Below are 56959 nucleotides of genomic sequence, written 5' to 3'. Positions count from 1 at the left end.
TCATTTTTTGTTTTTTGTTATAATACGGGTGTATATTTATTACCATAGCACAGAAAGTTGGAGGAAAAGTGAACCCTAGCCTGAGCATTTATGACAACCTTGGGGGTGCGGAAGGTGTTCGTGCTATTATTGAGGCCTTCTACCCGAGAGTTTATAAAGATCCGTTGTTAAGTCCCCTGTTTCCTAAAGACATGGAACCGGTTAAGGAAAAGCAGTATATGTTCCTGAGCCAGTTTTTTGGAGGACCGTCCCTTTTTTCTGATGCATATGGTCATCCGATGTTACGTGCCAGACATATGAAGTTTCCCGTAACGGAGGAGCGAGCAGAGGCATGGTTGTCTTGTATGGCAGGTGCGTTAACGGATACGGGCATTGAGGAGCCGCTTCGTTCAATCATACTTAACCGTTTGTCTGGTCCTGCGCATCATTTTGTAAATACCCCGTAAGCTTTCGGGGATTGCCGAATTTTGGAGAGGGTTGTAAAAACATTGGAACTTGAACCGTTATATCAGATCAAAATCATTTGCCCACATTGCGAAGAAGAATTTCAGACATCCCGTGTAAGACCAAGCCTAAAGAAGGCCATTCGTACGGATTCAGATTTTTGTGCTTATTATAAGAATGAAAATCCGGATTTTTATGTCGTAAGGGTCTGTCCTCATTGTGGATTTACCTCGACAGAGCACTCTACCGTTCAGTTAAGCGAACAGCAAACCAAGATATTCAAGGATAAAATCGGTAATCGCTGGCAGTCTCGCGAATATAGCGGGCATCGTAGCTGGGAAGAGGCATTAGAAACGTATAAACTGGGTTTACTATGTGCCCAGGTCATCGGAGAAAAGGAACGCGTAGTAGCTAGTCTATTACAGCATATCGCTTGGATGTACAGATACCAGGGAAATGAGGAGCAGGAACTTCGCTTTCTCAAATTTAGCCTGGATTCTTATGTTCGGGTCTATGAGCTGGAGGGTGTCGGGGCGAATAATGCCAAACTGCTTTATCTGATTGGTGAATTGCATCGACGTACAGGCAACTTTAACGAAGCGGTACGCTGGTTTTCGCGTGTCATTAATGACAAAAAGATTATGGATGCAGCCATGATCCGGGCTTCCCGTGAACAGTGGTCTGTACTGCGAGAACAAATGCTGGCTAAAAATTACCAACTGCCGGAGGAAATGCAAGACGCAAGCTCCTCCTGAAGAAATAAAGGTGTGCACTATGGCCGATTTAGGCTCATGGTTCACACCTTGTTTGTAAAACGGGTTATCTTATCTTACAACTGCCTCATGAATTAATGATGACGCAATGTGGTATCTGACAGCAAATAATCGTCATCACAATCCACTAAAGTAACCTTGTTATGGCAGCATGGAAACACAAGCAGCTTTTTCATACCTTCGTGTATGAGCTTAAGTTCTTTTGGCTTCAGGGGCAGCAAAACATTATCATGGTCGCAAAACGGACAAGACTGTACATAAACGTCTCCCATGACGATGTCATAAGGCCAGGTTTTATGAAAAGGGATCATGATTTGTCCGATTCTCCGCCGTTCGGGTCAGCGGTTTCTTCTTTAGCCAGTTCGGCTAGCTTTTGCATCAAAATGTGCTGGGGTGTATGCATAAGGTGTTCCAGCGGAATGCCGAGCTTTTCGGATAATTTCACAGCCGTTTCCGGCGAAATTTGTAAGGGTCTCATCCTGTTTTCCTCCCAATTGTAGTGATTTACTATCACGATGTAGCTTTATTGTATATGAAACCACAAGAATTCGCCAAAAAAGAAAGGTGGAACTATTATGAAAACACCGTTAAAGCAAACATGGGATCTGGAATCTATTTTTAGCGGAGGATCTTCCTCTGCCTCATTTCTTGCATTTTTGGAAGAAATGGAAAGCAAGGTCCAACAACTGCAAGCTCAGCTTAAAGCAGCCAAAGTACCACAAACGGTATTGGATACCGAGCGTCTGGATAGTGTACTGAATAGCATACAGGAGCTGTTTAATGGTGCGTCGCAGGCGGGTTCCTTTGTCTCTTGTCTAACTGCTCAAAACCAGCACGACAAGCTGGCTGTTCAACTGGGGGCGCGTGTCAATACGCTATATGCCCAAGGAAAAAGTGCTTTAGTATCTTTCCAGAACTTGCTGGCACAAACCAGTGAAGACATTTGGCAGAAATGGATGGAGCGCGAAGCTATCCAGCCGATTTCTTTTGTCCTGACCGAATATCGGAACGAAGCACGTGAAAAAATGGCTCCTGAGCTGGAAAGCCTTGCATTGGATCTGGCAGTGGATGGCTACCATGGCTGGGGCGACTTTTATGATACCATTGTCAAAAATATGACGATCCCTGTGCCAGAAAATGGCGAGATCGTAAACCTGTCTGTAGGTCAGGCAGCTAATAAGCTGGATGAAGCAGATCGCAGCGTACGTAAAGACGTGTTTGCACGTTGGGAAGAGGCATGGACTCAGGTAGAGGACTATTGCGCGGATACATTGAATCATTTGGCAGGCTTCCGTCTGAAGCTATATGAAAAACGAGGCTGGACAGATGTGCTTAAGGAACCGCTGGAAATCAGCCGTATGTCTGCACAAACGCTGGATACGATGTGGCAGGTTATTAATGAAACAAAGCCTATTGTAGTCAAATACTTGGAGCGGAAAGCAAAACTGCTGGGCTTAGAGAAGCTGTCCTGGCATGACGTTGAAGCTCCGCTGGGGACGTCAACCACTAAAATCCCTTACGACGATGCTGCTGTAACGATTGTTGAGCAATTTGGTAAATTTAGCTCGAGAATGGCTGACTTTGCCCAAATGGCTTTTGAGAAAAGCTGGATCGAAGCAGAAGATCGTCCAGGCAAACGTCCGGGTGGTTTCTGTACATCTCTGCGTCTGAGCAAAGAGACCCGTATTTTTATGACCTATGCCGGATCACCATCCAATGTTTCGACACTGGCCCATGAGCTCGGACACGGTTATCATCAGCATGTGATGAATGAATTGCACCCATTGAATCAAAATTATGCCATGAACGTAGCTGAGACGGCATCGACGCTGGCAGAACTAATTGTATCAGATGCGTTGCTGGAAGCTGCCGAGGGTCAGGAGAAGGTGGCTTTGCTGGAGGATAAAATTCAGCGTGGTGTAGCCTTCTTTATGAACATTCATGCCCGTTTCCTGTTTGAAACCCGTTTTTACGAGCTGCGGAAAAAAGGAGTCGTAGGAGCACAACAATTAAGCGAGTTGATGGAACAAGCGCAGCGTGAAGCGTTTAGTGGTGTCCTGGATGAGGCTCATCCTCATTTTTGGGCATCCAAGCTGCATTTCTATATTACGAATACTCCTTTCTACAACTTCCCGTACACATTCGGGTATATGTTCAGTGCAGGAATTTACGCTTTTGCGAAGGAAAATCCTGACGGCTTCGCCGACCAATATGATGCCTTGCTGCGTGATACAGGTCGCATGACAGTCGAAGAATTGGCTTCCAAGCACTTAGGTACCGATTTAACACAGGCTGACTTCTGGCGTAATGCTGCGCAAGTTACTGTTCAGGATATTGAGCAATTTTTACAAATGACAAAATAACGGATTTACACTTTAGAGGTCTCCCACGAGGGAGGCCTTTTTTGTAATTTTTGCAGAAGATGATGAATAAAGTCGCAAAATGTCGAAGTGTAATTAACATTACCTGTTGGCGAAATTTAAAATGATGGATATACTTAGAAAATAGTTATAAATACCCAATTATGTTGGTTTTGATTGTAAGGTTAAAAATCTTCGCATATAATTGAGCCGTAAGACCTATTAAATATTTTTGGATAAGGTATATAGGAGGGTTTTTGTAATGGATGAAGTAGGTCAATTGTCGTTGGCAAGGCAGATGGATATCGTTTTAAAAGAACTGGATAATGAACTGGCGGGTTTGTCGTCAGGTATCGTATTTGTACAAATACGTAACAATGTAGTTGGGAAATTTGGGATTCGTCATAATCCGCTTGCAGGTAAAGGTGGCACATTTGCAGCAGTAGAACCGGGGTTATCAGTAAAGCATCGGGAGGATTTTCGGCGTATGGCCCTAGAAACGCTAAATCATAAGCGTAGCTGGACTCATGGTGAGATTGCTTTCGATTTTGCCATCAGACAAGGAACGATTTTGGTAGATGCAACACTGGAGTCCAACTACAACATGGCGAATCTCATGATCCGCTACAACAAGCCTACATACCGAGCGGCTAATTCGGAATAAACATTTATATGAGAATTTTGCAAATATCCCATAAGCGACTTCCAATGAACAAGATATAGATCGAAATGGTTAGTTCGTCTATATCTTGCACTTCGGAGCGACTGGAATCGAATTTTGCAAAATCCTGATAAAAAAGAGTAAAGAAAAGGCGGCCTTCCTAGGGAAGACCGCCTTTGTTATATGCCCGTTATAACGCATTTTGGTAAATTACGATGAACGGAATGCTCACGCGGAATAATGACGCTTATTGACCTGAACGACCTGATAATTGCTGTTCGGCCAGCTGTACCAAGCGTTTAGTGATATAGCCTCCCAGAGAACCAGCTTCACGGGATGGCATGTCACCGTAGTAACCATCTGCCGGAATGGTGATGCCCAGCTCTTGTGCAGCTTCATATTTCAATTGTTGCAATGCGTTGTTGGCTTGAGGAACAACTAGGTTGTTACTGCGACGGCTTCTGCCTTGATTAGCTTCATTCATGTGTAGTCACCTCCTTCGGCTGTGATGAGGTTAGTATGCGACAGAGTTATGAAAATATGCGCCGAAGGAAGAAAAGTGACTAGAGGAAAATTACGGATATATGATATGAATCTGAGTTTTGAGGTCGATGGATTGCTGAGGCTCCAGACGGATCAACCCGGCTTCCCCGACAGGATCAGGTGAATTGGGTGCATCAGGCAGCCATGTATAAGGCTCAATGCAAAGATACTGGTCGCATTCACCTTTGGTATATAAAACCCAATACTTATAGTATTGCTCATCTGCTGTGTAGCGGATTTGATAACCGTCGTCACGGGTCAAAAGAGCTTCAGCAGGGCCTTCCGTTGCCCGCAGCAAAGTATCTAGATTTGTTCCTTTCAAAGAAAGACCCGAAGAGAGCTGCTCCAAGTCATCTAACGAAGTAATGATACCTGTAGGTAGCTGTTCAGCATCCTGCTCATATACGCCGTTCACAGGCAGCTTTAGGCGCCAGCGCTCAGGTTCTCCGTCCACCATAAACCAAGTGTGATATCCCAAGCCAAATGGGGCTGCTTTTTCACCTAAATTCGTTACGCGCAGCGTTTGACTTAATACAGCACCCTGCAAGCGATACGTCATCTCCAAACGTAAAGGAATGGGGAATTGTTCCATCCAGTGCGGATCACTTTCTGTCAAAAGCTCAGTAGTAACACTGCAACCTTCTTCATCCTCTTCAATATCACTGCAGCGCCAGGACTGATTACGATGCAGACCGTGTATATGATTGTCATTGGCTGTATTTCGGTCGAACTGATAAGGAACACCGTCAAACTCAAATTGTCCCTTGCGAATTCGGCCTGGAGGAATCAAAATGGGCAAGCCAAAATGATAAGGCTTTTGTAAATAGAAAGCCAATTCTTCCTCACCAGGCCGACGTACGATATCCCGGTCGAGCTTCAGATCACGCACTGAGATAATATTATTCCCGAGGCGAGGGATCATCGTAACTTCCAGTTCACCACTATGTAAAACATACGTGTCGTAACCGTTCCAGTGTTCTTTGGTCACTTGTTTCATATCCATGCTCCTTTGTCCACTATAATCGGTTGAAGCTTCGTGTCATTATGATAACAGATTTTTGATCGTAGGGCACAATCGTCATTTGACAATAACATTATGCGGAATTATCATTAATGTAGTTTAGAAAGTAATGACATGGATAACACGATGATGAGGACAAGTAAGCTTTCGCATAAGCTCTTCAGAAAGCCGGTGGTGGATGGGAACCGGTGAGCCTGCACTGCTGAATGGACCTTGGAGTGCCGCACAGAACAGGATTCTACTGTCCTCAGTATGGCGGCCGATTGCTCCCCGTTAACGGAGCTTTAAGATTGCAGGCAGCCACGGAGCATAGCTCCGACAAGTAATAGGCTGACGGCAATGAATAAGGGTGGTACCACGGTCTCGCGTCCCTTGAGGATGCGGGGCCTTTTTGCGTTCTAATTTTGAAATAAACTGAGGAGGAAGAATATGAAAACTGTACTTTCAGGTATTCAGCCTAGCGGACAACTTACTTTGGGCAATTACATTGGTGCAATGAAAAACTTTGTCAAATTGCAAGAGGATCATCAATGCTACTTTATGGTCGTAGACCTTCATGCAATTACCGTACCGCAGGAACCGGCCCAATTACGTGAGCAGTCGGAGGCGGTAGCGGCATTATTTATCGCAGCAGGTATTAACCCGGAGAAATCCAATGTCTTTTTACAATCCCATGTTCCTCAGCACGCTGAGCTGGGATGGTTGATGACAACACTGACGAATATGGGCGAGCTGGAACGTATGACTCAGTTTAAGGACAAAGCGGCAGGCAAGGACTCCGTAGGAGCAGGGCTGTTCGTATATCCATCGTTGATGGCAGCTGACATTTTGCTCTACAACGCGGATCTCGTTCCGGTAGGCGACGATCAGAAACAGCATCTGGAGCTGACACGCGATTTGGCGGGTCGCTTTAATCACCGTTACGGAGATTATTTTACTGTTCCCGAACCGTATATCCCTGAAGTAGGGGCGAGAATTATGTCCCTGGATGATGTATCTAAAAAAATGAGTAAGAGCAATCCGAATGCAGGCAGCTTTATTGCCCTGCTGGACGAACCGAAAGTCATACGCAAGAAAATTAGCCGCGCTACGACCGATTCTGGTAGTGAGGTTAGATATGATCCGGCCAATAAACCAGAAATTAGTAATCTGATGGGCATCTACAGCCAGTGTTCCGGTTTGTCGCTCCAAGAAGTGCAGGATCGCTATGAAGGTCAAATGTACGGAACATTTAAAAAAGAACTGGCAGAGACCGTTGTAGCTATGCTTGAACCGATTCAGCAGCGCTATCGCGACATCCGGGAATCCGGTGAGATTGGACGTATTTTGGCCCAATCCGCAGAGCGCGCACAAGAAGCGGCTGAAGTCACGTTGTCTGCGGTCAAAGAGCGCATGGGCTTTCTGCCACGTCTACGCTAAAGCATATTGCTGGCAAAATAGATTAGGCCCTATAGGATTGGCTTAGGAGCGGCGTTGTCGGGCTTTGACCACGAAACCCCAGCCGATATTGCCGACAGATAATAGCCCCAGTAGAATGGCAAGCCATGCGGAATAACTGATGGATATAGCGGCTGCGGTCAGCAGGACAATGGATGAAACGGCGAACCATAGGGATAAACCTTTGCTCATTGGTAAAAACCTCCAGTGTTCGAATGTTGAATTTCAGGAATAAGTAGTTGTAAGCGAGCCATAATAATCTTGCAAGCTTGCAATGAACCTCACTCACAAAGAACTGAAAGGAGATTCAAATATGAGCAGACGTCGTTCAAACAACCTGCAAGTACCGCAGGCCAACGCCGCTTTACAACAATTAAAATATGAGGCAGCTCAAGAACTTGGCATCACCATCCCTCAGGACGGTTACTTCGGTAATGTTGTTTCCCGCGAAACAGGTTCGCTTGGGGGATATATCACGAAAAAGCTGGTCCAACAAGCAGAACAATCCTTGTCGGGCAGCAGCCGTTTGCAGTAATACACATAAACACTCCATCTTGGAAGCTGTATTATGAGCAACTGTGATGAAGAAAATCCGGAGCGATCATGCTCCGGATTTTTTTACGCATGGCCTATGACCATTGTGAATCACGCAAGTCCGCTTCGTCAAGAGGGCGCTTTCATGAGATCTGATTTTTTGCGGGAGTGACCAAAAAAACAGCAAGCTCCCAGATTAAGGGTAGCTTGCTGTCTGTTGTTCATACGGCTTGTTGTTAGCTTGTAAGCAGGTTTTAATTCGTATGCAGGGAAAGGCGTTTTTGCATCTTTTCGTCACTGAGCCATCCAATATAGCTGTTGATCAGTCCGAACTGCTTATCCATCGCGACCACAGCCACGAATGGATATTGTCTCCGGTGTCGATACCTGACGTCTCCCCATCGCACAATATAGCCCCATTCCAGTTCCTCCACCTCGGCAACGGCAAAGGAGGAAAAATAGCGAAATGCCTGCACATCGCGATAGGATTTGGAGGCTTCTACGGCAGGATGTGTGGATGGAATTGCATGTTTCGTCCAAAATAAGTGTTTGCCATTTAATCCGCCAATGTCATAACTTCCATTCTGATGAGCTTTTACCACATGCCACCGGTTCCATGATACGGTGGGAATGATATAATAGATGTCGCCCTCCTGACGCTCATTGTCCATATTACGTACCGCTTTTCTGGTTATAAAATGACTCCAGGTTCGCCAAATGTAATATAGGCCAATAATAACGTACAGCGTAATAAATAAGGGAGCGGGTGGAGTCAATCCGGTGATCCACAGCATAATCGCAGCAACATGGGTGCCAAAAATAAAGGGATCGAAAATATGGATGATATTCCAAGATATCCACTTGTTTGTAAACGGCCGGAATGCCTGTGTTCCGTACGTATTAAATAAATCTGTGAATACATGCAGGCAGACGGCAATCGTTACCCATAATGCTACATGACCTGGGGGCACATCTCTGAAGATCAGGCAAATCAGTCCTGTTATGGACAAGATCCATATCAACCAGAAGGGAATTGAATGCGACAGTCCACGGTGATTGCGAATGTAGGCTGCATTGTTTTTCAACCGAAGCAAAGTGTCAAAATCCGGAGCTTGTGACCCTACGACTGTAGCGAGCAGTATGACTGCGGCCAACTTTGGATCTCCGGCGACGACAGGATCAGTGTAGGCCAGCCCGGCCAATCCGATTCCCATGACAAAGTGTGTGGCTGTATCCATATCTGTCGCTCCTTTTGTATTGTTTCCTGTACTTATTACTACCCAAATTTACTGTAAACGATCAGCAGGGGCGATTTGCCATCGGAATTGTGAACGTTTTGTGCGTTTTCTGTCAAACTTTTTGGGGTAGGTATATGATAAAATTTATATCGGAGTTCAACTTACTCCCGAATTCATACATCTCTAAGGGGGAGTTACTCACAATGGATAATATAAGTTATAAGACTTCTTCGGATGCGGCTACCTATTCTGTAAAATCTAAACCACCCGGTAAAGCGGGCACTTGGAAAGATTTTATTACAGTTACCAAGCCAGGCATCCTTCGTACCAATCTGGTTGCAGCCTTTGGTGGTTTTTGGTTAGCATCGCAATGGGATGTTGACTATATAAAGCTAATTCTTACACTTTTAGGTACAATGCTGGTTATGGCGTCTTCTTGTGTTTTTAACAACTATTTTGACCGTGAGCTGGATTTGAAAATGGAGCGTACACGTAATCGCTCACTGCCAACAGGGCGTCTGACCCCTACAACGGTGTTGTCATACGCTATTATTTTGGGCGTTGTTGGGTTAGCTGTTCTATTCTCCTTCTCTGGTGTAACGGCAGGATTACTGGGATTACTTGGTATGTTCGTCTACGTCGGTATTTATACACTTTGGTTAAAACGTTCGTCTACATGGAGCACATCCATCGGCGGTATTTCTGGTGCAATGCCTCCGGTGATTGGTTATGTGGCCGCTTCGGGTCGTATTGATATGGGCGCTTGGCTCTTATTCGCTCTCCTGTTCTTATGGCAGCCTCCTCACTTTTGGGCACTTGCTATTCGCAGAGTTGAGGAATATCGCGCAGCAGGATTTCCGTTGTTGCCAGTCGTAAAAGGTATCCATCGGACGAAGATTCAGATGATTCCTTATATTGTATTGCTGATTCCGGTACCCATCCTTATGTATGCTTATGGATATGCCGGTATGATTTTTATGATCGTGTCCGTGTTACTGTCCGTGCTGTGGGCATTCTATGCCTTTAAAGGTTTTACGATTAAGGAAGAAGAAACGGATTCCTGGGCGAAGAAAGTATTTTTCTTTTCCATTAACCATCTGACACTCAGTTTCTTGCTGATGATCGTCGATACGGTTCATAAGTTCTAATGTCATTTTAGAGGCATTTTATAGTGCACCATATAGCTGTCCAACAGGCATGAAAGCGGCCTGAGGACAGCTTTTTGTTATTTTAAAGACTAAAGAACAGGTGGCGGGTATATAATGTATTCTTCCAACCCTGCTTTTTCCAATTGAGCGATCACATATTCGTCTGGAGTGCCTTCTACGCCAGCGTATCCTTTGCGGGTATACATATGGTAGGCATCCGGAAAAGAGTCTGCAAGTACACCCCTTATTTTTTTCCCTGAGCTGTCATTGTCCATAAATAAATATATTTCGTCGTGCTTGGCCCGCTTGTGGAGGGATTCCAGTTTTATAGAGTTTAGTGTGCCGAAGGTGCATAAAATGTGGACCTCCGGGTCAAGTAATCGGCGAAGTTTGCTGCGGTCATTTTTCCCTTCGACGATCACGGTTATCGCCATGTAAGCTCACCCCTTGTCTGATACATATGCTCGAAATTCCCCGGGAAATGAAGAATATGTGTATAGTGTAGCTCCAAATAGGGTTCTCATGCAAAAAATAACAAAACAGCCTGCCAGAAGTGGCAGGCATGGGCACAAGGGGCAACATGTTAGGGCGATTCAGACATTAAATCCAGCAAGTACGGAGAATGATGACGAGCAGAATATAAAGAACAAGAATGGTGCCAGTTGAAGTTCCAATAGGGCAAGGATGACAGTGGCTCACAGGCTGCACCTCCCTTTGTTAGTGAATGTTCAGTCAAAATAGTCTATGTGGATAGGGGTATAGTGTACTGTGCATTTGCCCTCTGGAACGGTATTTTGGGCTTTATAGGTAGGACAATAGCAACCGCTGTCTCAGACTAGCTAGGAATGATAAGGTCCTGAGGCAGACAGTGGCGGCGTCGGAGATAAGCGCTTAACGGGAACGAATAGCAGGCCAGCCATCAGAATCAGAAATGCGATAAAAAAAGGAGAAATGTGATCGGGTAGCTGACCTGCCAGTACAGGTCCGGCAAAGGAGCCGATAGATGTTGCAATAGACTGTAGTGCAAAGGTTTTACCCAGTCGCGCACCTCCAATTCGTATGAAAAGAGAGGCCAGCGCTGGAAAAATGATACCTTTGGCTGTTCCCAAAATAAAAAGTATGATGCCAATCGCCGCTTCAGGCGTGGTGGCGAGTGCGTAGAAACTTAGAGACATCAAAATAATGCCACAAAGTAGCCGCGCCATGGGTGAATATTTGTTCAGAAACAGCAAGCTGAGCGTACAAAGTGCTCCCAAACTGATGATGGAAAAGAGCAATCCGGTGGACATCATGGACGCAGAACCGTTATTTCGTAATGGGATTTCGTAAAATAAAATGCCTTGTGCACACGCCAAAACAAAAGGCAGGAGCAGGTAGCGCCAATTGAATGGTAAACGCGTCTTCTGTACCCCGGATAGTGGAGCGGGTGTCGCATGACCATCTGATAATTGGGCCTGTGGAGCGGGAGCTCTTTTGGGCAAGGTGAAATAAGCCATAAGTCCCGTGACTACGAGAATGATGCCAAGGGAACTAAACGTCTCACTAAAGCCGAAACTGGCTACGATAAATGCGCCGGCGGCTGGAGACAGGACAGAGGCCAATGTGTGAACGACACCATGTCCCGACATATATTTGCCCTGCGTAACTGGATGATCGGATAGCTGTGCCAACAGGGCCAGACAGGCTGGAGATAAAAAGGCCAACACAAAACCGCTAATCGCCCGAAGAAAAAGTAATTCCCACGGTGTGTGGATGTACGATTGAATGATAAGAATGATGCCTGCGGCTGTTAGGCTGAACATAATATATCGGCGGCTGCCGTGTTTGTCGACCTTGGGGCCGGCCATCAAATTACCAGGCAGGTGAGTTAGAGAGTAAATCCCCATCATCCAGCCGATAAAAGTAGGTGCTGCACCGAGGGAGATAGCGAATGGTGTCAAAATAGGATATTGTGCATGCAGATCGAAAAAGGCAATGAATAAAAAAAGATACAGCCAGAGGGCTGTTTTCATGGGATGACCCCCCTTCCCTAATGTAAACTTTCATGTTGCACTACGTATCGGCCCTTCCTAAGTTGTACGCTGGAGTGGACGAACATAGACCACTTTGTATGGACAAGAATTGAATAACAAGGTGTGTAAAAGAGCTAAGCTGACAGGGCATCACGTAATCATGTATAATTACAGAGACAATTTTGTGATTTAAATGATGTAGTTGAAAACGGGAGTGTAGCGAAATGGATAAGGGCGTCTGGACAGAGTTTTTGGAACATAATTGGCAGATCGTTCAGGATAACTGGCTGTATATATTAATTGGGCTTGTCCTATTGTTAGTCATATTGAAGGTTGTAAGAACTCTCATAAAATGGCTGATTGTTATTGTCATAATTGCAGGCTTGCTTATCTACAGTGGCATTTCCTTTGAACAGGTCGGCAAGGTCGTTACTCAGGCAAAGGATGATGCGATTAACAAGGTTCAGAGCGAGGCTTTGAACATGATGATCAAAGAGGGACGGGATGCCCAATACACATCCAACGCGGATGGTACGTTTTCGGTAACCAGCTCCAACCTGGAAGTGAAAGGTCCATTTGATGGTGACAAGGTCAAGGTATGGTTTCAGGGGATGTCGCTGGGCGAGTGGAGTATGGGCGATACCGTCAAGAAATATATCGAAGGTGCGAAAGGCTCGGCTGTAACACAGTCGCCACAGTCGCCGTAGAGACAGGAGGAACACAATGAAACCATCCTGGCTGGAGCCTATTCTTCATTGGAATGGCGTGACGGTGTTTTTGATTGTCATTGTACTGCTGTCGTTGATTCAGGGCTGGAGACGAGGAGCTTCCAGATCTGTAGGGGCGCTGTTCAGTCTTATTGTGGATGGCATACTGACTGTGGCGGGTATTTTGTGCTCGCTCGGATTAGCCATGTGGCTTTCACCGAAGGTACAACAATGGCTGGCGGCTTACATGGAACATTTGCCTCAGCGAGAACTAAGCGGGATTGAGCAATTTTATTATACGTTGGTGGCGGGCTTAGAGGGGTTTCCGCTGCTGCGGTTCGCCGTATTGTTTATGCTCAGTTATGCGATCGCCCAATTTGTACTACGTGCAATTTATGTGTTGATGGTAGGTGGTAAGTCAGATTCTCATCTCCCTGAACATGAAAAAAAATCAGGCTTTTTCAGCAGGGTGGCAGGGGCTGGAATAGGTACTCTTATTGGTGGAGCACGCGCTATCATGGTTATAGCCCTGCTATTCATCGGCGTAAGTCTGTATCCAGACAGCGGGTTTAGCAGCTACGTCCAAGCTTCACCGATTTATAAGCAGGGAGCGCAATCGGTCATTGAGCCGTTATCCGGTACACTGATTAAGGATAAATTGCCCGTATTTACGCAGGCCGTTACCAAGGAATTAAATGGTATCCTGCAGCGGAAATACGAAATGATTGACCGGGAAATTCCGAACGATATCGGTCAGGCTGCGGCCAAGATTACACAGGGGATGAGCGGTGATGAGCAAAAGGCCAGAGCGTTGTATGAATGGGTAGGTACCCGTATTAGCTATGATTTCGGTAAGGTAGAAGCCTATGAGCAGCGTGGTGACTGGCATGAACAGACCCCCAGAGATACGTTTGATACACGTAAAGGAGTCTGCATTGATTATGCCCGCCTGTATGCGATGATGGCTCGGTCGCAGGGACTACAGGTCAAGGTGGTGACAGGGCTTGGATATAACGGACAGGGAGGATACGGTTCCCATGCATGGAATGAAGTGTATTTGAGCGCGCAGGATCAGTGGGTACCGTTAGACCCGACCTGGGCGCAAAGTGGGGACTGGTTTAATCCGCCTGGTTTTGCCCAAACACATATCAAGGATAAAGTGATTTAATAAGGAGTGGAAAAGGGCACATGAGAAAGATGGACAACGAGCAAGGAAAAGACAATGAGACATCCGACCGAAAAAGATTCAGCTTTCGGATCAATCTGTTCTTTTTCAGCTCGTTCATTATATTTACGGTCATTATTGTAAGACTGGCGATACTTCAATTTGTAGATGGACCTCAGCTTAAGCAGCAGGAGGCCAGTAATGTTACCAAAAATGTACCACTTACGCCGATTCGCGGAACGATTTACGATTCCACCGGGCAGAACAGACTGGCGTATTCGACACCTGTACAATCGCTGTATATCACGCTCTCCAAGAACTACAGCGACCTTTTGGAGAAATCGCGTAAGCCTGATAAAAAATTGTTGCCTGAGCTGGAAAAGATGACACAAAAGCTGGAAAATCGGTTTGCTCAATATGGTAGTAAAGATGAGCCGAAAATGACAGCAGAACAGATTATGGACGCTATGGACCGAAACTATCAAAGGCTTAGCGGCTTTACGCCCCGCCTGATTAAAACGAATCTCAGTAAAGAAGAAGTCGCCTATTTTATGCAGCATAAGAGCGAGTTTCCCGGAATAGATGTGGTCGAGGAAACCGTACGCCATTATGATCCTGATACAGTAGCTGTTCAAACGGTCGGTTATATTAAAAGCTACAAAAGTGCGCGTGAAACGTTGACTAAATATAAGGATATTCAAAAATCCATGTCAGCTGAAAATGATCCGGGCCTCATCTATATGGATAACGAATCAGTTGGCTTTGATGGACTGGAATTTCAATATCAGGAACAGTTGCGAGGGAAAAATGGTTATAAAACCGTTCCGATAGATCCGCGCAATATGCCGGAAGGTGTAGATTCCGTTACTCCTCCGCAAAAAGGAGATAATGTCTATTCCACGATTAACAAAGAAATTCAGGTTAAGACTGAAAATGCCATTATGGATCAATTGAGATGGCTCCATTCACACGCTGTATCTGGCAAGACCCATCCTTATGCTAAAACAGGCTTTGCTGTGGCTATGGAAGTGGATACAGGAAATGTGGTGGCGATGGCTAGTATGCCGGATTATGATGCTAATTACTGGCAGACCGGAAATATATCTAGCGATAATTATAAGAAAATACAAAATGTATACTTGAATGGTACTATTCGCTCCTTTGGATCGGGCCAATCAGGTCAACATCCAGAGTCGGTTGTCCTACTTGGCTCCACCATTAAGCCGCTTTCTGTGTTAATAGGACTGGAGGAAAATCTATTCAGTACCTCATCGTATTACCAGGATACAGGAGCGGCTTACTTTGGGCGTAATAATTCGTCACGAGTTCGGAATTCCTCGGGTCATGTGTACGGCGGGTTGGACCCAGCTTCTGCCATTCGGCATTCCTCCAATGCATTTATGGTCGATATGGTGGGCAAAAGATTGTACAACAAATACATTAATAATGCCAAGGAAGATCAAGGTGTGAATGTATGGGACCGCTACATGAAGGAATTTGGACTAGGTGTTTCTACGGGTGTAGATTTACCAAGTGAATGGTCTGGACGCAGAGAGTATGCTCATAATTCGAAAGAGTCCTCATTATCTAAACTTGCATATGCTTCTTTTGGTCAGCAGGGTAAATATACAACGCTTCAGCTTGCACAATATACAGCAGTATTGGCTAGCAAGGGGAAACGGATGGAGCCGCATTTGGTCAGTCAAATTAAAGACACTAACGGCAATATAGTACAAACGATCAAGCCGAAGGTGTTGAATGAAGTGAAATTCCCGGATGCTTACTGGAATGAAGTTATACGCGGGATGGCAACAGATGTTAGCGCATTTAAAGGTTTCCCTTACGACTTTGCTCGCAAAACGGGGACATCGCAGCAAAGTGTAGGCAGAGAATTGAAAGATAATGGAGTATTTATAGCCTTTGCACCACGTCAGAATCCCAAACTTGCAGTAGCGGTTGTTATTCCTGAAGGGGGCTTCGGGGCCTGGAGTGCCGGGCCTGTGGCGCGTAAAATCTTTGATGCCTACGACGAAGTGTATGGATTGGACGGGGTACCTAAGAAAAAGGTTGAAACAGCAACCGATTCTAACGCAATCAAACAGCCATAATCATTTTATACGATTTTATACGATGTCATTTCATGAAAGCTTTCCTTAGCCTTAGGGCTGAGGGAAGCTTTTTTATGTTTTTTCTACGTTTTCTTACAAAATTGTCATCTTAGAATTCATCGTTTATTGTTTTAGATATGGTAGGATCAGGAATATGAAACCCTAATCGGAAGGAGTAATGACCAGCTAATATGGACAGAGGAAGTTTGGATAAAAAGTTTTCATTTAAAAAGAAAAATGTTGAAGAGAATGAAGAGTTACGAAAAAAACGGACGGTTTTACGAACCAACCTACTGTTTTTTAGTGCTTTTGTGCTGTTTGCCCTGATCATTACCAGACTAGCTGTATTGCAGTTTGTACAATCGGAGGAGCTGAAGGGCCAGCAGCAATCCGTAAATACGAAAAATGTCCCGTTAGCCCCGAGTCGCGGCACGATTTATGATTCTACAGGTACGGTTAAGCTGGCATATTCGACTCCAGTACAGTCCCTGTATGTAACTTTATCTAAGGATTATAGCAAGCGTACGGAGAAAGATCGCAAGCCGGGGGAAAAGCTGCTCCCTGAGCTCAATGCTTTTGCTGCCAAGCTTGCTGCCAAATTAAACGAACTGGGTCGTAACGAAGGAGAGCAGCTTAATGCAGAGGAAATAAAAAAGCGACTGGACCCGGACTATAATCAATATAGGGGATTTACCCCACGTTTGGTCAAATCCGACCTGAGTCGGGAGGAAATCGCTTATTTTCTGGAACATCGGACAGAGTTCCCTGGTGTAGAGGTTGTAGAAGAAAGTATACGCCATTATGACCCGGATCGGGTGGCGGTACAAACGATTGGATATATGTACAAGTTCAAAGGAGCTCGAACGAACCGGCCCAAATATAAAGAGCTCTATGAAGCTAATTCGGAGGTTCTAAGACCGACACAGGTGTATTCGGAAAGTGAAACGGTCGGATATGATGGCTTGGAGCTTCAGTACCAGGATGAGCTGAGAGGAAAAAACGGATATAAAACGGTAGAAGTCAATCCGCGCAGCATGCCGGAGGGCATTGAATCCATTACTCCTCCTGAAAAAGGACATCATTTATATTCCACCATTAACAAGGAAATTCAGCAGAAAACCGAACAGGCCATTATGGATCAGCTTCGCTGGCTTCATACTCATGCCGTATCGGGGAAGCTTCATCAAGACGCTACCACTGGCTTCGCTGTAGCGATGGAGGTAGAGACCGGAAATATCGTGGCAATGGCCAGTATGCCGGATTATGACTCTAATGTATGGAAAAGTGGAAGTACCTCGCCTTCTGTATATGACGAAATTCAGCATAAAATGGGAAATGGAACCATTAAATCCGTGCCTAGCGGAAAAGCGGGTCCACATCCAGAATCCTCGGTGCTTCTGGGTTCAACCATTAAACCGCTATCCGTGCTGATCGGGTTGAAGGAAAACCTGTTTTCTCCCGGACAAACTTATCTGGATACGGGAAGTGCGTACTACGGCAAAAATCGCTCCAGCCGGGTTGGGAATTCTAGCGGACATGTGTATGGTTCTTTGACACCTAGCAGGGCAATTGAGGTCTCGTCGAATACGTTTATGGTGGATATGATCGGCAAGCCGCTGTATGGCAAATACGGAAGTAATGCAGGGGTACATCAGGGAATTGACGTATGGGACAAGTATATGAAGGAATTTGGATTAGGCGTTCCGACAGAAGTAGATCTGCCGGGCGAGTGGGCAGGTAGACTTGAGTATACGAGCAAGCATGAAAGTGCGCTGACACGATTGGTGCAGGCATCCTTTGGTCAGCAGGGAAAGTATACGGCGATGCAGCTGGCCCAGTATACGACTGTGTTGGCAACAAAGGGCAAGCGTATGCAACCTCATTTGGTCAGCAAAATTGTAGATGATCAGGGGAATCTTGTACGTGAATTTAAGCCGAAGGTGCTGAATGAGGTCGCTTTTTCAGATACGTACTGGAATACAGTGATTCGAGGTATGGCCACGGATGTTAAAGCCTTTAATGGATTTCCTTATGATTATGCCCGCAAAACGGGGACTTCCCAGCAGCTGGTGGGACGTACGGTTAAAGATAACGGGGTGTTCATCGCTTTTGCTCCGCGTCAAAATCCGAAGCTGGCAGTAGCGGTCATCATTCCTGAAGGGGGCTTTGGTGCGACGAGCGCAGGACCGGTTGCGCGTAAAATATTTGATGCGTATGACGAAGTATATGGGCTAGATGGTACTCCTAAAAAGCCTCTGGCAGCAAAGTGAGGACTTGAATACTTTTGTGGGCTTCTCTTTTTCATGGTAAAATGTCGTTGGACATAAGGGACATACAGGAGGAAGAGAGACTATGGGAGAAAACCAATATAAATACAAACTGCTTGCGCTCGACATGGATGGAACTTTACTGAATGATAATCATGAAATTTCCTTGGAAACGATTAACTGGATTAACAAGGCGATTCAGGAAGGGATTCATGTATGCTTGTCCACCGGACGTGCAGCGATGCATGCTCTGCCTTACGGTCAGCAACTCGGCCTGGAGACGCCAATGGTAACCGTAAACGGCAGTGAGGTGTGGAAATCACCCCACGAGTTGTGGCGCCGTTATTTACTTGATAAGGAGCTCGTTCGTAAGATGCACCAAATTGCTGTAGAAACAGGCTCTTGGTTCTGGGCTTACTCAACGGAGGAATTATATAATAGGGATCGTTGGCCGGATACATTGGACACACAGGAGTGGCTCAAATTCGGTTATAATACGGAAAATGACGAAATTCGCCACCAAATTTTACTTAAGCTTCAGGATATGGGTGGACTTGAAATTTCCAATTCTTCGATGACAAATCTGGAAATTAACCCAGCTGGTATATCCAAAGCCAGTGGAATCGCTGAAGTGTGCGATCTGCTTGGCATTACTCTGGAGCAGGTGGTTGCCGTTGGCGACAGTCTGAATGACCTGGCTGTGATTCAAGCGGTTGGACTGGGCGTAGCAATGGGGAATGCTCAGGATACGGTTAAAGAAGCCGCTGATTTGGTCGTGGCTTCGAATAATGACGACGGCATTGTAGAAGTGATCCGTGATTATGTGCTTGTGTAATAAAATGAATAATGCAGCAGGCCGGATGAATGGACGAGAAGGAGGAGGCCCATGGACGTTGTAGGCTGGATTGTTGTTATTGTGCTGTTCATTGTGGGCATGGCCGGGGCGGTATATCCCGTATTGCCGGGGGCGCTCGCCATCTATTTTGCATTTTTTGTATACGGCTGGTTTTTCTCGTTTGCTCCATACAATGCATTGTTTTGGATTATACAAACACTAATCGTCGTTGCCCTTTTTGTTGCGGATTATGCTGTGAATGCGTGGGGTGTCAAGCGATTTGGCGGCTCGCGTCTGTCGGCGATACTGAGTACCATCGGGATTATTATCGGCCCCTTCGTTATTCCGGCATTTGGCCTGATTTTGGGACCATTTATCGGCGCTGTGCTGGGTGAACTAATTGGCAAAGCCCCGCTGGACCGAGCTATTAAAGTGGGCTTTGGCTCTGTATTAGGCCTTTTTACCAGCACCGTGATGAAAGTGATTTTGCAGCTTGCCATGATTATTGTATTCTTGATTTGGGTGTTATGACCCGAGATTCGTTTTGGTTTATTATGATTTGCAGAGACAGAATCGACATGCGGCTCCGCACCGGTGATGGCTCAGGCCATGACTGTTTGTGCGGGGCTTTTGCATGCGTGTGAACAGCAAGAAAGAAGGGAACGCATTTTGTCCAATAAAGAAACATTCCTTAAAGGTACGCTTATTTTAGCCGCTGCCGCCTTGGTGGCCAGAGTACTTGGTCTGGTACAGCGTGTTCCATTGGAGCATCTGCTCGGTTCCGTCGGGAACGCCTCGTTTACTATTGCGAACAACGCTTATTTGATGCTGCTCACGGTCGCTACGGCCGGCATTCCAAGCACGTTGAGCAAAATGGTTTCAGAACGTTATGCACTGGATCGGCCTTCGGAAGCGCGACGTGTGTATCGTGCGGCTTTGATATTCGCGGCCGCGGCAGGCATTATCATTACAGCGCTGCTGTATTTTGGAGCGCCTTACTTTGCCGAGCATGTAGCAGGGGTTCCGCAATCCGCTTTGGCCATTCAGGCTTTGGCACCAGCATTACTGCTGTTCCCTGCCATTGCCATGATGCGTGGATACTTCCAAGGGCGCGGTAATATGACCGCAGGCGGTATTTCACAAATTGTGGAGCAGGTTGCACGGGTAGCGACCGCTATTGTACTCGCTTTTATTATTTTGAAGCTAGGTTATGGAGATCGCGAGGTTGCGGCTGGGGCTTCCTTTGGAGGTGTCATGGGAAGTCTTGGCGCTCTAGCGGTTATGTTGTACTACACGGTGAAATTGCGTCGCCAGGATCGACAGGATCGTCAAGATCAATTCCAAGAGGAAAGCTCCGCGCTACCGATGATGCGCATTTACAAAGATATTTTCAAGCTTTCCATTCCCATTGTATTGTCGTCTCTGACGGTTCCGGCGGTCAACTTTATTGATACGTCGATTGTGGTGAGACTATTGTCTGGTCAAGTGGGATTGGATCAGGCGACTACTCAGTTGGGTTATCTAGGCTCTCGGGCACAGAGTGTGGCGGGAATTCCGCCGATTTTGGCCATTGCGCTCAGCCAATCGCTCATTCCGATCATTTCAGCGGCATTTGCCCGTAAGGATGAGCAGCATTTACAAAATCAGATGACGTTGGCTTTGCGTATCTCTATTTTGACTGGAATGCCGATTGTGCTGGCTTTATGTGTAACCGCCTATTCTATTAATGGTTTACTGTTTAGCTCGCTTGGAGGCAGTGGTATCATTGCTGTTCTGACACTCGGAACGATATTCCAGATTACGATGATGACTTCTAATTCGATACTGATCGGTATGGGCAAGCCGCGTATTTCAATGGTTAATGTCATGGTCGGTATCGTCGTCAAGTTTGCAGCGAGCTGGCTGCTGGCTGGTTGGCTTGGAATTTATGGGATCATTGCTGCAACCGGATTATGTTTCCTCGTGATCACATTGCTAAATTTGCGTGTGCTTAAAGGGATTGTCTCCTTTTCCATCATGGGCCGTCGCTGGGCAGGGTTCTTAACCGCAGTCGTCGTCTCGGGAGCTATCGGATACGGTGTAAATGAAGCCTGTATTCTGCTGGTGCATCTGATGCCTGCGCGTGTGGCCTTCTTGATCGCGTGCTGCATTGCCGGGGCAGCTGTACTGGTATGCTACTTGTTGTTGCTGGTTGTACTGCGCGTATTGCGCAGGGACGAGCTGGGCAACTATCCGCGTATGTTGCAAAAGGTACTGCGTCCGTTAATGCGTCTACAGCGTGAGTCCACAGGACAACGAGGCTAAAAGAGCCCCCCAGTCTTTCAGTGGAAAGGTTGCAAGCTGTTATGGGCAACGTGGGCCATTGCTGTTTTTTGAATGCCATGACGATGCTCATGGCGCATGGCAAATAACAGCGGTCGCCTTGGTTCGCTGAGATGTCCAAGTGTGGAGCCGTCCTGAAACCAGTCATACCGGGGGATTGGATCATAAGCTGTATCGGACCAGACGGCGTTCAGCTCCGGACTGTACAGACGTTGTCCTGGCGGTAGCCATTCATGTGCTAAAAGCGTTGCACTTTCATCTGGAGAGTGCAGCGCTTTTTGTTCATTCGGTGTGAACAATCCGGGCCAATAGTCGCTGCGTGAACCTGTATGCGGCACACTGTTAGCGAATGCGGATACCTGGTCCAGCACCTGCTGATGGCCAAAGAGCATAGCATAGAGACTTTTGCCAAAGCCGATCCGCTCGTCCAAATGGCCGAAACGCTCCATTACTAGTCCAGCAAGTCCACCGTTCAGTCCAAGTGGAAATATAACCTGATTTAGCTGGAGCCAGTCATGCAAATAAAAGCCCGGCTTGTGTGTCACAAATTTTTGGAAATACGGATCTTTTACCACACGTCCTTCAATATAGTTTTGTTCATTAATGATGAGCGCCACAGTCAACAGAGAGCTATCCCGCCAAGCCCAGAAACGTTCCCAAAAGGGCTTCATGAATGGCGAAACGTGAAAATAAGGCAACAAGTGAAAGCAACTCCGACCCAAATGACGGCTGTGCATGTAAAGTTGCAACTGCGGATAAGCGTCTTGAAAAATAAGGGCGTTACAGCGCTCCAGTAGCCGATACAGCCATTCCTTTTCCTGTTCGCCGAACAGGTTGCCAATCAGTCCCCCTTTCAGATCGGTCATATTATAGCCGCCATTACGAGAAACCAGGTGGGCCAGTAATGCCCAGTGTAACTCCGGGTAGCCACGATAGCATTCAAGGTAAGCGGCAGTGCGGGTGACGTTGCTGCGATTCTCCTGTGCTGTATCGTTCTTGATCCTCTCCAGTAGCTCACAGTCTGTTTCGCATAAGGGCATATTCAGAGAAGAGGGACGCGTAGCGGGTCCGTTCACCAACATTATCGCTTCAGCTTCATTCATAGCGGCCTGTGCCGTATGATAATCCCACGCTAGTTCACGCAAGGGGGAGCGTAATTTGCGGGATTCGGTCCAAGCCGCCCGTTTGCCCTCCCAAGCTTCCTCTGCAACACGGGGAACGGAACCCAGTAACTTTAGCCCTCCTTGAAGCTGTCGAGATGCTGTATGGAGCCATTCGGTAAGAGACATGACTAAATTAACCTCCTTTCCAACTGCAAGCTTCCCCGTATCCTGCCAAGTATGTTGGGTATGCTGTTAGGATGTCGACGCTTATGTGGATTCTTAAGTATATCTTTAGTATGCCTCAATGAGAGGGCTTCCAATCGGCATGTGAGTAGAATGGGGTAGTGTGCAAAAGCTTCACTTGGCGTTACAATAGAAAGTGCAATCTTTTCAGCACAAAAAGAATTTAAGGAGGAATCATCCATGCAAAAAATCGTCTCTCATGAAGACTTTAATAAGGCAATATCCACTCCGGGCGTTACGGTGGCTGTGTTTAAGGCGGACTGGTGTAAGGATTGTCATTTCATCGATCCGTTCATGCCTGATGTGGAACAACAATATGCAGATAAGCTTACATTAATTGAGATTGATGTAGAACAGGCCGAAAGCGTCAGTCAAGAGCAAAATGTATTGGGGATTCCTAGCTTTATCGCTTACAGTGAAGGGCGAGAACTGGTACGTCTGGTGAACAGACTGCGCAAATCCCGCGAAGAGATTGAGCAATTTTTGGATCGGGCTGTTGAAGTCCACGCGAGCTTAGCAAAATAACATCAAGACATTCAGAAAGCCGCTTCCTTCTCAGGGGGCGGCTTTCTCACGGACACGTTCACATTTTGTCAACAAAGCTCGTATGTCAAGGAACGATATATCAGTTATAATTACATTAAGTGATCATTTCACAACATATAAAGTGAATAAATATTATATTTGGAAGGATACGGGTGAATTCTTTGAATAACAAAATCAGAATATTAAAATGGCTGGCACTCGTAACATGTATTGTCATGTTTTTGGCTACCTTCGGTGGAGGTGTCGTGACGCGAACGGATTCTGGTCTCGGCTGTGGCCGGGAATTCCCGCTGTGCAATGGTAAGCTGGTTCCGGCACATACGATCGCATCCCTTATTGAGTTCTCTCATCGCTCCGTCAGTGCCATGGCCGGGATTCTTTCTATCGCCTCATTTGTTGGCTTTTTGCTGTTTATGAAGCATCGGAAGGATTTGCAGCTATTCTCGCTGCTCACGCTCATGTTTGTCATCATACAAGGTGCAATGGGGGCGTTGGCTGTCGTCTTCTCCCAATCGGCTGCAGTCATGGGACTGCATTTTGGCTTTGCGCTTATCGCCTTTGCCAGTGCGACTATGATGACGTTGGGGGCCTGGCAGGAGCATGCAGATTCACGCCACACCCCGCGTCTGATTCCTGGGCCTGTCAGTCGGGGCTTTCGTAACTTTATATGGTTATCGACGATCTATACCTATATTGCTGTCTATTCAGGGGCGTTGCTTAGTCACTCGGTCATCCAGAAGGTTGTAAATATTGGGGGCTTCATATCTCCACTGCTGCTTCATCAGATTTCAGCTGGTCTGCTGTTCGTCATTATCTTGGCTGTGGGTCACTACTCATACCGTTATCACCCGAACCACCGGGATATCCGTATATTGGGTGTCGTATCGGTCTTGTTAATCTTGCTTCAAGTGGTGATTGGAATTATCTTGTTGTACGTCAACAAACCTGAAATCTACATGTTTATCGTGCTGGGACATATGCTGGTGATTGCATCGTTGTTCTCCATCTTGGCTTATCTGAGCTATCGTGTATGGCAATTGTCACCGGACCGCAAGCTTGTTCCGACCCAAGCACAACGTACCTAAGCGTTTCATAGATCATAGTCAAGCGGATTTTTGCCCAAGAGGCGTTTAAACACGTATAATAGTATATAAGAAACAAACCAGGCCCGCGAGTTTCTCGAGGGCTTGATTTGCTTAGGAGGAGTCGTCCAGTTGATCTACCAGAATTTGCGCCAATTTATTGAAGCGCTGCGTAAAGAAAATCATCTTAAAATTATAGAGGCACCTGTCGATCCTTACCTGGAGCTGGCTGAGATTCATCGAAGAGTCATTGAGGAAGAAGGGCCGGCACTTCTGTTCACGAATGTAAAAGGAACCCCGTTTCCTGTAGCCAGTAATCTGTTTGGCACAAATCGCCGTGTGGACATGGCTTTTGGTCCGCGCCCAGAGCAACTGATGGATGCGATTGTAGGAGCGACCAAAACATTGTTTCCACCTACACCCAAAGCATTGTGGAATGAACGTGGCCTGATTAAGGACATGCTAAAAGTAGGGCTAAAAACAGTATCTCATAGCGAGGCCCCTGTATTGGGAGTTCGCCGTACAGAGGCTCCGCTGGCACCACTGCCTAAAGTGACCAGTTGGCATGAGGATGGAGGGCCGTTTATTACGCTTCCACTCGTGTATACTGAGAAGCCAGGTCAGCCCAAGGATCATAATTTGGGGATGTACCGCATTCAGATTTATGATGATCAGACGACGGGCATTCACTGGCAAATTCATAAAGGCGGCGGTTTTCATTATCATGAAGCGGAACTGCGTAATGAGCCATTGCCTACGACGATTATCATCGGTGGCCCGCCTGCCCTGATTGCGTCTGCCATTGCGCCAGCACCGGAAAACTTGCCTGAGCTGTTGCTGGCTTCGCTTATTATGGGAGGCAAGCTGCCCATGACAGAAGACCCGCTCGGGGGTCACCGGATTCCAGCAGAAGCAGAATTTGCAATCAGCGGTTATGTACCGCCTCATGAACGCCGTCCGGAAGGCCCGTTTGGTGATCATTTTGGCTATTACTCATTACAGCATGATTTCCCTGTATTTCATGTCAAACATATGCATCACCGCAAGGATGCCATTTATCCGGCAACCATTGTAGGTAAGCCTCGGCAAGAAGACTACTATCTCGGTGAGTTTTTGCAACGTCTGCTGTCGCCTGCATATCCGCTTGTGATGCCTTCCGTCAAGTCCCTGTGGGCGTATGCGGAAACGGGTGTACATGCGCTAGCAGCGGCAGTCGTACGTGAAAGCTACTCCCGTGAAGCGCTTGTATCCGGTTTTACTATTTTGGGTCAAGGTCAATTGTCGTTGACCAAGTTCCTGATGCTGACGGATCGAGTAATTGATTTATCTGACTTTAACCTGCTGCTGGAAACCATTCTGGAGCGATTTAATCCAGCAAGGGATTTATTTATTTTCAATCACACGTCACACGATACACTCGATTACACAGGCCGCAAGCTGAATCATGGTAGTAAGGCGATTCTGATGGGGATAGGTGAGCCTGTACGTGAATTGCCTCGTGCTTATGAGGGAGGCGATCTGCCGGGAATTCGTGAAATTGAGCCCTATTGCGGAGGTTGCCTCGTCGTATCGGGTGCGTCCTTTGAGCAGGAGCCTGAGCTGGCGGCACGTGTTTTGGAGCGATTAGCAGCGGGTGAGCAAGAGTGGCCGCTCGTCTTCATTGTGGACGATGCCAAAGAAGTCGTTCGCTCTCAAGCCTCGTTCCTGTGGACGGTATTCACACGCTTTAACCCGGCTACGGATATGTACGCGGACAGCGAAGTGCGTTTGCATCATCTGAACTATAAGCTGCCGATTGTAGTGGATGCGCGTATGAAGCCAGGGTATCCGGATGAGGTGTTACCGCGTGAGGATATTGTGAAGCTTGTAGATCAACGATGGACGAGTTATTTCGCTTGACGCCCTAATTAAACCTACAGCCGGATTCTACATTTATAAGGAGGCGTAAGCATGATACGCAAGCTACTGGGTGAGCCACCACGTGTGAACAAAGGCATCCTGCTAGATGCCATGAATAGCATGTCAGATATGTTGAACCTGCTGGAGCGGCAAATTCAGGCTGGTGGAGATCCGACCCACGATTTTCGGAAGGCGGATATTTTGACACGCGGTCTAATGTCATCTCTGGATGAACTGGAGCAGAGCCATCATGCTGCCGCCTTTTTCCGTATGAAAGTGAAAGCTGGATATGCTGAAGATATGAGCGAGGATGAAAAATCCGACTATGCATTATATGTTTTCTTTTATAAAGATGGGTTTGTGAGGGTATTCTCCATTTTAGATAAGCTGGGCAACTGGCTAAATGATCTGTGTGATTTAAAAACAGGGCAGTATAAGGCTCACTATTCGTATTTTACCGTGTTGCGGCAGCTCAAGTATCTCAAAATGCATCCTGTATTGACCGATAATTTAATTGATATCAAGGACACATACAACGATGCCATCAATCGGCTGCGTAAGCGTCGGAATACGGAGATACACTATATGAATACGGAAATGCAGGATGATCTCTGGCAACGACACCGAGCTTTGTATGGAAAAATCCAACTGGAGGACCTCGATCACCATTTAGAAGATTTGCAGCAGGGCTTGGAAATGGTGTGTCGGTCGCTGTCAAACGCCTTTACTTATACTGCGAAACAATGGGAGAACCGGGCAGTACGCCCAAAAATATGATAGAAAATATCCTTTGACAAAGCAATGTAAACTATCTATACTGAAACCTAGTTTCAGAAAAATGCTTGAATTATGTTTTTTTATATAAACTTAACGGACAGCTAAAGCTGGAGTTTAACATATTTTTCTTATCCAGAGAGGTGGAGGGACTGGCCCGATGAAGCCCGGCAACCCGTTCTTTCCCGGTGTAATACACTGGGAGGGAACATGATGGTGCTAATTCCTACAAAACCGCTAGAGTTATAGCGATTTTGGCAGATGAGAAAAGGTTCGCAAGGTGGGGCCCTTTTCATTCTGTGAAAGGGGCTCTTTTTTGTATAAATAAATAGCGATTTTATACAATCCTGAGAGATGACAACTGGTTAAAAGGGTAAGGAAGAAGTGAAGGGGGTCGCAGCACGTTGATAGAGCTTAAGCAGTTAACCAAGCATTATGGCAAAGGCAACCGACGCGTTAATGCGCTATCTGGGTTGAATCTTTCTATAAAGCGTGGAGAAATATTCGGAGTGATTGGTCACTCCGGGGCGGGGAAAAGTACATTGATCCGCTGTATTAATTTATTGGAACGCCCTACTTCAGGCGAAGTATGGGTAGACGGGGTAAACCTCGCTACTGTGAGTCAATCCCAGTTACAGAAGCAACGTCGAAAAATCGGAATGATTTTTCAGCATTTTAATTTGTTATCTTCGGCAACGGTGTATGACAATATTGCATTTCCTTTGCGGTTGGTTAACACTCCCAGGGAAAAGCTGGACATGAAAGTTCGTGAGCTGCTGGAACTGGTGGGTCTGGAAGAACACAGTGGAAAGTATCCGTCACAGCTCTCAGGTGGACAGAAACAGCGGGTAGGAATTGCACGGGCGCTGGCTAGTGATCCTCATGTATTGCTGTGTGACGAAGCGACTTCAGCGCTTGATCCGCAGACGACGGGGTCTATCCTGAAATTGCTGTTGGATATTAATCAGCGCTTTAATTTAACCATCGTGCTGATTACACATGAAATGCATGTCATTCAAAGCATTTGTGATCGAGTTGGCGTCATTCATCAGGGCGACATCGTGGAGCAAGGCCCAGTGGCGGAAGTATTTTTGAAGCCACAGCACCAGGTAACCAAGGACTTTATCCAACGGGAGTCAGAACATCCCGAGGAGCTGCAAGCAGCGATTGCGGCAGCAGGTGGCGGTGAGTCGGCGCAGGTGGTACGTATCTCCTTCTTGGGCAGTAAAACATATGATGCGATTCTGTCGCGTACGGCTCGAAGCACTGGTGTTGATTTTGCGATCTTGCAGGGAACCATATCTACGATTAAAAATGTACCCTATGGACAGCTGATCGTTCGTTTTGAAGGAAATCATGAGGATATAGAGCAAACGCTGCGCGAAGTGTCTGGGCAAGGACTTGATGTGGAGGTGATCGGACAATGAGCGAACTTGATTTTTCACAAGTGAGTTGGGAAGAGCTAGGGAATTCTACTCTGGAAACCCTTCAGATGCTCGGGGCATCCGCTTTGTTCACCCTCATTATTGGTTTGCCGCTCGGTATATTATTGTTTCTGGCGAGTCGCTCCTCGTTAACTCTGATGAAGGTGATATACATTGTATTATCATTCATCGTTAACATTTTACGTTCCGTACCATTTATTATTTTGATCGTTGCACTTATTCCTTTTACACGATCGCTGGTAGGTACCTCGACCGGGGTGCTTGGAACCATTCCGCCGTTGGTTATCGGGGCTGCCCCATTCTTCGCACGTCTTGTCGAAACGTCTCTGCGTGAAGTGGACAAGGGTGTCATTGAAGCCGCACAAGCGATGGGTGCCTCGACAGGACAAATTATCCGGCGTGTGCTGTTACGTGAGGCACTTCCGGGTCTGCTCGCTGCATTAACCATTACCGTCGTTACACTCGTATCCTACACGGCAATGTCCGGGATGATCGGGGGCGGTGGACTGGGTACACTGGCTATCAACTACGGCTATTATCGTTATGAAACGGCTGTCATGATCGTTGCGGTCGTGCTGATGGTCGTATTGGTACAATTGCTGCAAATGGCGGGAGATCGTCTCGTGCGGCATTATACTCGAAAATAGGGAAAACATATAGATATCCTTATTGATCAGGACGTCTGATCCTGAATATTACAAATTATTGGAGGGGTAATAACATGAAGAAATGGGTATTGGCTGTACTAAGCTTGACATTAATTGCGGTGCTGGCGGCTTGCGGTACAAAGAGCACAACATCGGATACAAACAATGCGAACCAAAATACAGGCGGATCACCACGTGAAGTGGAGCTGAAAGTTGGAGCTTCTCCTGTGCCGCATGCGGAAATTTTGGAAGCGATCAAGCCTCAGTTGGAAAAAGAAGGGGTTCGTCTCCAAGTCGTTCAGTTTAACGACTATGTACAGCCGAACGTACAATTGTTTGACAAGCAACTGGATGCTAACTTCTTTCAACATGTACCTTACCTGGATGTGATGAACAAAGAGCGCAAAATGGATCTGGTTTCTGTGGGCGCAGTTCATTTGGAGCCATTCGGTATCTACTCCCAAAAATATAAAAAGCTTGATGAAATCCCAGATGGCGCAACTGTAGCCATTCCGAACGATGCGACAAACGGAGGCCGCGCATTGCTCTTGTTGGAGAAACAAGGTCTGATCAAGCTGAAAGACGCAAGCAACATTGAAGCTACGGTAAAAGATATTACTGAAAATAAGAAAAACCTGAAATTCAAGGAGCTTGAGGCGGCTATGCTGCCACGTCAGTTGCCTGAAGTGGATATTGCGTTGATCAACACGAACTACGCTCTGGAAGCGAAGCTGAATCCAACGAAGGATGCACTGGCACTGGAAGATAAAGATTCTCCTTATGCTAACGTTCTGGTAGCACGTCCTGATAATAAAGATTCCGAAGCGATTCAGAAGCTGATCAAAGCTTTGCAATCTCCAGAAACTAAAAAATTCATCGAAGATAAATACCAAGGCGCGATTATTCCAGCATTTTAAGCAGGGAACGAGAACGCATTGCACGCAAACCCCAGATTCTCTTGAACAAGAGGACTGGGGTTTCTTTTTGGATGGAGTTGTAGGGGAAGCTTAAATATTTTATACTTGGGGGTGACCGTTCTCTGTGAACAGGAGGAAAATTGTTGAGAGATAAAGTCGCATTCATAACCGGCAGTGCCAAAGGTTTAGGTAAAACGACCGCTTTGCGTCTGGCGGATGAAGGCTGTAATATTGCGCTAAATTATGTGCATAGCCAAGCAGAAGCCGAAGCGCTTAAGCGGGTGATTGAGTCTAAGGGAGTACGCTGCCTGTCTTTACAAGGGGATATCTCTGTTCAGGAAGATATCACGAGGCTGATTGGTGAAGTACAGGATCGGCTGGGTGGAGTCGATATTATGGTGAACAATGCCGGACCGTTCATCCGGGAACGCCGTCTGTTTGCGGATTACAGTGTAGCTGAGATTCATGCCATGATACAAGGAAATCTGGTTGGTACCATGCTGCTGGATCATTTGGTATTGCCCCACATGCGTAGCCAGCAATGGGGACGTATTATTCATTTTGGCTTTGGTCATGCTGGAGAAGCAAGGGCTTGGCCGCATCGCGCCGTCTACGCAGCCGCCAAGGTGGGGCTGGTGTCTTTTACAAAGTCACTGGCTGTAGAGGAAGCTCCTTATGGCATTACGGTCAATATGATCTGTCCAGGGGATATCCGAGGAGCAAATAAGGAAATGTCAATCGCCGATGTCATCGGCATGCAGGATAAAGAGACACCGCGTGGACGTCCGGGGAGCGGGGAGGACATTGCGCGAGTGATCGCCTATTTATGTGAGGAGCATTCGGATTTTATAACAGGCAATATTATGGATGTATCGGGAGGTTTAGATCCCATTCGCCCAACCATATAAGCTTAAGTGATCCTTCAGACGCTGTAACACAAAAAAGAGTCTTGAGCTTCGTTACCGAAGTCAAGACTCTCATGATCATTATGCATCAAGCATTAGAATACTTGTACCACTTCTTGGACGCCGTCGACTTCTTCGAGAAGAGCGCGTTCAATCCCTGCTTTCAGCGTGATTGTGGAACTTGGGCAACTGCCGCAAGCGCCTACTAGCTTCAGCTTAACGATGCCGTCTTCAACGTCAACCAGCTCAACGTCGCCACCATCGCGTTGCAGGAACGGACGGAGCTTATCCAGTACATCTGCTACTTCATCATACATTTGAACGCTTTGTGTTTCGCTCATTAGAATTCAACTCCTTTCCTATACCTTTATTATTATATTACAAAGCGGGCCAAATTAAAATGCCCGTCATCCAAAGCAGGTGAAAAAATGTTAAGGCCTATTATTGAGTTTTGCACCAGTAATATGCATTGGGGTACCGATGAGATCATGTCCAAGCTGGAGCAGAATCCAGATTATGATGTGATTGAATACGGATGCCTAAGCAATTGTGGTCAGTGCAACGCCGAACCCTATGCGATGGTCAACGGTGAGATTGTATCCGCAGATTCAGCAGAGCTTCTGTACGAAGTGATTATGAACAAAATTAAGGAAGCTGAAGCATGGGATAACCTAGATTTGGATTGAAATAGAATGGTCCGTTTAACCAGCTTCCTTTTGTATAGGAAATATACATCATCATACACTCAACAAACAAAGAAGACCTGCTCTGGGAGCGGGTCTTCTTTGTTTGTTGAGCATGCGGTTAGCCAAAATGGCGTTTGGACTTCCAGAGCACGCCGCTTTTAAGCAGGCGTGGTACTCGTCCGCGCAATGAGGTACTGCCCATAAAGCCATAGCCGAACCCGGCCTTCTTGCCAAGTGCGCCTAATGTACCGCGCAGCTTTAAAGGATGCGGGTGAGGCGTTTGGCCTTTCCACAGGTCGCGTACAATGTGTGCGATTTGCTCCCCTTGCACTTCTGCCGCCTGAGCGCTTGGAGAGTAGGGAAGGCTCGCACAGTCTCCGACCACATACACCTCAGGATGATCCGGTATTTGATAATACTCGTTGAGCACGATACGACCCTGAGGGTCTTTAGGGACGGCTAAATCCTGCACGATTTTTACCGGCTGAATCCCCGCTGTCCATACCACTGCATCCGTTACAATTTGCTCGTCGCGGTTATAAATAGCCCCCGGCTCAATACGGGAAACCGCAACATGATTCAGGGCATTAACCTGATGCTCCTTGAACCAAGCATGTACATAGGCAGACAAACGTTGCGGGAATGCCGACAGCACCCGCTCGCCCCGATCCATAATGGTAATATTCAAATCCGTGCGGCTTTCACGTAACTCCGCAGCAATCTCAACACCGCTAAGACCGCCGCCTACAATATGGACATGTCCATATGGCTTGATTTCGTTCAAGCGCAGATAGGTTTGGCGGGTATGGTTAAACGACTGGATCGTACAGCTGTGTTCTTCAGCCCCCGGTGTATTGTGAAAGCGGTCGGTACAACCCAACGCAATGACAAGCTGGTCATAGGGCAAGGGTTCACCGTCTTGAAAATTGACAATCTTATTCTCTAGATCCATCGAGGTGACTTCTCCGTATTTGCGAATAAGACGTTGTTCATCTGGAAAATGCACCCGCAAATCAAAATCAGAAACCGTACCTGCCGCGAGGGCATAGTACTCTGTTTTCAACCCCTGAAAGGGCATTCGATCCACTAAAATAACTTGAACATCGTCGGGAATGTGTTTATCCAGCAATTCTTTGGCAATGGTAAGGCCACCATAGCCGCCCCCCAGAATAACGAAATTTTTCATCAAAATCCGCCTTCCTTTCGCTACCGTGTCCCCGGCAAATGGTCTGGTGTCTCGTCGATCTAACACAAGTTTTTGTTGTTATAAAACCCGAGAATCAGGCCTGCCTTTGTCAGGCAGACCAGCGTATTCCGAGGCAGCAGATGCTGCATGGTGTGAGTAATGGGGATGAAATGCTCGCGGGAAATTTGAATCCGATATTACATTTATTCGAAAACTTCGATTTCGTTATAGAAGGTGTCCCGTTCAACAGGTATACGTCCGGCACCTTTGACCAGCCAGATTAGCTCTTTACGGGTCAATCCGGCAGGGGTTAACGCACCTGCGGCATGGCTGATCTGCTCACGCACAATCGTGCCATGGACGTCTGATGCGCCAAAGGTGAGAGCGACCTGCGTCAATTGCGGTCCAATATTAATGAAGTAAGCTTTGACATGGTCGATATTGTCCAGCATCAGGCGGCTGATCGCAATGGTTTTGAGATCCTCGTAAGCGGAGTTACGACGCATGATGTTGGCGTTTTTGCTTTTCGGCTGCATGGACAGTGGAATAAATACCATAAATCCGTTCGTTTCGTCCTGCAATTCGCGAATTTGCAGCATATGTTCAATACGATCCTGATACGATTCGACCGAACCGTACAGCATAGTCGTATGAGTTTTCATGCCGAGATTGTGGGCCGTGCGATGTACTTCGAGATAGCGGTCCACGTTGGCTTTGGTAACACGCATCTTCTTCCGATATTCGTCGGACAAGATTTCCGCGCCACCACCAGTCAGGGATTGAAGTCCAGCCTTTTGCAGCTCCTGAAGCACTTCTTTAATACTCAAGCCGCTTATGCGTGTGAAAAAGTCAATTTCCGCTGCAGTGTAAGCTTTCAGTGTAACGTGAGGATACTTTTCATTCAGTGCCTTCAATGAGTCTACATAGTATTGGAAAGGCACATGATTATTATGACCACCGACGATATGAAATTCTCTTACCCCCGGATGGATGTGCTGCTCTACATAATCAATCATTTCCTGCCCGGACAACGTATAAGAGCCGTCCTCCCCCTGATCCTTGCGGAAATTGCAGAACGCGCAGCGCGCTTCGCATACATTGGTGAAGTACAGGCTCATGTTTTCGATAAAATAAACCTTTTTTCCGTTCTTGCGTAAATTAGCTTCGTTAGCCAACTGACCCAGTGTGAGGATATCGTCAGTTTCATACAAATATATACCGTCTTCAAGGTTCAAACGAATACCGTTCTGTACCTTTTCTACAATTTCCGCCATTCTGCGGTCTGTAAAAGGTGTAACTAATGTGGACATGCCTATTCCTCCTTCAAGTTGCTCTGTGCGAGGCTGTCCGCCAAATCAGCGGCACAAGCGCTAAGTGCGCACAGGATGTCCCGTTCCGTCGGTAAGAATCCGGCAGCGCGGATATACGATATGTGAAAAATGTTACAATGCCAGGCTACAATGATGAATATCTCAAAATATCGCCTTTGAAATGACAAATTTCCGACAGTTTCTTTTACACACTCTTCACCTATTATAAACCTCGCACCACCGGTGTTCAATACAAACGAATAGAAAAACAGGTCTTTAAGCCTGTAAGGGAAGGACATTCCATGACTTGAGCACCTGCAAATAGTGGAGTATACTGAAGGAGAACATGAAGTAAAAGAGGAGGATGGAGCTATGATTAACATCACCGATTCCGCTGCTGAGCGTTTGAAGGATATGCTGGAGCAGCAGGAAACGCCGAATATGTTTTTACGTCTGGGTGTTACGCCGGGCGGTTGCACCGGATTTTCGTATGCAATGGGCTTTGACGACAACGAGACGGATCAGGATATATATATGAACGTACAGGATATGAAGATTGTAGTAGAAAAGGAAAGCATCCGCTACCTGGACGGTCTGGAAATCGACTTTGAAGAGTCTGGAATGTCAGGCGGCTTCACGATTCATAACCCGAATGCCGTAGCTACATGCGGCTGTGGTTCAAGCTTCCGTACGGCTACGGATGCTGGGAAACCGAACGAAGAGCCTTGTTAATTCAGGTTTTTCGTTTGAGTAATTGATTGGAAATGTATTCTACTGAATATGTGTATTGGAATGTTAATTGCAGTGGTGAGAAAAGTAATTCATAATCATTCTTCTGGGTAAACACAACCCTAAATTTAATGATTTTGGATTGTTAATTACAACCTCCTGAACTTGAGTATAACGAAAAATTATACTTAGTGCAGGAGGTTTTTTATGCTTGAAAAAGTGTGCGAAAAACAGCACTAAACAATAAGATGTATCCAGGATACACTCTGGAAGTTAGTATGACGAAAAATCTGAAGGATTAAGGGAACGAACCTTAATGATTTAAGCTAGACACTGGGGGAAGCTATTTTATTAATTGGTTCAATAGAATTATTGAGTTCAAGAAATAAATCAATGCGCCCCATCGCTTCTTCAAATGCTGCAATGTATCTTGAACATTGGAAAAAAGAATGGTTGGACATCCCATTTGCTCAATTAGATGAGGGATGGATAAAGAAATATAACTAAATTATCCATGAAAGATGGATCCCTTTTGTTTGGCTCCTCTTTTCACATTAAAGATTTAGTATCAGTTTCTTTCTCTTTCTTTTACTTAGGGATAGTTCTAATCTTTGTTGAAGTCTCTCAAGTGAAGGGTGATTTTCTGGCTTCTCTGGCAGACAAATTTTCGTATAGTTAACAGTGACCCCTTCATCGCTTATAAAATTGATTATGGTTCCATCTGAATTTATGCATATATTTCCAATTTCATACTCTTTATCATGAATAGCACATAAGCATATTCCATTCTGTATAGAATCATCATTGCATTTATGTACTGGATAGATGTGGGCGGCTACTAAGGAAGATTTTGCTTTTACATCACACATTGCGCATTTATAATTGTAAGCTTCAAGAACATTTTTTCTGAAATCTTTGTTCCTTAGTAATTTTTTTTGAGTAGTTTCTTGGTATGGTCTATTATCAGGATGAGCTTTTCCCTTAGGATAAGTGAGAATTACATTTCCGGTTTCATCTTTTGAAGCAATGGGCAATAAGTCATACCTTTTCTTTGACATATCCAAGAAACCAGTTGTACCCTTACTATCAAAAATTATTTGTACTCGTATTTCACCTTTATTATGATGGTCTAGTGCTAAGCAGATAGGAAAGTTTATATTATTAGGAAGATTATCCAAAAAATCTTCATTCAATTGACGATTTCTTTCTTCTTTAATTGCCGCATTATTTGCCTGAATTAATTCTTCCTTGATGAAAACTTTTCCAGTACAATCTATTGGATGCATATTATTTCCTCCCTTAACATTTTATGAAAAAATTTTAACATATATTTATATTAAGAGTTTTTTAATCTGAGTTGAAAGTGATATGATAAATTTATCAGGATTACGATATTGCTATAAGTAAAGCCGCACAATATTCGGATTAAAGTAAGTAGCAAGTTTTCCTTTACCTGCTGTTTTCATCTTCTTTGTAAAGTATTGTATTTTCATTATTTATGCTTATTAGTAATTGAATTAATGTTGTACTCAAGGTCAGAAATAGTGCATTTAATAATCAAGACTACAATTTTCAGTACCTAAAAATGAATTCATTGAGAGAGCGGAACTCCCTAATATACCTTTATTTTGAGATTAATTATGAAGAGTCCGGGATGTCAGGCGGCTGTGGTTCAAGCTTCCGTACAAGTGATAATACAGGGAGAAAACCAAGCGAAGAGCCTTTTTAAACAGTTCTGTATCAAATACGTATATTAAAGAAAGAGCGCTATCCCCAAACGGATTAGCACTCTTTCTCTTTATCTAATGGTTGTTCCTTTTTAAACTCAACAACCTCTTCAATTCTACAGTCCAATTCCTCACAAATACGTGCAATGACACTCATGGCTACAAATTCCCCATTAGACATTTTCGCCAAAGTGGATGGTGATATTCCTAATTGAGTACGAAGGTAAGTTCGTGTTTTATCTCGTTTAATTAGAGTGATTTCCATTGGTTTATAACTTGGTCTCAATCCCATGAGCAAACCCCCTCAACTTATTATATGTACTTAAATATTAGAGAAGTCAAACTTAAATTACAATAATGCGTACATATTATTCGATAAGTGTTGAATAATTTTGTGCGAAAGTGTATTATATGTATAAGAAGTCGTACATTAAATACATAAAAATTAATTTGTGTTCTTTTAGTTAACAAAAGATTAATGAAATAGGAGGAGAATTATTTTTTATGAACGAACCAATTGAATTGAAAAGAGTTGCCATGGTATACGGACCTGATGATGATCCTCATATGTATGAATTATTTGAGGGAGTTCTGTATGATCGTAGCTATTTCTTTTATCTTGAACATGGGATACTGTGTCTGCGACATGTACGAAAGGTAGAACAACCGCATCATCCACATCTTTATGTGGATGGGGAAAGTGGGGGCCTCCAACTAGCGAAGAATGTACAGCGTGAGATTATGGAGGTCGTTACAGAACTGATCGAGCGTTTGCGTAGTAAGGATGGATTGGCGTTTTTACTGGATGAACTGCTATGGCTACATGGTCGAAGTCATATTGAGCTTAACCTCGTGAAAAATAAAGGATGATATATTTCTGTTGAAAACCAACAGCCTGTAACTACATTATGCTTCTATTGAGAAGGAATCTGTTAATATGGTTGCTGTGTTCAGTGACGCTCTTTATCAATCATTTCATTTTTCCATCAACATGATTTGTAACCTTCCCCCACTGAGCCGGCACATAAGATTAAGAACACGAAAGAAAAGAGGCTAGGAACGTATGAGGGAGTGGGTTGAAAAGGCGCGGCTAGGGGATGCGGAAGCGTTCGGTCAGCTGATGCTGCATTTTCGCGGGATGGCCTATGCGGTGTCCTATGACATGCTGAAGGATGTTCATCTCGCGGAAGATGCCGTGCAGGATGCGTTCATAGAGGCTTATCAGAATCTGGAGAAGCTACAGAACCCGTCCGCTTTTCCAGGCTGGTTCAAGACCATTGTCGTAAGACAGTGCCAGCGGATGCTGCGGCGTAAGCATCATTCGATGCTTCCTCTGGATGAGGCTGTGCAGGTTTCCGGAGGAGTACTGGGTTTAGCAGAAATTGCGGAGCGTAGGGAGGAGAGCCAAGTTCTGCAACAATCGGTGAAGGCACTGTCTGCCAAGCTGCGCGTTCCTCTGCGATTGTTTTATTTTTACGGCTACTCTCTGCAGGAAATTTCCGATTATCTGGGCACTCCGGTCCCGACGCTTAAGAAGCGGCTGCACGATGCCCGCCGAAAGTTGAAAGGTACACTCCCGGTAGCCGACCTCGTTTCCGTGTTCAATCATTTGTATGAGGGAGGGCAAAACATGCTACATATTGTTAACGGTGATGTTGTAGGTGACATGTTGAAGCAGGGTGTTGTACAAGGTGACGTGCTTGTATGGAGAGAGGTATATCCGGCAGGACCGATATTTACAAATCCAGCGGGGGCTGAAGAACGGGTACTGCGGGCCCAGGTCCTGGAAGAAACGATGGGTATTCCGGCCAGCAAATATATTACGAGCTGTGAGGAACAAGAGCAGAAACTTCGTGAATTTATCAAGTATGATGAAGTCGTATTGTGGTTTGAGCATGACCTGTTTGATCAGAGCATGCTCGCCTATCTGCTCCACTGGTTCAAAAGACAGAAACTGGGCCGCACGAAGCTGAGCCTGCTCTGTATTGGGGAGTTTCCGGGAATCGAACGGTTTCATGGTCTGGGACAGCTCACTCCGGCACAGCTTCAAACATTATCCGGGACCTGGCGGACTATTGGGCGGCAAGAAATGGAACTCGGAAGCAAGCTTTGGCAGGCGTACGCTTCTCCTGATCCTGTTCAAATGGCTAATCTGCTGGAAGACAAGAAGGCAGAATTGGCAGCATCCGGCCTGCCTTTTGCCTATGAAGCTTTCACAGCGCATCTCAAGCGGCTGCCCTCGGAGCAGAATGGTCTTGGCGTTGTGGAACAGACCACGCTTCAGGCCGTTCATAATGGAGTGAATACGCCATTGGAATTGTTTCGTCAGGTAACTGACGTCCTGCATGTGCTTGGGATGGGTGATCTCGAATACTGGAAATTTATTCGTGCTTTGGCGCAAGGCGAACATCCTTTGCTGATCATTGACGGGGATGAGGCCAGCTTGGATTTCAGACAAATTCCGGATTTTCTGAACCGAAAGGTAATCCTGACAGAGTTGGGTAATGAGGTACTGAATGAATCAGTGGACCGTATTGCAGTTCAAGGGATCGACGAGTGGTTTGGGGGGCTACATCTCCATGGACATGAGGTTTCTTGGCGATGGGATGATTTGGCTGGTGGATTGGTCCGACATTGAAGAAAGTATAGAAGCAGATTGTTTAAAGTGCGAAAGAGTTTTCCGTTTATGGAAAACTCTTTTTTATTTTTTAGTAGACCATATTAAGACAAGAAAACCAGCTAATGTTTGTCAAAGAGTCCCTCGTCTATTTCTCTGTAGCTTATAGTAATAGATGCAGCACTTTCAACTATGACACAAATCGTAATTGATTTTTTAGTGAGTTCTTCCCCTGTGTTAGCTATCATCAGTATAATCAACCGAGTATGTTGGTAAGTCAAATAGCCGCTAGCATTACTTCACTAGAAAAGGGCGACTAGGAGTGTGCGAAACAGTCATTTTTCCTAATGTTAGGAACCGACATGGGCAGATGCGCATATACTTTCTAAAAACTAACATCGGGAGGAGATAAACTTGTATCAAGTACCTTCTTACTGGGGAAATTCATACTATATGCGGGCCAATTTTGTACCTATCTGGAACACAGGATTTCCGAAAGCAGTACAAATGATAAAGGAAGCGGTACAAGGGGAGCGTAACGATGAGTTGTTCTACGATGAATTGATCAATTTGGCTCCCTCACAAGAGCAGGTGGCTATTATTGAAAGCATCCGTAACGATGAGCGCGGCCACAATAAAATGTTCAGAGAGATGTATCGGGCTTTGACAGGACAGGAAATTGCAGGCATCAGTAGTGAGCAATATGAGAGGGTGCAATCCTATACAGAAGGTCTACAGCGCGCCTTGATGGGAGAGTTGGGTGCGGTGGAACGGTATCGCAACATCTGGTTTGGTTTGCCTGCTGGCATCTATAAGGACACAGTGTACGGTATCATTTTGGATGAGCTTAAGCACGCTGCCAAATACAATTATCTGATTACGTTGAATCTCAGGTAACTATTGATCGAAAGTCAATACTACTCCACATCAATTGGATGCTGGATTTTATCCTTATATTCATCCACATAGAGTTGGCCGTTGCTGCCTTTAACGGCATAGAATACGTCCTCTAACTTTTTGTCGCGTGCCTTCAGTTGAGACAGCAGCCATGATTCGGGAATATGATTGGAGTTTAAATTGCCATGTAAAAGCTGTCCGTCGATTACAAGCTCAATTGGGAACTGTGTGGCATTACCTGCATTCAACTGCAGGTCTTTTAATGTCACGGCTTGCAGTTCCTTTTTCTTTTGAACAGATAGTTTTCCGTTAATCTCAAGGAGGGCGTACTCCACTTCTTCTATATTAAAAATTTCTTTCTGGCGAAGCTGTTGATTTAAAGAATCTAATGTCATATTATTTTTTTTTAAGTTATCTTCGAGAATGAACCCTCCTTCTATGAGCACGGTGGGTGCTCCCTCTGTCCACATCTTAAAGTTTCTGAATTTCAAAAAAAACTTGGATAAAACATAAGAAGTAATTGTAAAAACAGACAGGGCTATTAATAGGTGGACAACTTCTATTTTTTCGTTAAAGGCAAAGTTGGCTGCTATAGCCCCTAATATGACCGCCGTCACGAATTCGTGAAAGTTCATATTGGAGAGGGTTTGCTTCCCCAATATTCTACCAATTAGCATGAGGATAACGAATGCAGAGAAACTTCTGATCAAAATAACGAGATGTTCCATGCAAAACCCTCCTAGTTTAAAAATTGCAGGTGTTCAGTATAGGTTACCCGCTGCACTAGAATAATATACCAGTGGAATTAATGCATTATATGTGATGTATAAGCTTGTTGGCGCAGGCGATCCGAGCTACCTTGTAAGGCTTGCCTTCTTTCTTTTTCTTTTCTTAATAGACCTTTAATTTTTGATTTGCTCTTTGTCGTAGTCCAGCATAGGCAACCAATTATTTCGGCCCCACGAATTGTTTCCGTCTTTCCCTAAAACCACCTGAAATGGGTTAGAAATTTAGCTATTTGGTCGAATGATTTGATTTCTCTGCATATGAATAGACCTCCTTATGATCATGATCCAATGCTTCTACTGCTTCGAATCCGTAAATAGCTCCTGCGCGGTTCGCACAAATAACTGTACAGCAAGTGAAGCATTATGCAGAGATGGTACAGCGATACCGATTTGCCGTGTGATCAGAGGTGAAGTCTCCTTGATGGTCAGATTATGAGGGAACGTGGACAAGGCAAGTGAAGAGACAATGCCCATACCCAGTCCTTGTCGAACCATGCTGACCAAGGTGCTGATATTATGAGTAATGAATTGTGCCTGCAACTGACTTTGTTCGCGTTCAAAACCTTCCATAATGGCGACCTCATGTCCACCTTTACAAAAGATCATATCCTGCTCATTCAAGTCTCGAATGGCGATTTTGTTGTGCGATTGTAGAGGGTGACCGTCTGGCAGGAGAATAACCATGTCATCCTGACATAAAGGGATGACATCTACCTGAGGGTCTGGTAACAGGATGATACCCGCTTCGATTTCTCTGGTATGCACCCACTCCTTGACTTCATTCGTGGAGCCTTCATGTAGGTCGAAAACAAGGTTCGGATAATGCTGACGAATATGATGAATAATCGGGGGCAGAAAATAGGCTGAGGCAGAAGGAAAGGCACCGATCGTGATCGTGCCCACGTCTAGACCTTTTTCAGCAGCCACCTGCTGCTGTACCTTTTCCATGCTTTGCAGCATCATACGGAATTGCAGCAGTACCTTGTTCCCGATATCGGTCAGCAGCACTCCTTTTTTTCGGTCGCGCAGCAATAGCTGGACATCCAGCTCGTTTTCGATGCTGGCGATGGCATGGCTGACCGCGGGCTGCGTCATATGCAGCTCATGGGCAGTTTGGGTGAAGCTTAGCGTTTCAGCTACGCGAACGAAGATCATAATTTGAGTAATGGTCATAAGTGAAAAGTTATCTCCCTTATTGAAAACATTCATTTTATTTATTAGTGATCACAGTATACGCTAGTAAAGCAAAACTTTGCAAACGGCTATTCAGATTTTAGTCGGTAGCAATGAACGATGAAAATCTAAGGGAGAGAAGATATCTATGAAAAAATTAACACCTAAAGCTACACTGTGGCTTGTCTTGATATTAGTGATGGTATGGGGGATCAACTGGCCGTTGACCAAGCTGGCTTTGCCAGATACACCGCCGATATTTTTTTCAGGAATCCGTACCCTACTGGGTGGTGTGATTCTGCTATTGTTCGCTATGCGTCACCGGGAAACCTTGCGCTTTAGACAGAATGCGTGGACTTATCTTGTGCTGGCCATATTTAATATTGCAGGCTACTATGGCTTGCAGACGGTAGGGCTACGTTATTTGCCTGCTGGGTTATTTTCCACTTTAGTGTTCCTTCAGCCGATCTTGTTGGGATTATTCTCTTGGATGTGGTTGGGGGAGCGTATGTTTCCCCTGAAGGTCATTGGACTGGTACTGGGTTTTGGCGGGGTGATCGTGATTAGCTCTGGTGGGATGGCAGGGCATTTGTCGGTACTGGGCATTGTGTTGGGGCTAGCTTCAGGACTGTGCTGGGCGCTCGGAACGATTTATATGAAGAAAAAAAGCAATCAATTGGACTCCATTTGGGCGGTGACGATGCAGCTCATTTTTGGGGGGATCATACTCAATGGGATTGGATTTACGACCGAGAAATGGAGCGATATTCACTGGACTACCTCCTTTATCGCGATTTTATTGTTTATTTCGATATTCGTGATTGCGATGGGCTGGATGATTTATTTTAAACTGATCGATAACGGAGATGCAGGAACCGTCGGCTCCTATACGTTTATGATACCGGTGTTGTCCACGGTCTTTAGTATGGTAATGCTCAAGGAATCACTTACTTTGACGTTTGTTGTGGGACTGGTGCTGATTGCAGGCAGTGTGTATCTGGTAAATATTAAAGAAAGAATAGAGTTATCAACCAAGTATCAGAACGGTGAGACATTTGAGGATTAACGGGGGCGATGGATCAGGAAGAACTTCAATAACTTCTTTCATGCACGCATATTGGAAGCACCAATATAGCGTGCTTTTTTTGACTATGATTTTCAAAGAGGTTTGTCGTACCAAATTAGCTAACAAGATGTACTGTTATAAAAAACATTAAACTAACAAAATGACGTTAAAGGTTTTTTTTTGTTTTTTTATAGTTCTCGTTCTTATGTAAAGAATTCAATGAATATAATATTTTAGAGCAAAAAAAGAGGTGATAAAAGAAACGTGGTACTCAATATCACTAATTTGTTATGTTTATAGGATGTTTGTTTTTTATAATGATTGTATTTTACGTATTTTTGTTATGCTAACAATTGACATTTAGTATAACGTAAACTAGAATGAGTAAGAATTCATTTCCCAATCACATAATTAGTTTGGAATAATTGAAAACGTTTACCTAATATTAGGATAGAGCTCTTTTTGGTTCTTTTTTCTTTTCCGAATTATGGCCGGAAGGGAGAGATCGTAGTACGTGCCTAAGGGATGGAAATTTGAATATATAAGCTAAGGGAGAGGGGTAAGTCGAGATGCAGTTAAATAGAAATGTTGGAAACTTCGAGCAAACGGTGAATTGTAACGCTGGTTACCTGGAGGTTACAAAATGAAGAAGTTATTGTCGTGTTTGATCTCGTTGAGTATGCTTGTTTATATATTGCCGACCATGATTGTAAGCGCTAACAATGATGGAGTTACTAATCTAGCGCTTGATTCAACACCGTCTGCCCAATCGGATATTATTTCAGATGCTGTTTACAAAATTACTGCACAGCATAGCGGAAAAAGCCTGGAAGTTGAAGGGGGATCAAAGGATGACGGAGCGAATGTTCAACAATGGACCGATAACGGAAAGGAGCAACAGAAGTGGAGAGTGGTTGACGTCGGTGGTGGATATTATAAGCTGATCTCGCAATCTAGTGGCAAAGCATTGGATGTAGCCGGTGGTAATACCCATGACGGAGCGAACGTTCAACAATGGACAGACAACGGGAACGCTCAGCAAAAATGGAAAATCATTGACGTTGGTGGTGGATATTATAAGCTGATCTCGCAATCTAGTGGTAAAGCATTGGATGTTGTCGGTGGTTATACCCATGACGGTGCAAACGTTCAACAATGGGCCGACAACGGTAGCGCTCAGCAAAGGTGGAGATTCACACAGATTGATACGACAACAGATACGACACCTCCAACCGCCCCAACAAACCTCCAAAGCTCATCCAAGACGAGCACATCTGTCACTCTTACATGGACGACCTCAATAGACAATGTAGGTGTAACTGGCTACGTTATTTATAACGGAACAGATCTGGTAGGCACGAGCACCACAACAAGTTATACAGTGACGGGTCTCACTGCGAACACATCCTACAACTTCACTGTAAAAGCGAAAGATGCAGCAGGCAATATTTCGGAACCAAGTAATGTCTTAAAAGTAACAACAAGTTCCGACTCCTCTCAAAATACAGGATTTTATGTTAAAGGTACGACGCTTTATGATGGCAACGGAAATCCCTTTGTCATGAGAGGAATTAATCACGCTTACACTTGGTACAAAGGTCAAGAGTCGGTTGCGATACCTGCAATTGCCAAAACCGGAGCGAACACGATTAGAATCGTGCTGTCTGACGGTCAACAATGGACGAAAGATGATTTGTCAGCGTTGCAAAACCTGATCACTTTATCAGAACAAAACAAATTGGTTGTTATCCTTGAAGTACATGATGGTACGGGAAATGATAATGCTGCTGTGTTGAATAAAATCGCAGATTACTGGATTGAAATGAAAAGTGCACTGATTGGAAAAGAAAATACAGTCATTCTCAACATCGCGAATGAATGGTTTGGTACTTGGGATGGGAACGGCTGGGCACAGGGGTATAAATCAGTTATTCCAAAGCTAAGAAATGCTGGCATCAAAAATACCATTATGGTTGACGCCGCTGGGTGGGGGCAATATCCGAAGTCGATTTTTGACTACGGAACGCAAGTGTTTGATGCCGATCCGCTTAAAAATACGATGTTCTCCATTCATATGTACGAATACGCTGGGGGAAATGCCGAAACAGTAAAAAGCAATATTGACAATGTATTAAACAAAAATCTAGCTCTCATCATTGGAGAATTCGGAATCAAGCATACAAATGGTGATGTTGACGAGGCCACCATTATGAGTTATGCCCAACAAAAAGGTGTAGGTTATCTCGGATGGTCTTGGAAAGGAAATGGATCAGGTCTAGAATATTTGGATATGTCAAACGACTGGGCAGGATCGAGCTATACTGAACAAGGACGTGCCATTATTGAAGGTCCGAATGGCATCAGAGCAACATCCAAGTTAAGCACGATTTATAGCAACGGTAAACAGTAAAAGATTCATATTGTTTTAGTAACGGCCTTTTCTCGAAATTCTAATGGGAAAGGTCGTTTAGTTTGTTCTGGAATCGTAAGCAAAAGCATGTACAAATACATAGGAGCAAGGAATAGGAAAAATATACTAGAATATCAAAGGAGGTCATAGTAAAATATGACTATAAGTCTGTTGAGTTAGTGAAAATGACGGTTCAAAATTATCCGCTTGGTAAGCGGGAAGGTGGCACTTTCAAACTCACCAGTCAGCAAGAGGAGGAACCTATGAAGGATTTTGACGTAACCAAAGCCAAGTATGATCCAAAACAGGAAGAACAGGTGAAAAAGGGATTTTTCAACAAGGTAAAGTCCACGGCTGGAAAAGTTCCCTTTGTGAAGGATGCGGTGGCTATGTACTATTGTGCGATAGATCCTGAAACGCCTCTGTATGCCAAAGGGGTAGCATTCGGAGCCTTGGCGTATTTTATTTCTCCATTAGATGCTATATCAGATGTTATTCCAATGTTGGGTTTTACAGATGATGCGGGGGTTGTGCTGGCAGCTTTGAAAGTGTTGGACATGCATATCAAGCCTGTCCATCGGGAGAAGGCGAGCGAATTTTTTTCTTAAGAGATGCAATGAGCGGGGGAGCTAAGGAATGGACAGATATACACCTACAGCGAGGGAACGCTGGCAGATGAAACAGAGTGAGCCACAGCCGCAGGGCTGGGTGCTCGCTCTATTTGGCTGGATTTTTGCAGGTTTGGGGTTCGTATTTAGTTTTTTTGTCGTTGGAGGCTTGTTGGGGATCATAGGTCTTGTTTTCGGAATTTTGACTAAAAAGATGGAACAAAGAGACACGCAGGGTATCTTCATTATCGTAATCAGCTCCGTAGCTATTGGCATCGGCCTATTGATTTTTATGATTTTTTTTGCACAAGGTTTTGTAGAAGGTCTGAGAGAAGGGTATAATGAGCATTATTAGGTCAGGGAGGTAACAGCATTGAGCGTCATTATTTCACAGCAGATCTCGGCAACGGGCGTGAAGGAATATACGAAGGTGATGAAAACATTTGATTCCCAGTTTACACCTTTGGTTGGACAGAAAATTAGGGATACGGCATTTGGCGATATGCAATATTACGATGTCGAGGACGTATTTATTGATCTAGCGGAGAATGAATATTGGGTAATTCTACCTGCCGTTTTGCTGCATTCTGATGATATTGAGGATATACGAGACGCTGTGCGTGAGTATCGTTCACACGGTTGGGAATGTACGAAACCTCTGTAAATGCATACCACTTAGGCATCTATACGGAAACGTCTTTCTTTTGCGAGATAGGCGTTTTTTTGTGTATTTGTGTATAAACTATTTCTAATGATTGGCATGAAAAGAAAGAATTTATGCTGAAAATGCGCAAATTGTATCATTTTTTATCATAAAACGACAAGTTGGGAAATGAAAACGGCCTTAATGTGTTATACTTAGTATATCAAAGGACAAGAGTCTAAAACGACCGGTAAGGCCCTTTCTTTGAAGAGCCTCTGAAAGGTTCAACGTTTATCCAAAATAAATGGTCAAAAGGAAAAGGGGAAATGCTAACGTGAGAGTGAATTTGAAATTTACTAACAAAGGGCAAGTTGCAGTTGAGAAGTTCAACAATGAGGAGCTTATCGAAATCTTTACCCGCTACATTAAAACGTTAAGCAAGAAGTATGATATCTCGGTTACCGTACCGGAGGATCTGAATGAGCAGATCTTGGAAGAGGGTACCGTGAAGGTCGTGTTGGATAAGATTAATTGTGACATGGACGCTTTTTTCAAGGAGCTGAGCCGGGATATCAAGGTGCCGCTGGTCAAAAGATTGGGTACCAAACTGGATAACGTATTTAAGACCGAGGTTGTGGAGCAGGAACAGAACTAAGAATAAGGATCAAGCGAGTCCGAATGAGGATTCGCCATATGAAATGATAAAACCTCCCGAATGGGGCGCCTGGCTAGGCCATGTGCTCGTTCGGGAGGTTTTATATGTTTAAACTACTCTATTCAGCATGAAAACATGCATGGCATGTCTGTCCCTTTTAACGTGTTGTTGTGGAAGTAGGGCGCAGTTGGGCTAAATCAAACGAAGGTACCAGCCCTTCCTGCGCAGCGAGACCAAGCAAAGCTTCGATGGCGGCATATCCGCTGTCGCCCAGATTGGCGGTAAAATCGTTTACGTAAAGGTCGATATGCGATTGGGCGACATCGGGTGAAAGTTCCTGCGCATGAGACAATACATATTCACGCGAAGCTTCAGGATGCTTCCAAGCATATTCGACAGAGGCGCGTATCCAGTTTGTGATCGCATCCAGATCTAGCGTACGGCGGGCAATGATAGCTCCGAGCGGGATCGGCAGCCCTGTATCTTCTTCCCACCAGTTCCCCAGATCGACTTGCTTACTAAGTCCGTAGGACGGATACGTGAACCGTGCTTCATGAATAACCAGTCCGGCATCTATCTCCCCGTCACGGACAGCAGGCATGATTTGGTCGAACGGCATCACGACGATCTCGCCGACACCCCCAGGCACATGCTTGGCTGCCCACAGGCGGAACAGCAGATAGGCAGTGGAACGTTCACTCGGAACGGCTACACGCTTGCCAGACAGGGCTTCCGGGCCTTCGATCGTGGAACCTTCCCTGGTCAGCACGAGCGGCCCACAACCCCGGCCCAGTGCGCCCCCGCAAGGCAACAGGGCATATTCATCTAGCACCCAAGGGAGTGCAGCATACGAAATTTTCATGATATCGAGTCCGTCTGGTGTGATCGCCAGATTGTTGGTGATGTCGATATCGGCAAATGTAATGTCCAGCGCGGGTGCGCCCGGAATCAATCCATGCGCCAGGGCATGGAAGACAAAAGTGTCGTTAGGACAAGGTGAAAAAGCAATTTGCATCTATATAACCTCCGTTAATGTAGAAAATGCGGCTTCCAACGCTTGCAAAGCCTCTTTGATCTGCCAGGCTGCACGGTCACGTGGACCGACAGCATTGGAAATCGTGCGGATTTCCATCGTCGGCAGTTCCAGCCTATTTGCCGCCACGGCTACGCCGTAGCCTTCCATCGCTTCGGCAGCAGCTCCGGGAACGCGCTTGGCCAGCTGTTCCGCTGTTGCCGCCGTACCGGTGGCCGTAGAGACGGTCAGGATCGGCCCCGCGACAGCTGTCTGTCCAGCGGCACGCAACGCCTGAACGAATCGCTGCGCGGTGGCAACATTCACGGCAATTCGGCTTGAGCCGAAACCCAGCTCGTCCACGCTGCTGAAGCCCTCTGCCGTCTCGGCACCCAGGTCGGCAGCAATGATCGCGTCAGCAACAACGACGCTTTCCAGTGCAGCGACCTCCACGAAGCCGCCACCAATTCCGGCGCTGATAACCAGCCGGTAGTCACCAGCCGCCGCCAGTGCTAGCGCGGTTGAAGCCGCTGCGGACGGTGCGCCCACGCCAGCCAGCTCGACCACAAAACGGGTATCGCCTTTCAGGCCCCGCAGTACAGCTTCCCGTTCGCCTTCAACCGCGGTCATAACCAGGATGCGTCCATCTGATGTTGTATGCTCCATCGGTTGATTCCCCTTTAAATTTAGGTAATATGCTCCCTTATCATACTGCTTTTCGAAACGATGTTCAAAAAAAGTCGACAAAAAAAGCGCTCTGAGGCGCTTTTTGGAAAAACTGCAGGATTCAGCAGATATGAAAATCGGTAATTGTAACATAAAACAATTCTAATCTGGAAGAACAGCGCAGGCATAGCATATAATAATTATATCGGCTGATCCTTCGTGATTAACTGAAACATGGTAATATTCCGGTCATAATGGCTTGGGGTTCCATCTTGATTGCGCACCCGAATCATCTCGCTACTGAATAACTCGATATATCCACAGCCAATCTCACAGTATACACCTGTAGGGTCCTCTTGCCAGACCGAAACGAGGTGTTGAGATAGCGCCGCGGTGAAAAATTCGATGTTTTTTTGCAGTACGCGTGGCGTTTTCTTGGGTTCCATAACGTAAATCCTCCCTATATCATGCCATTTAAAAATCAGCAATTGAACGTGGCTTCTAAGTGGTTACTACACATCATAATGAACATAAACAACTGAAAAAGGAACGGTTCGTCAATCTACTCTATGAAACAGACGTAAACACTGTACCGCTTAATGCTATTTTTGTAAAGCATCCGATTGACCTTTTCAAACATCCAGTTTGTGTTTACACACATTTTACATTGCGTTTACACAGCTGTGATGCTAGTGCGTTTCATCTAATAGTACAATAAAGGGTAACTATACTGCATGAATTGATGGAGGCCATATGTTGATAGAGAGTCAGAATAAGGATAAAGCCGGGTCAGAACGTTACTTTAACCGAGATTTAAGCTGGATTGAATTTAATCGCCGTGTGCTTCAGGAAGCTCAGGATGCAGATACACCGTTGCTGGAGAGAGCCAAATTTTTGGCGATTGTATCTAGCAATTTGGATGAGTTTATGGCTGTTCGTGTTGCAGAAACGCGCGAGAAGATCAAGGCGGGTTTTATGCAAAAGGATTTTACGGGATATACCCCCTCCGGTTTGTACAAACGCCTGATCAAGCGTACCGTCTCAATGGTATCGGAACAATACCGGACCTATCGTGATATTTCTCGCCTCTTGACGAAAAAGGGTCTTTTACTGTTCGAATATGAAGACTTAAATACGACACAGCGCAAGTCGCTGGATGCATATTTTCATGAAATTATATTTCCGGTGCTCACGCCGATGGCGGTCGATCAGAGCCGTCCTTTTCCACTCGTTCACAATAAATACGTATATTTAGCGGTCGTCTTGAGACGTCCCGGAGATACGGAGGAGGATAAACCACTTTTTGCCATTGTGCAGGTGCCTTCGAATATTCCACGTGTTGTTACGGTGCCTTTGCGGTCGAACAGCAAGAAGAAATCATTTATTTTAATTGAGGAACTAATCAAGCATCACATTCAAACGCTGTTCACCGGATATGTTCCGGAGGCGGTTCATGCCTTTCGTGTTACGCGTAACTCCGATTTGTCCATTAATGAAGAAGAGATCGAAGATTTGCTCGAAGAGATTGAAAAAGAGCTGCGTCGAAGACGACGGGGGGCGCCGGTAAGACTGGAAGTAGAAAAAGGGATTCATCCCTATGCCCTGATGGAGCTTCAACGCGAATTCAAGCTGTTCGATCATGTGTTTGAGATGGACGGGCCGTTGGATCTGACGTTTTTGTCGTCTTTTGCCGATCATTTGGAGGGGTATTCGCATTTGAAATTTCCGGCAATCAAACCACTGTATCCGGAAGAACTGCCCCCGCAAGAGGATATTTTCAACGTGCTTCGCAAACGGGACGTGCTCGTGTACCATCCGTATGAATCATTCGATGCGGTAACTGATTTTATCATTGAGGCATCAGAGGACCCGGATGTGATGGCAATCAAAATGACCCTGTACCGTGTCAACGGGGAATCGAAGCTGATTCCGGCATTGGCACGTGCGGCCGAATCGGGCAAGCAGGTAACGGTGGTGGTGGAGCTGAAAGCCCGTTTTGACGAGGAACGTAATATTGCCTGGGCGCGTACGCTTGAAAAAGCAGGCTGTCACGTAGTGTATGGGCTGGTTGGCTTGAAGACGCACGCCAAAATCATTCTTGTCATACGCCATGAGCGCAACGCACTCAAACGATATGTGCACGTAGGCACAGGCAATTATAATGAAAGCACGGCGCGCGTGTATACAGATATCGGATTGTTTACGTCGGATCCGGTACTTGGCGAGGATGCCTCCGAACTGTTTAATGAAATTACGGGATTCTCTGCGCTCAAGACTTTGCAAGCTTTTACGGTGGCTCCAACGGGAATGAAGAACAAGCTGTTTGAACTCATCCGTAGGGAAGCTGAGCAAGCATTGGCAGGTAAGCCCGCCCGGATTATTGCCAAGATCAACTCCTTATCCAATCAGGAGATGATCGATGAACTATATGCGGCTTCCCAAGCAGGTGTGAAGATTGATCTTATCATTAGAGGGGTCTGCTGTTTGCGTCCGGGTGTGGAAGGATTCAGCGAGAACATACGTGTCATCAGTATTGTAGACCGCTTCCTGGAACATTCCAGATTGTTTTATTTTGAAAATGGAGGCAATTCCGAGTTGTTTCTGTCCAGTGCGGATTGGATGACGCGAAATTTGACCCGCCGAATTGAACTGATGTGCCCGATTTATGATGACGGAATCAAAGAAATGCTGGCAGATATTCTGCATTTATCGTTAAGAGATAATGTGAAGGCACGCCAGCTTATGCCTAACGGCAGCTATCAATTTGTGTCCAGAAACGACAAAGAGGCTCCCATCAGGAGCCAATCTGAAGCGATGAAGGTTAGAAATTGGAAGAAGGTAGAATGGACCACGACAATGTAAGATTCCATGATTTTTGGAAATCTTTGGCAACTGATTCTAGCTCCCGTTGTTCTAATATGGGTTCACTCTTGCTTTCCAGACGAAGATGCAGTGCATCATCCCCTGTAGTGGGATTGATGCTGCTAATCATTCCGGACTCACTCCGATCCATGCCAATTGCGAGCTGGAGCAGCGAGCCGAGCCGATGTACACGTTCCTCGTCGGAAGGCTCCAAAATATCCGCATGTGTGCGTAGCAAACGGGGTGTCCGGTTCTTGGGATGGTAATCCGCGATCAACGCGGCTAGTACCGTTTCCCTATGGGATAAACCGCCAATGCCTGCATGTAAGATCCAGAACACGGAATTCTGGCGGAAATGATAGTAATTCAAGGCAGCTCCCGTTTTGTAAAGAGTTGCTGCGGTCAGTAACAAGCGTTTGTCCATAGCAGCTGAGGTTCCGCCAGCTAATGTGTCATAGAGCCGGACGGCGTACTCGTTAACCCGCTTGACATGCGCTTCGCTAACCGGGACAGCAAACGAAAGGATATTGCGAATGGATGTGATAAGCGGATTAGCTACCACGGGCTGTTCAGCGTTGACCAGCTCATGAAATAGGCCGTCTCGCAGACCCGCTCCACTGACTAAATACGCGGAGCCTTGAGCAGCTTCAAATATCGTTTTCAATATAATAAGACCCGGTACAATGATGTCGGCTCTGTCCTTGGACAGGCCGGCTGTTTTTTTGCGTTTTTCATAGGGCAGATGGGGCAGACTGCCATAGAAGTAATCGACATCTTCTATCGTCATTTCGTAATGGTGCGTCACAGGAAGTGAGTAATCCAGTCGTTTCTGATTGATTTTAGCCAAAGTACGCAGGGTTCCACCTAGCCCGATGAATGGCAGACCCGGATTGGAGAAGATCCAATCATGATTTTGCAGGGAAGAACGGACAAAGCTCTCCATTTCCTCAATCTGCTGAGGAGACCATTCGCCATTCTTGACCTCACGTCCAAAGCGCCAATTCATATTGACGGCGCCAAAGGGAAATGACACAGTATGCAGTCGTTCTCGATCGCGGAACAACGTAATTTCGGTACTGCCACCCCCGATGTCAATAATGATTCCATCACTCACATTCATAGTGTTCACTACTCCCAGAAAACCGGCATAGCCTTCTTGCTCTCCGCTCAGTATTTCCAGTGTTAAATTTGTCTCCTCCGCGATCCATTGGACGATTTCGTCCGAATTCGTGGCATTGCGGATGGCTGCTGTTGCTGCTGCACGCATACGGACAACCCCGTGCATATGGCATACCGCCATAAATTGGCGCAGCAATGGAGCGATGCTTCGAATCGCCTCCCGTTCCATACGGCCGTTGGCCCCAACCTTTTCGCTCAGTCGGGCAGCTTCTTTGCATTCCTGCACAATTCGATAGGCTCCTGTCTCTGTCATTTCATAGATCACTAGACGTATGGAGTTTGAGCCAATATCCATGATGCCAATTTTGCTATTCATGAGTTGACCTCCTTGTTGAAAAAACGATTTGCCGGTAATTTCCGCCGCTCCGTGCAAATGGTAGTAGATTATTGTCATTGTACCAGTGATGTTCGGTGCATGCTACCGTTCGCCATGATCTTGTCGAAATAGACACATGCCGCCGACAATCATCCAAGAATAGAACCTTCCTGTTGAGTATGTATAAGTATACCTGACGGCGAAAGGAGAGGGTTAGATGAGACAACTTGCAAGCAAATGGCTAAAGACGAAGGCGCTGCTGCACCATCCACATACCGCCGTTTATATACCGGAAACCTGTCTATATAGTGAAGATCAATTGCGCATGATGCTGCGGCGGCATGCTTTTGTATTTATAAAACCTGTAAAAGGAGGCGGAGGAATCGGAGTCATGCGTGTGGCAAAGGAGCGTAGAGGATACGCCTGTACGCGTATGGAGCATACACATCGGTTCAGTCATTTTAGAGCACTTGTATTCGGAATCAATAAGCTCCGAATCCAACGTCCATATCTCATTCAACAAGGCATCCAACTGGCAAGTATTCAAGGTAGACCTGTCGACTATCGAGTCAAAGTCGTGAAGGAAGGGCAGAGATGGGATTTTCGTGCGGTGGTTGCACGTCATGCTCGTCCCGGACTGGTCATTACAAATCTGTGCAAAGGGGGAACTTTGCTGAAGGGAACAGAGGCGCTTCGGATGATATATCCCCGGCGGCTTGCTATTCAAAAGCGGCGAGAAATCATTCAACTTACACAGCGCTGTATTCCTGTACTGGAAAGAAGATTTCCTGGGATCGGACAACTGGGATTTGATTACGGGCTTGATCAGAGTGGACGGGTATGGATTTTAGAGGTTAATACAAGACCTCAATAAATTTCTGATTTCTTTAAAAAAATTCCAATATAATCTATTAACAAGACGCTAAATATAATATATTTATATAAATAATAAAAATATTTTTTTTGTGTTCGAGCGTCAAAATTCTGTGTATAAATATTGTCCACATTATCCCCTGTCACATATATGGGTTAACGACACTTACCAACAATTTATACACAGGATTTCCACAATTGACTGTGGATAACAGAACGCTTGTTCCGATTTTGGTATTTTGATAGAATAGATTTTGAAATAAAAGGAAAGGTTGTGTCGAGGATGGCTATGCTGACGGATGAAATGCTTTTGGATTCCTATCAGATGGCAATCGAGCTTAAACTTGAATGTGACTTCATTGCACTGTTGCTGGCTGAGATTCACAAAAGAAAGTTAGAGATGAATACAGCCGTAGTCCTTCATTAGACCGGACAAGCTCTCGTACTGCGACTGTGAAGTCATTCAGGGTTCGGATGACTTTACGGACAATCACTGCAACGAATAGGCACACCGTAAAAAAGGGTATTTCACTCCAAAGATTCAAATTTGGAGTAAAATACCCTTTTTTGTCATAGTCTAAACTAGACTACAATTTCATGTTACTGCTGTGACCAGGAGATAACTTGGCATCTGGATCTACATAGACCTTGGCGTTGTTGACTGCCGTAGGAGCTTCACCAAAGCCGACCGCAATCAGCTTGAGCTTGCCTGGATAGGTCGTAATGTCCCCAGCGGCGAAAATGCCGGGAATATTAGTTTCCTGGCGAGAATCGACCACGATAGAGTTACTTTCGATTTCAATTCCCCATTCAGCAATCGGGCCAAGTGTGGATACAAATCCAAAGTTAACGATCACATCGTCCACTTCGATTTCCTGTGTTTCTTTGGTTTTTACATGAGCAAGAGTGACTTTCGTAATTGTGTCTTCTCCATGCAATTCTGTAATTTCCGTTGGTGTAATAACGTTTACTTTGGAAGCGAGGAGGTTTTCGACACTGTGTTCATGCGCACGGAATTTGTCACGGCGGTGAATCAATGTAACCTGTTCTGCAATCGGTTCCAGCATAAGTGCCCAGTCTACAGCAGAGTCACCACCACCGCTAATTAGCACTTTTCGGCCTGCAAATTTGCTCAGGTCGCTGACAAAGTAATGCAGGTTCGTTTTTTCAAAACGTTCGGCACCTGGAAGCTCCAGTCTGCGCGGCTCGAAAGCACCCACACCAGCGGTAATAATAACCGCTTTACCATGATACTCGCCACCTTTGTCTGTTTTTACGATGAAGTGGCGTTCTTCCTTTTTCTCTAATGATACGACTTTCTCTTCTAGCTGCACCTCTGGATTAAAGTGGTTCATTTGTTGAACCAAATTGTTAACCAGTTCCTGTGCAGTCACTTTAGGAAAGCCAGCGACGTCATAGATATATTTTTCAGGATAAAGGGCTGCAAGCTGGCCGCCCAGTTGGGGCATACTTTCAATTAAGGTGACGGATGCCTGACGCATTCCTCCGTAAAAAGCGGCGAAAATACCGGCTGGACCGCCTCCGATAATAATCAGATCGCGGATCTCCGCACCTGTAGATTGATCTGTCACTCTAAAAACACCTCCGAAAGGGATAGTATGGGATTTGTAGATATTGAATCAGCCGCATAGAGGTTCAGATAGCCGCCGAACGCATGATTCACTGTTTATCATTATAAACTGCTGGGTTCCGCTTGCAAAGTTAAAGCGATTAATATTTGATGAAGACTTTTCTGTGAGTATAAATTAACCGTTTTGAGAGAACAGCTTTGAATAATTAATGATTATGTATATCGGAAGGGGTAGAAGCATGAGCAGTATTCCCAAAATTGTCATTGTGGGCGCCGGATATGGCGGTATATTGACGGCTCAGCAATTGCAAAAGGAGCTCAAGCACAATGAGGCGGATGTCACACTGATCAATCGACATGATTACCACTATATTACGACACATCTTCATATGCCTGCGGCAGGTACGGATACGATTGAGCATTCAAGGATTCCGATTGCCCAGCTAATCGATGAGTTCAAGGTGGATTTAGTCAAAGGAACGGTTAAGGAAATCATACCGAAGGAGAAAAAAATCGTGCTGGAGGATGGATCACTCTCCTATGACTATTTGGTCATTGGATTAGGCGGCGAGCCAGAAACATTCGGTATTCCGGGAATGGATAAGTTCGCGCTGACGATTCGCAGTATTAACTCGGTTCGCCTGATTCGTGAGCATATTGAATACCAGCTGGCCCTGTATAAAAATGACGGTAAACCAGGTCGCCTCAATTTCGTCGTAGGAGGCGCTGGTTTTAGCGGCATTGAGTTTGTAGCAGAATTGGCGGATCGATTGCCACAGCTGGCCAGAGCCTATGACATCGATTTTAACCGGATTCAAATCATTAACGT

58 protein-coding genes, 1 riboswitch and 1 other annotated feature (1 of these 60 running past the window's edge) are annotated in these 56959 nt (G+C 45.5%); of the genes, 37 read left to right on the top strand and 21 right to left on the bottom strand.

From position 1 onward, the window contains the following. Window positions 1-68: 68 nt before the first annotated feature. Both ACM1ND_RS21955 and ACM1ND_RS21950 read left to right on the top strand, forming a co-directional pair. Window positions 69-446, top strand: a complete 378-nt coding sequence (locus tag ACM1ND_RS21955; protein WP_023990208.1) for a globin — start codon at window positions 69-71, stop codon at window positions 444-446. 42 nt (window positions 447-488) lie between these two features. Further along, window positions 489-1199 (top strand): DUF2225 domain-containing protein, encoded by a 711-nt coding sequence (locus ACM1ND_RS21950; protein WP_418028044.1) that lies wholly within the window; start codon window positions 489-491, stop codon window positions 1197-1199. Window positions 1200-1291: 92 nt separating this feature from the next. On the opposite strand, the gene ACM1ND_RS21945 is transcribed toward ACM1ND_RS21950, so the two are convergent. Both ACM1ND_RS21945 and ACM1ND_RS21940 read right to left on the bottom strand, forming a co-directional pair. Next, window positions 1292-1528 carry a hypothetical protein gene (locus ACM1ND_RS21945; protein WP_023990206.1) on the bottom strand — a complete coding sequence of 79 codons (237 nt, stop codon included), beginning with the start codon at window positions 1526-1528 and terminating at the stop codon, window positions 1292-1294. Continuing rightward, window positions 1525-1695 carry a YycC family protein gene (locus ACM1ND_RS21940; RefSeq protein ID WP_014277894.1) on the bottom strand — a complete coding sequence of 57 codons (171 nt, stop codon included), beginning with the start codon at window positions 1693-1695 and terminating at the stop codon, window positions 1525-1527. The genes ACM1ND_RS21945 and ACM1ND_RS21940 overlap by 4 nt, the downstream gene beginning before the upstream one ends. Before the next feature lie 97 nt (window positions 1696-1792). Here ACM1ND_RS21940 and ACM1ND_RS21935 point away from each other — a divergent pair, with 97 nt between their 5' ends. Together ACM1ND_RS21935 and ACM1ND_RS21930 are read left to right on the top strand one after the other, a co-directional pair. Further along, window positions 1793-3580 (top strand): M3 family oligoendopeptidase, encoded by a 1788-nt coding sequence (locus ACM1ND_RS21935; RefSeq protein ID WP_028541419.1) that lies wholly within the window; start codon window positions 1793-1795, stop codon window positions 3578-3580. 259 nt (window positions 3581-3839) lie between these two features. Continuing rightward, a complete protein-coding gene (locus ACM1ND_RS21930; RefSeq protein WP_023990204.1) occupies window positions 3840-4241 on the top strand; it encodes a hypothetical protein in 402 nt (133 codons plus the stop codon). Between the two features lie 244 nt (window positions 4242-4485). Here ACM1ND_RS21930 and ACM1ND_RS21925 read toward each other — a convergent pair whose 3' ends face one another. Both ACM1ND_RS21925 and ACM1ND_RS21920 read right to left on the bottom strand, forming a co-directional pair. After that, on the bottom strand, window positions 4486-4722 hold the full coding sequence (locus ACM1ND_RS21925; RefSeq protein WP_013311861.1) for an alpha/beta-type small acid-soluble spore protein: 237 nt from the start codon (window positions 4720-4722) through the stop codon (window positions 4486-4488). A gap of 90 nt (window positions 4723-4812) precedes the next feature. After that, entirely contained in the window at window positions 4813-5778 is a 966-nt protein-coding gene (locus tag ACM1ND_RS21920; protein WP_023990203.1) for an aldose 1-epimerase, read from the bottom strand. A 141-nt stretch (window positions 5779-5919) separates the two neighbouring features. Next, window positions 5920-6178 (top strand) — a binding site (T-box leader). A gap of 53 nt (window positions 6179-6231) precedes the next feature. Between ACM1ND_RS21920 and trpS the strand changes: the two genes are divergently transcribed. Further along, complete coding sequence (trpS, locus tag ACM1ND_RS21915; RefSeq protein WP_023990202.1) at window positions 6232-7221, top strand: tryptophan--tRNA ligase; 990 nt, start codon at window positions 6232-6234, stop codon at window positions 7219-7221. A 42-nt stretch (window positions 7222-7263) separates the two neighbouring features. On the opposite strand, the gene ACM1ND_RS21910 is transcribed toward trpS, so the two are convergent. Beyond that, complete coding sequence (locus tag ACM1ND_RS21910; RefSeq protein WP_007431986.1) at window positions 7264-7431, bottom strand: hypothetical protein; 168 nt, start codon at window positions 7429-7431, stop codon at window positions 7264-7266. 121 nt (window positions 7432-7552) lie between these two features. Between ACM1ND_RS21910 and ACM1ND_RS21905 the strand changes: the two genes are divergently transcribed. Next, window positions 7553-7774, top strand: a complete 222-nt coding sequence (locus ACM1ND_RS21905; protein ID WP_013311857.1) for an alpha/beta-type small acid-soluble spore protein — start codon at window positions 7553-7555, stop codon at window positions 7772-7774. Between the two features lie 253 nt (window positions 7775-8027). Here ACM1ND_RS21905 and ACM1ND_RS21900 read toward each other — a convergent pair whose 3' ends face one another. After that, window positions 8028-9011, bottom strand: a complete 984-nt coding sequence (locus ACM1ND_RS21900; protein ID WP_023990200.1) for a metal-dependent hydrolase — start codon at window positions 9009-9011, stop codon at window positions 8028-8030. Between the two features lie 203 nt (window positions 9012-9214). On the opposite strand from ACM1ND_RS21900, the gene cyoE reads away from it, so the two are divergent. Then, entirely contained in the window at window positions 9215-10159 is a 945-nt protein-coding gene (gene cyoE, locus ACM1ND_RS21895; protein ID WP_023990199.1) for a heme o synthase, read from the top strand. Window positions 10160-10248: 89 nt separating this feature from the next. Here cyoE and ACM1ND_RS21890 read toward each other — a convergent pair whose 3' ends face one another. Both ACM1ND_RS21890 and ACM1ND_RS21885 read right to left on the bottom strand, forming a co-directional pair. Further along, a complete protein-coding gene (locus ACM1ND_RS21890) occupies window positions 10249-10593 on the bottom strand; it encodes a toprim domain-containing protein (RefSeq protein WP_029518206.1) in 345 nt (114 codons plus the stop codon). A 405-nt stretch (window positions 10594-10998) separates the two neighbouring features. Then, a complete protein-coding gene (locus ACM1ND_RS21885) occupies window positions 10999-12171 on the bottom strand; it encodes an MFS transporter (protein WP_340857780.1) in 1173 nt (390 codons plus the stop codon). Window positions 12172-12395: 224 nt separating this feature from the next. On the opposite strand from ACM1ND_RS21885, the gene ACM1ND_RS21880 reads away from it, so the two are divergent. The 7 genes from ACM1ND_RS21880 (at window position 12396) to ACM1ND_RS21850 (ending at window position 21557) form a co-directional block, all read left to right on the top strand. Next, a complete protein-coding gene (locus ACM1ND_RS21880; RefSeq protein ID WP_418026565.1) occupies window positions 12396-12878 on the top strand; it encodes a hypothetical protein in 483 nt (160 codons plus the stop codon). 16 nt (window positions 12879-12894) lie between these two features. Then, window positions 12895-14046, top strand: a complete 1152-nt coding sequence (locus ACM1ND_RS21875; protein WP_418026564.1) for a transglutaminase domain-containing protein — start codon at window positions 12895-12897, stop codon at window positions 14044-14046. A 20-nt stretch (window positions 14047-14066) separates the two neighbouring features. Further along, window positions 14067-16151 (top strand): peptidoglycan D,D-transpeptidase FtsI family protein, encoded by a 2085-nt coding sequence (locus tag ACM1ND_RS21870; RefSeq protein ID WP_418026563.1) that lies wholly within the window; start codon window positions 14067-14069, stop codon window positions 16149-16151. A gap of 191 nt (window positions 16152-16342) precedes the next feature. Next, window positions 16343-18421: a peptidoglycan D,D-transpeptidase FtsI family protein gene (locus tag ACM1ND_RS21865; protein WP_069080297.1), complete on the top strand. Its 2079-nt coding sequence runs from the start codon at window positions 16343-16345 to the stop codon at window positions 18419-18421. A gap of 82 nt (window positions 18422-18503) precedes the next feature. Next, on the top strand, window positions 18504-19253 hold the full coding sequence (locus ACM1ND_RS21860) for a Cof-type HAD-IIB family hydrolase (protein ID WP_023990191.1): 750 nt from the start codon (window positions 18504-18506) through the stop codon (window positions 19251-19253). 51 nt (window positions 19254-19304) lie between these two features. Continuing rightward, window positions 19305-19784 carry a DUF456 domain-containing protein gene (locus ACM1ND_RS21855; RefSeq protein ID WP_028541425.1) on the top strand — a complete coding sequence of 160 codons (480 nt, stop codon included), beginning with the start codon at window positions 19305-19307 and terminating at the stop codon, window positions 19782-19784. A 138-nt stretch (window positions 19785-19922) separates the two neighbouring features. Further along, a complete protein-coding gene (locus tag ACM1ND_RS21850; RefSeq protein WP_023990189.1) occupies window positions 19923-21557 on the top strand; it encodes a putative polysaccharide biosynthesis protein in 1635 nt (544 codons plus the stop codon). 17 nt (window positions 21558-21574) lie between these two features. Here the strand turns inward: ACM1ND_RS21850 and ACM1ND_RS21845 are convergent, their stop codons facing one another. Then, the gene (locus ACM1ND_RS21845) at window positions 21575-22864 is read right to left on the bottom strand and encodes a DUF2515 family protein (protein WP_068941896.1); all 1290 of its coding nucleotides are present in this window, start codon (window positions 22862-22864) and stop codon (window positions 21575-21577) included. Between the two features lie 237 nt (window positions 22865-23101). On the opposite strand from ACM1ND_RS21845, the gene ACM1ND_RS21840 reads away from it, so the two are divergent. The 8 genes from ACM1ND_RS21840 to ACM1ND_RS21805 all read left to right on the top strand — a co-directional run bounded on the left by ACM1ND_RS21840 (window position 23102) and on the right by ACM1ND_RS21805 (window position 31139). Beyond that, entirely contained in the window at window positions 23102-23446 is a 345-nt protein-coding gene (locus tag ACM1ND_RS21840; protein ID WP_028541427.1) for a thioredoxin family protein, read from the top strand. Window positions 23447-23619: 173 nt separating this feature from the next. Next, window positions 23620-24552 (top strand): COX15/CtaA family protein, encoded by a 933-nt coding sequence (locus tag ACM1ND_RS21835; protein WP_023990186.1) that lies wholly within the window; start codon window positions 23620-23622, stop codon window positions 24550-24552. A gap of 129 nt (window positions 24553-24681) precedes the next feature. After that, window positions 24682-26448: a UbiD family decarboxylase gene (locus ACM1ND_RS21830; RefSeq protein WP_025723591.1), complete on the top strand. Its 1767-nt coding sequence runs from the start codon at window positions 24682-24684 to the stop codon at window positions 26446-26448. Between the two features lie 51 nt (window positions 26449-26499). Continuing rightward, a complete protein-coding gene (locus ACM1ND_RS21825; RefSeq protein WP_061829845.1) occupies window positions 26500-27225 on the top strand; it encodes a Cthe_2314 family HEPN domain-containing protein in 726 nt (241 codons plus the stop codon). Window positions 27226-27350: 125 nt separating this feature from the next. Further along, a riboswitch (SAM riboswitch) is annotated at window positions 27351-27490 on the top strand. A gap of 136 nt (window positions 27491-27626) precedes the next feature. After that, the gene (locus ACM1ND_RS21820; protein WP_028541430.1) at window positions 27627-28649 is read left to right on the top strand and encodes a methionine ABC transporter ATP-binding protein; all 1023 of its coding nucleotides are present in this window, start codon (window positions 27627-27629) and stop codon (window positions 28647-28649) included. Further along, window positions 28646-29314, top strand: coding sequence for a methionine ABC transporter permease (locus tag ACM1ND_RS21815; RefSeq protein WP_025723588.1), 669 nt, complete (start codon window positions 28646-28648; stop codon window positions 29312-29314). Before ACM1ND_RS21820 ends, ACM1ND_RS21815 begins: the two co-directional genes overlap by 4 nt. A 74-nt stretch (window positions 29315-29388) precedes the next feature. Next, window positions 29389-30231 (top strand): MetQ/NlpA family ABC transporter substrate-binding protein, encoded by an 843-nt coding sequence (locus ACM1ND_RS21810; RefSeq protein ID WP_418026562.1) that lies wholly within the window; start codon window positions 29389-29391, stop codon window positions 30229-30231. 143 nt (window positions 30232-30374) lie between these two features. Beyond that, the gene (locus ACM1ND_RS21805) at window positions 30375-31139 is read left to right on the top strand and encodes an SDR family oxidoreductase (RefSeq protein WP_025723586.1); all 765 of its coding nucleotides are present in this window, start codon (window positions 30375-30377) and stop codon (window positions 31137-31139) included. Between the two features lie 92 nt (window positions 31140-31231). Here the strand turns inward: ACM1ND_RS21805 and ACM1ND_RS21800 are convergent, their stop codons facing one another. Next, on the bottom strand, window positions 31232-31477 hold the full coding sequence (locus ACM1ND_RS21800) for a NifU family protein (RefSeq protein ID WP_013311836.1): 246 nt from the start codon (window positions 31475-31477) through the stop codon (window positions 31232-31234). An 87-nt stretch (window positions 31478-31564) separates the two neighbouring features. On the opposite strand from ACM1ND_RS21800, the gene ACM1ND_RS21795 reads away from it, so the two are divergent. Then, complete coding sequence (locus tag ACM1ND_RS21795) at window positions 31565-31822, top strand: YuzB family protein (protein ID WP_023990179.1); 258 nt, start codon at window positions 31565-31567, stop codon at window positions 31820-31822. A 118-nt stretch (window positions 31823-31940) separates the two neighbouring features. On the opposite strand, the gene ACM1ND_RS21790 is transcribed toward ACM1ND_RS21795, so the two are convergent. Continuing rightward, a complete protein-coding gene (locus ACM1ND_RS21790; RefSeq protein ID WP_076264903.1) occupies window positions 31941-33008 on the bottom strand; it encodes an NAD(P)/FAD-dependent oxidoreductase in 1068 nt (355 codons plus the stop codon). A gap of 203 nt (window positions 33009-33211) precedes the next feature. Further along, window positions 33212-34318 carry an aminofutalosine synthase MqnE gene (mqnE, locus tag ACM1ND_RS21785; RefSeq protein WP_023990177.1) on the bottom strand — a complete coding sequence of 369 codons (1107 nt, stop codon included), beginning with the start codon at window positions 34316-34318 and terminating at the stop codon, window positions 33212-33214. 372 nt (window positions 34319-34690) lie between these two features. On the opposite strand from mqnE, the gene ACM1ND_RS21780 reads away from it, so the two are divergent. Continuing rightward, a complete protein-coding gene (locus ACM1ND_RS21780; protein WP_013311832.1) occupies window positions 34691-35050 on the top strand; it encodes a HesB/IscA family protein in 360 nt (119 codons plus the stop codon). A gap of 551 nt (window positions 35051-35601) precedes the next feature. On the opposite strand, the gene ACM1ND_RS21775 is transcribed toward ACM1ND_RS21780, so the two are convergent. After that, window positions 35602-36333, bottom strand: coding sequence for an HNH endonuclease (locus ACM1ND_RS21775; protein WP_418026561.1), 732 nt, complete (start codon window positions 36331-36333; stop codon window positions 35602-35604). A 496-nt stretch (window positions 36334-36829) separates the two neighbouring features. After that, window positions 36830-37066, bottom strand: a complete 237-nt coding sequence (locus tag ACM1ND_RS21770; protein ID WP_028541434.1) for a helix-turn-helix domain-containing protein — start codon at window positions 37064-37066, stop codon at window positions 36830-36832. A 212-nt stretch (window positions 37067-37278) separates the two neighbouring features. On the opposite strand from ACM1ND_RS21770, the gene ACM1ND_RS21765 reads away from it, so the two are divergent. The 3 genes from ACM1ND_RS21765 to ACM1ND_RS21755 all read left to right on the top strand — a co-directional run bounded on the left by ACM1ND_RS21765 (window position 37279) and on the right by ACM1ND_RS21755 (window position 40288). Further along, window positions 37279-37644, top strand: a complete 366-nt coding sequence (locus tag ACM1ND_RS21765; protein ID WP_028541435.1) for a hypothetical protein — start codon at window positions 37279-37281, stop codon at window positions 37642-37644. Between the two features lie 193 nt (window positions 37645-37837). Further along, window positions 37838-39412, top strand: a complete 1575-nt coding sequence (locus ACM1ND_RS21760; RefSeq protein WP_418026560.1) for a sigma-70 family RNA polymerase sigma factor — start codon at window positions 37838-37840, stop codon at window positions 39410-39412. 432 nt (window positions 39413-39844) lie between these two features. Further along, window positions 39845-40288 (top strand): ferritin-like domain-containing protein, encoded by a 444-nt coding sequence (locus tag ACM1ND_RS21755; RefSeq protein WP_049828413.1) that lies wholly within the window; start codon window positions 39845-39847, stop codon window positions 40286-40288. A 20-nt stretch (window positions 40289-40308) separates the two neighbouring features. Here ACM1ND_RS21755 and ACM1ND_RS21750 read toward each other — a convergent pair whose 3' ends face one another. Together ACM1ND_RS21750 and ACM1ND_RS21745 are read right to left on the bottom strand one after the other, a co-directional pair. After that, window positions 40309-41016 (bottom strand): DUF421 domain-containing protein, encoded by a 708-nt coding sequence (locus ACM1ND_RS21750; protein ID WP_254348692.1) that lies wholly within the window; start codon window positions 41014-41016, stop codon window positions 40309-40311. Between the two features lie 354 nt (window positions 41017-41370). Then, window positions 41371-42249: a LysR family transcriptional regulator gene (locus ACM1ND_RS21745; protein ID WP_418026559.1), complete on the bottom strand. Its 879-nt coding sequence runs from the start codon at window positions 42247-42249 to the stop codon at window positions 41371-41373. 148 nt (window positions 42250-42397) lie between these two features. On the opposite strand from ACM1ND_RS21745, the gene ACM1ND_RS21740 reads away from it, so the two are divergent. From ACM1ND_RS21740 to ACM1ND_RS21715, 6 genes are all read left to right on the top strand, one after another. Then, window positions 42398-43315: a DMT family transporter gene (locus ACM1ND_RS21740; RefSeq protein WP_028541440.1), complete on the top strand. Its 918-nt coding sequence runs from the start codon at window positions 42398-42400 to the stop codon at window positions 43313-43315. Between the two features lie 643 nt (window positions 43316-43958). Continuing rightward, complete coding sequence (locus ACM1ND_RS21735) at window positions 43959-45725, top strand: RICIN domain-containing protein (RefSeq protein WP_340857789.1); 1767 nt, start codon at window positions 43959-43961, stop codon at window positions 45723-45725. Between the two features lie 263 nt (window positions 45726-45988). Next, window positions 45989-46333, top strand: coding sequence for a YkvA family protein (locus tag ACM1ND_RS21730; protein ID WP_049828405.1), 345 nt, complete (start codon window positions 45989-45991; stop codon window positions 46331-46333). A gap of 28 nt (window positions 46334-46361) precedes the next feature. Continuing rightward, entirely contained in the window at window positions 46362-46688 is a 327-nt protein-coding gene (locus tag ACM1ND_RS21725; protein ID WP_023990166.1) for a hypothetical protein, read from the top strand. A gap of 18 nt (window positions 46689-46706) precedes the next feature. Then, window positions 46707-46997, top strand: a complete 291-nt coding sequence (locus ACM1ND_RS21720; protein WP_013311821.1) for a hypothetical protein — start codon at window positions 46707-46709, stop codon at window positions 46995-46997. A 313-nt stretch (window positions 46998-47310) separates the two neighbouring features. Next, window positions 47311-47631 carry a hypothetical protein gene (locus ACM1ND_RS21715; protein WP_023990165.1) on the top strand — a complete coding sequence of 107 codons (321 nt, stop codon included), beginning with the start codon at window positions 47311-47313 and terminating at the stop codon, window positions 47629-47631. 157 nt (window positions 47632-47788) lie between these two features. Here the strand turns inward: ACM1ND_RS21715 and ACM1ND_RS21710 are convergent, their stop codons facing one another. The 3 genes from ACM1ND_RS21710 to ACM1ND_RS21700 all read right to left on the bottom strand — a co-directional run bounded on the left by ACM1ND_RS21710 (window position 47789) and on the right by ACM1ND_RS21700 (window position 49755). Then, window positions 47789-48646, bottom strand: a complete 858-nt coding sequence (locus tag ACM1ND_RS21710) for a 1,4-dihydroxy-6-naphthoate synthase (protein ID WP_053326052.1) — start codon at window positions 48644-48646, stop codon at window positions 47789-47791. Then, the gene (locus ACM1ND_RS21705; RefSeq protein ID WP_339202386.1) at window positions 48647-49309 is read right to left on the bottom strand and encodes a futalosine hydrolase; all 663 of its coding nucleotides are present in this window, start codon (window positions 49307-49309) and stop codon (window positions 48647-48649) included. A 200-nt stretch (window positions 49310-49509) separates the two neighbouring features. Beyond that, window positions 49510-49755, bottom strand: a complete 246-nt coding sequence (locus tag ACM1ND_RS21700; RefSeq protein WP_007431922.1) for a hypothetical protein — start codon at window positions 49753-49755, stop codon at window positions 49510-49512. 307 nt (window positions 49756-50062) lie between these two features. Between ACM1ND_RS21700 and ppk1 the strand changes: the two genes are divergently transcribed. Continuing rightward, the gene (gene ppk1 / locus ACM1ND_RS21695; protein ID WP_028541444.1) at window positions 50063-52171 is read left to right on the top strand and encodes a polyphosphate kinase 1; all 2109 of its coding nucleotides are present in this window, start codon (window positions 50063-50065) and stop codon (window positions 52169-52171) included. On the opposite strand, the gene ACM1ND_RS21690 is transcribed toward ppk1, so the two are convergent. Beyond that, the gene (locus tag ACM1ND_RS21690) at window positions 52131-53666 is read right to left on the bottom strand and encodes a Ppx/GppA phosphatase family protein (RefSeq protein WP_023990161.1); all 1536 of its coding nucleotides are present in this window, start codon (window positions 53664-53666) and stop codon (window positions 52131-52133) included. The genes ppk1 and ACM1ND_RS21690 overlap by 41 nt on opposite strands. Before the next feature lie 217 nt (window positions 53667-53883). Between ACM1ND_RS21690 and ACM1ND_RS21685 the strand changes: the two genes are divergently transcribed. Both ACM1ND_RS21685 and ACM1ND_RS21680 read left to right on the top strand, forming a co-directional pair. Next, window positions 53884-54540, top strand: a complete 657-nt coding sequence (locus ACM1ND_RS21685) for a YheC/YheD family protein (protein ID WP_023990160.1) — start codon at window positions 53884-53886, stop codon at window positions 54538-54540. A 282-nt stretch (window positions 54541-54822) separates the two neighbouring features. Further along, a complete protein-coding gene (locus ACM1ND_RS21680; protein ID WP_023990158.1) occupies window positions 54823-54966 on the top strand; it encodes a sporulation histidine kinase inhibitor Sda in 144 nt (47 codons plus the stop codon). Window positions 54967-55126: 160 nt separating this feature from the next. Here the strand turns inward: ACM1ND_RS21680 and ACM1ND_RS21675 are convergent, their stop codons facing one another. Continuing rightward, the gene (locus ACM1ND_RS21675) at window positions 55127-56131 is read right to left on the bottom strand and encodes an NAD(P)/FAD-dependent oxidoreductase (protein ID WP_068941838.1); all 1005 of its coding nucleotides are present in this window, start codon (window positions 56129-56131) and stop codon (window positions 55127-55129) included. A 238-nt stretch (window positions 56132-56369) separates the two neighbouring features. Here ACM1ND_RS21675 and ACM1ND_RS21670 point away from each other — a divergent pair, with 238 nt between their 5' ends. Beyond that, window positions 56370-56959: the start of an NAD(P)/FAD-dependent oxidoreductase gene (locus ACM1ND_RS21670; RefSeq protein ID WP_053326050.1), read on the top strand. The gene runs 601 nt beyond the window's last position; the window shows 590 of its 1191 coding nt (coding positions 1-590); it begins with the start codon at window positions 56370-56372; its stop codon lies off the right edge, out of view.

It is taken from the genome of Paenibacillus sp. JJ1722 (genome assembly GCF_048282685.1).
Lineage (GTDB): Bacteria > Bacillota > Bacilli > Paenibacillales > Paenibacillaceae > Paenibacillus > Paenibacillus polymyxa_B.
The sequence above is the reverse complement of the archived record's forward strand: the minus strand, read 5'-3'. Positions and strand labels throughout refer to the sequence as shown.

Bases quoted from the DNA above. Each gene is read 5' to 3' on its own strand.
- ACM1ND_RS21840 (WP_028541427.1), top strand. From the start codon at position 23,102: ATGCAAAAAATCGTCTCTCATGAAGACTTTAATAAGGCAATATCCACT.
- ACM1ND_RS21855 (WP_028541425.1), top strand. From the start codon at position 19,305: ATGGACGTTGTAGGCTGGATTGTTGTTATTGTGCTGTTCATTGTGGGC.
- ACM1ND_RS21815 (WP_025723588.1), top strand. From the start codon at position 28,646: ATGAGCGAACTTGATTTTTCACAAGTGAGTTGGGAAGAGCTAGGGAAT.
- ACM1ND_RS21905 (WP_013311857.1), top strand. From the start codon at position 7,553: ATGAGCAGACGTCGTTCAAACAACCTGCAAGTACCGCAGGCCAACGCC.
- ACM1ND_RS21860 (WP_023990191.1), top strand. From the start codon at position 18,504: ATGGGAGAAAACCAATATAAATACAAACTGCTTGCGCTCGACATGGAT.
- ACM1ND_RS21735 (WP_340857789.1), top strand. From the start codon at position 43,959: ATGAAGAAGTTATTGTCGTGTTTGATCTCGTTGAGTATGCTTGTTTAT.
- ACM1ND_RS21945 (WP_023990206.1), bottom strand. From the start codon at position 1,528: ATGATCCCTTTTCATAAAACCTGGCCTTATGACATCGTCATGGGAGAC.
- ACM1ND_RS21775 (WP_418026561.1), bottom strand. From the start codon at position 36,333: ATGCATCCAATAGATTGTACTGGAAAAGTTTTCATCAAGGAAGAATTA.
- ACM1ND_RS21790 (WP_076264903.1), bottom strand. From the start codon at position 33,008: ATGAAAAATTTCGTTATTCTGGGGGGCGGCTATGGTGGCCTTACCATT.
- ACM1ND_RS21930 (WP_023990204.1), top strand. From the start codon at position 3,840: ATGGATGAAGTAGGTCAATTGTCGTTGGCAAGGCAGATGGATATCGTT.
- ACM1ND_RS21885 (WP_340857780.1), bottom strand. From the start codon at position 12,171: ATGAAAACAGCCCTCTGGCTGTATCTTTTTTTATTCATTGCCTTTTTC.
- ACM1ND_RS21810 (WP_418026562.1), top strand. From the start codon at position 29,389: ATGAAGAAATGGGTATTGGCTGTACTAAGCTTGACATTAATTGCGGTG.
- ACM1ND_RS21910 (WP_007431986.1), bottom strand. From the start codon at position 7,431: ATGAGCAAAGGTTTATCCCTATGGTTCGCCGTTTCATCCATTGTCCTG.
- ACM1ND_RS21900 (WP_023990200.1), bottom strand. From the start codon at position 9,011: ATGGATACAGCCACACACTTTGTCATGGGAATCGGATTGGCCGGGCTG.
- ACM1ND_RS21740 (WP_028541440.1), top strand. From the start codon at position 42,398: ATGAAAAAATTAACACCTAAAGCTACACTGTGGCTTGTCTTGATATTA.
- ACM1ND_RS21690 (WP_023990161.1), bottom strand. From the start codon at position 53,666: ATGAATAGCAAAATTGGCATCATGGATATTGGCTCAAACTCCATACGT.
- ACM1ND_RS21730 (WP_049828405.1), top strand. From the start codon at position 45,989: ATGAAGGATTTTGACGTAACCAAAGCCAAGTATGATCCAAAACAGGAA.
- ACM1ND_RS21880 (WP_418026565.1), top strand. From the start codon at position 12,396: ATGGATAAGGGCGTCTGGACAGAGTTTTTGGAACATAATTGGCAGATC.
- ACM1ND_RS21685 (WP_023990160.1), top strand. From the start codon at position 53,884: ATGAGACAACTTGCAAGCAAATGGCTAAAGACGAAGGCGCTGCTGCAC.
- ACM1ND_RS21875 (WP_418026564.1), top strand. From the start codon at position 12,895: ATGAAACCATCCTGGCTGGAGCCTATTCTTCATTGGAATGGCGTGACG.
- ACM1ND_RS21870 (WP_418026563.1), top strand. From the start codon at position 14,067: ATGAGAAAGATGGACAACGAGCAAGGAAAAGACAATGAGACATCCGAC.
- ACM1ND_RS21920 (WP_023990203.1), bottom strand. From the start codon at position 5,778: ATGAAACAAGTGACCAAAGAACACTGGAACGGTTACGACACGTATGTT.
- ACM1ND_RS21765 (WP_028541435.1), top strand. From the start codon at position 37,279: ATGAACGAACCAATTGAATTGAAAAGAGTTGCCATGGTATACGGACCT.
- ACM1ND_RS21800 (WP_013311836.1), bottom strand. From the start codon at position 31,477: ATGAGCGAAACACAAAGCGTTCAAATGTATGATGAAGTAGCAGATGTA.
- ACM1ND_RS21825 (WP_061829845.1), top strand. From the start codon at position 26,500: ATGATACGCAAGCTACTGGGTGAGCCACCACGTGTGAACAAAGGCATC.
- ACM1ND_RS21700 (WP_007431922.1), bottom strand. From the start codon at position 49,755: ATGGAACCCAAGAAAACGCCACGCGTACTGCAAAAAAACATCGAATTT.
- mqnE (WP_023990177.1), bottom strand. From the start codon at position 34,318: ATGTCCACATTAGTTACACCTTTTACAGACCGCAGAATGGCGGAAATT.
- ACM1ND_RS21865 (WP_069080297.1), top strand. From the start codon at position 16,343: ATGGACAGAGGAAGTTTGGATAAAAAGTTTTCATTTAAAAAGAAAAAT.
- ACM1ND_RS21755 (WP_049828413.1), top strand. From the start codon at position 39,845: ATGCGGGCCAATTTTGTACCTATCTGGAACACAGGATTTCCGAAAGCA.
- ACM1ND_RS21770 (WP_028541434.1), bottom strand. From the start codon at position 37,066: ATGGGATTGAGACCAAGTTATAAACCAATGGAAATCACTCTAATTAAA.
- ppk1 (WP_028541444.1), top strand. From the start codon at position 50,063: ATGTTGATAGAGAGTCAGAATAAGGATAAAGCCGGGTCAGAACGTTAC.
- cyoE (WP_023990199.1), top strand. From the start codon at position 9,215: ATGGATAATATAAGTTATAAGACTTCTTCGGATGCGGCTACCTATTCT.
- ACM1ND_RS21680 (WP_023990158.1), top strand. From the start codon at position 54,823: ATGGCTATGCTGACGGATGAAATGCTTTTGGATTCCTATCAGATGGCA.
- ACM1ND_RS21710 (WP_053326052.1), bottom strand. From the start codon at position 48,646: ATGCAAATTGCTTTTTCACCTTGTCCTAACGACACTTTTGTCTTCCAT.
- ACM1ND_RS21750 (WP_254348692.1), bottom strand. From the start codon at position 41,016: ATGGAACATCTCGTTATTTTGATCAGAAGTTTCTCTGCATTCGTTATC.
- ACM1ND_RS21780 (WP_013311832.1), top strand. From the start codon at position 34,691: ATGATTAACATCACCGATTCCGCTGCTGAGCGTTTGAAGGATATGCTG.
- ACM1ND_RS21935 (WP_028541419.1), top strand. From the start codon at position 1,793: ATGAAAACACCGTTAAAGCAAACATGGGATCTGGAATCTATTTTTAGC.
- ACM1ND_RS21845 (WP_068941896.1), bottom strand. From the start codon at position 22,864: ATGTCTCTTACCGAATGGCTCCATACAGCATCTCGACAGCTTCAAGGA.
- ACM1ND_RS21940 (WP_014277894.1), bottom strand. From the start codon at position 1,695: ATGAGACCCTTACAAATTTCGCCGGAAACGGCTGTGAAATTATCCGAA.
- ACM1ND_RS21760 (WP_418026560.1), top strand. From the start codon at position 37,838: ATGAGGGAGTGGGTTGAAAAGGCGCGGCTAGGGGATGCGGAAGCGTTC.
- ACM1ND_RS21705 (WP_339202386.1), bottom strand. From the start codon at position 49,309: ATGGAGCATACAACATCAGATGGACGCATCCTGGTTATGACCGCGGTT.
- ACM1ND_RS21925 (WP_013311861.1), bottom strand. From the start codon at position 4,722: ATGAATGAAGCTAATCAAGGCAGAAGCCGTCGCAGTAACAACCTAGTT.
- ACM1ND_RS21890 (WP_029518206.1), bottom strand. From the start codon at position 10,593: ATGGCGATAACCGTGATCGTCGAAGGGAAAAATGACCGCAGCAAACTT.
- ACM1ND_RS21725 (WP_023990166.1), top strand. From the start codon at position 46,362: ATGGACAGATATACACCTACAGCGAGGGAACGCTGGCAGATGAAACAG.
- trpS (WP_023990202.1), top strand. From the start codon at position 6,232: ATGAAAACTGTACTTTCAGGTATTCAGCCTAGCGGACAACTTACTTTG.
- ACM1ND_RS21795 (WP_023990179.1), top strand. From the start codon at position 31,565: ATGTTAAGGCCTATTATTGAGTTTTGCACCAGTAATATGCATTGGGGT.
- ACM1ND_RS21745 (WP_418026559.1), bottom strand. From the start codon at position 42,249: ATGACCATTACTCAAATTATGATCTTCGTTCGCGTAGCTGAAACGCTA.